The sequence below is a fragment of the Ruegeria meonggei genome (assembly GCF_900172215.1).
GTDB classification, from domain to species: Bacteria; Pseudomonadota; Alphaproteobacteria; order Rhodobacterales; family Rhodobacteraceae; genus Ruegeria; species Ruegeria meonggei.
This window is the reverse complement of record NZ_FWFP01000003.1, coordinates 281,456-337,980: the sequence shown is the minus strand read 5'-3', so window position 1 is coordinate 337,980 and position 56,525 is coordinate 281,456. Positions and strand designations below refer to the sequence as shown.

Below are 56,525 nucleotides of genomic sequence, written 5' to 3'. Positions count from 1 at the left end.
AGCTGGCGGGTCTGCGCGGGGGCAGTGATCTAATGCAACAGGGACGCGTGGCAGAGATTGCGTGTTTAAAGAAGGAGTTTTGAGTGTATTTAGGTTTGGATTTGGGGACATCTGGTCTCCGCGGGATTCTGGTGAACGACGACTGGAAAGTTGTCGCTGAGGCTGAGACAGGTATCGAGACCTCAACGCCCAAACCCGGCTGGTCCGAACAGGCACCGGAGGATTGGATTGAGGCCTGTAAGCAGGTGATTGCCGCGTTGCGCGCGGCAGATGCCAGTGCCTTGTCCGCAGTTCGTGGCATTGGGCTAAGCGGACACATGCACGGCGCGACCCTGCTGGACGCAGATGGCAAAGTGCTGCGGCCGTGTATCCTTTGGAACGACACCAGATCAGCACAAGAAGCGGCGGCCCTGGACCAGAAACCCGAGATGCGTGCCATTACCGGCAATATCGTTTTCCCCGGGTTCACAGCCCCCAAACTGGACTGGGTGCGAAATCACGAACCCGACGTGTTTGCCAAGACCGAAAAAGTTCTGCTGCCCAAGGACTATCTGCGGTTCTGGCTGACCGGAGATTACATTAGTGAGATGTCCGACAGTGCCGGGACCTCTTGGCTGGATGTGGGACAACGGGCGTGGTCGGAATCCGCCCTTGATCTAAGCCACATGACCGCCGATCAGATGCCTCGTCTGGTAGAAGGCAGCGCGCCCGGAGGAGAGCTTAGGGCGGGATTGCTGCAGGAATGGGGCCTGTCCGGACCCGTTTTGGTCGCAGGAGGTGCCGGTGACAATGCCGCTGCGGCCTGTGGAATTGGCAGTATTGATGAGGGGTCAGGGTTTGTCTCGCTGGGCACATCCGGGGTTTTGCTTGTTGCAAAAAGCACGTACGCGCCAGACCCTGAAACCGCAGTTCATTGCTTTTGCCACGCGGTGCCCGAGCGGTGGATTCAGATGGGTGTCATTCTGTCGGCCACAAACAGCATGAACTGGCTGTCCCGCAATCTCGGTCAATCCGTCGGATCACTGGCGGCTGCATTACCCGAAACACTGGCCGGTCCCTCATCCATTACCTTTCTGCCTTACCTGTCCGGTGAGAGGACGCCGCATAACAACAGCGATATCCGGGGGGCATTTCTTGGTATCGATGTGTCTGCCGGACCCGTCGATCTGACGCAATCTGTCATGGACGGCGTTGCCTTTGCCATGCGGGATTGTCTGGAGGCGTTGAAAAGCACTGGCACTGAACCTGAACGCTTGCTTGCCGTGGGGGGTGGCGCGCGCTCTCGGTTTTGGCTGGAAACGCTTGCGACCGTGTTAAAAGTGCCGCTTGCGCTGCCCGAGGGCAGTGAGTTCGGGGCCGCCATTGGAGCCGCTCGATTGGCCGCCTGTGCGGTCAGCGGTGCTAACCCCGGCGAAGTTATGGTGCCCCCTCAAATCTCGGACGTTATTGACCCGCGCGCGGATTTGTTCGACGTGTATGAAACCGCGTATCAACGCTATGGGAAGTCCTACAAAGCCCTCGCGCCGCTCGCAGCTCGATAAAACAGATCAGAGAACACCAGTGCAGATTGACCGCGTTTTGCTGAATGACCACACGATGTCCGTGGCTCTGCTGAGCTGTGGGGCGATTACCCAGGGGTGGTGGATCAACGAAACGCCCTTGATTTTGGGCTATGAAAACCCGCAGGATTATCTGACCGATCCCTATTATCTGGGCGCGATTGTCGGGCGGGTTGCCAATCGGATAGGCGGTTCTGAATTCTGGCTTGACGGTGCACCGTATCCGCTCAGCGCGAATGAGGGGGCGAACACGCTGCATGGTGGGGTTAAGGGCTTGTCCCGGCGAAACTGGTCACTCAGTCAGACCGCAGAAAACGAGGTTGTCTTGAACCTTGTATCGCCAGATGGCGACAATGGATTTCCGGGTGAAGTGCAATTCCAAGTTCGGGTGACCCTGAATTACCCTTGTCTTACCTATAGGATTTCCGCAGTGCCGGACCGACCGACGCCCATCAGTGTTGCACAGCATAATTATTACACGCTGGGCAGCACCGATGGTATCGCAGATACCCGACTGAAACTGGCTTCAAATCGGATTCTCGATATCGATGACCAAGGGATACCTACGGGACAGTTGCGGCAGGTGGGCAAAACCGGGTTGGATTTCACCGTGCCAAAATTGATTGGTAATGCTGCTCAGGACATAGATCATTTCTTTGTTTTTGACCCCCAGAGAAACCCGCAGACCCCTGTGGTTGAGGTTGCAGTGGACAATGGTTCGAAACTCAGCGTCTGTTCTGATCAGCCCGGTGCGCAGATTTATTCTGCAGCACATCTGTCCGACCCTTTCTGCAAGGGCGGAGGGGTTTGTATCGAACCCTCAGGCTATCCAAATGCGGTCAACATTCCATCGTTCCCAACAGTGATCTGCACACCGGACAGACCTTATCGCCAAAAGCTGGTATTGGAAATTTCCGAGGGACGGGTATGAGGCATTATGGCATTTCAACAACGCTGGGCGCTTGGGTGGTTGCGTCGGTTGTGAGCGCGCAGGATCTTGGGCCCAGACCGGAATTCAGTGAACCAGAATTTGCCAATGCCCAACTGGGACAGTTGCTGTTTTATGACCCGATCCTGTCGGGGAACAGGAATATCAGCTGTGCGACCTGTCACCATCCTGATCTTGGTACCTCGGATGGTCTTTCGCTTGGGATCGGCGAAGGAGGCGTTGGGCTGGGACCTGATCGCAAGATCGACCCGAACAACCCGCCCGAACAGCGCATCCCCCGCAACTCGCCCGGTCTTTGGAATCTTGGGGCCGTTGAGTTCACGACGTTTTTTCATGATGGACGCCTGGAAGCCGACCCCAATCTGCCAAATGGCATCCGGACACCTTTGGGCACGCATATGAGGTCCGGTTTCCAATCTGCATTGGCCGCTCAGGCGATGTTCCCGGTTTTGTCGCCGGATGAGATGGCCGGGCACTACTCGGAAAATGAGGTCAGCAAGGCTGTGCGTCTTGGGTTTTTGACCCAGGAAGGCGGCGCTTGGGATTTGATTGCCGCACGTGTAGCGGCGGTTCCTGAATACAAGCGGCGTTTCGACGAACTCATGCCGGGGGAAGACATCACATTTACAGCCATCGCAAATGCTATTGCCGACTTCATCGCCTTTGAATGGCGCGCGGATAACAGCTCGTTCGACCGCGCAATGCGTGGGGAAGAGGCGATGTCAGAGCAGGTGCAGACAGGGATGCAGCTTTTCTATGGAAAGGCAGGGTGCAGCACCTGTCATTCTGGCTGGTTTCAAACCGATCATGCGTTCCACGCCATTGCGATGCCCCAGATTGGCCCCGGCAAAGCGGCAAGGTTCGAGAACCACACGCGCGACGACGGTCGCCTGCGGGTAACGGGAGACCAAGGGGATGCCTATGCCTTCCGGACACCGTCATTGCGCAACGTGACGCTGACCGCGCCTTATGGTCACGCCGGGGCATATGCCACGCTTGAGGACGTGGTGCGGCATCACCTGAATCCGGTGGCTTCTCTGCAGGCCTACTTGGTGGACAAGGCTGTGTTACCCGAATTCCCTGGGGCCGAAGACCAAAGGCCAATGCTTGATCCGAGTAGTGTTGAGGCAATTGGTGATGCCAACAGCCTAGCCTCATCAAACCTGACGAACGCTGAAATAAACGCGTTACTTACCTTTCTCACCAGCCTCGAAGATCCGGCGCGGCGTTTGGGTGTTCCCGACCGCGTCCCAAGTGGGTTGCCAGTCGAGAATTGATCAGCGTTTCAGTCGGGTTTTCTGGTTGGGGCGGACCCGATGCCAATCCCCTGTTTCTCCATCGGGCCAGATCATCCGGATGTCGATCCGGTCCGCATCGCCAAGGCCAAAGTGATGCAGCACAGAACTGCCGCCCGCATGGCCACCGCCAAGTGTGATTTCGCGCGTCTGCAACCCAAGATCGGTTCTGACTTCGATAAACCCGCCTATGGCGGACCGATTTGGGCGGTTCTGGCTGACATCCACCAACAGCCAGTTTCGCGGATCAGATTGGTTTTGATACACTTCCAAGTTGGCACCGCGGTTCACGACTACCAGATCCAGCAAGCCGTCGTTGTTCAAATCCGCCAAAGCCGCGCCGCGGGACTTGGCCGTTGACGCAATGCCGGCCTGGTCCGAGGATTCAGTGAAATGTCCATCTGCCTGTTGTAAAAGCAGATTATTGGGATCGTTCAGTGCCGCATCCGGCATTTGTTCAACATTGCCTTTGGCGACGAAAATGTCGTCCAGGCCATCGTTATTTGCATCCCCGAACTGTGCGTGCCAACCGGTCGACGGTCGGCCATCACCACCCACATGCGGTCGGTGCGCGGTCGTCCCTTTCTCATAGGTGGCATCGCGCCAGGTTGGGCCGTCAGCACGCGGATCAAACACCTGAAATTTCTGATCGCCCATTGAGGTCAGGTAGACCTCGGGGAACCCGTCGCCTGTCAGGTCTCTGGACGCGATGCCCATGCCCCAGATCGAATAAGGCAACCATCCGTCATCGCTGGTGTACAGGCGCGGTTCAGGCTCCATAGCCCAAAGTTGCTCTTGCCCGCCGCGCACATAATAGTGCCGATCATTGCTGACCCGCAGATCCGCGCGCCCCGTGCGGGCCCAGTCTGAAAACAACAGCGACAAGGCGCAATAGCCCGGTTCAAGCTGTTGGGGCCCTTGGTAACTGTCCCCGTCAGGTCGGTAAAGAAGGGTGGGACCACAAGTTTCAAAAGGACCTTCGGGATCAAACCGATCGACATAGGTGCCAAACGCCAGCGTCGGCAGCGTTTGGCCCATCTCCCAGGTTGCAGAAAACCCTGTGGTCCAGTGGTCGTCTGATTGGAAACCTATTGTTTCGAAGGGGGAAAACGCGCAGTCCGGTTCACCCTTCAACAACACGTCTTCACCGACACGCAATACAACCAAATCCATGATGCCGTCGCTGTCGATGTCCAGAGGATAAGCGCCGGTGACCCCGGTCAGCGACAGCTGTTCCGGTGTTTCAACCCGGAACGAGACGTCGCTGCCTGAGGTGTTTCGAAACAGCTGTGAGGGATTTGCCCCACCTGCCACAAACAGCTCGGGCAGAGCATCTAGATCACAGTCAAAAACGGCCACACCACCGCCTACGAAATGCTCCCACCCGCCATCATAGATATGCGCGGGGACATCGACAGGGTTGAACCGGGGAACCTCGGCGCTGGCGGTCGAGGCTAGGGTGACAAGGACAGCAAGCTCAGGGTGCATGTTGTACTGCAAGCTCCTGCACCTTGAGGATCGAGACCTGTTCGATCCCATAGGCTGCGGCCCCCTTGGACCACATCAGGTCGCCCCATTGATGAATCTTGATCTCAGGCAAGGGGGCATCAACATTAACAACACCGTTTTTGATGCGGTTCATGACATCCTCGGAACAGAGGTGTTCCATGCTCATCTGAGCGCCCGACAGGATAATGCACTCGGGGTCAAACAGGTTGATCAGGTTGGACACACCCAGACCAAACATCTGACCTGCGCGTGCCAGAACCGATGCGGCGCGCTGATCGCCGGAATTGGCCTGAACATGGATGTCCGACACGTTGGCCATCTCTGAACTGTGGCCGGTGACCGTCATTTCGCGCAGCAATGCATAGTCCCCGACATAGGCCTCAAGGCAGCCACGCTGGCCGCACTGGCACAATGCACCATCGAGCTGAACCTTGGCATGGCCAAATTCAGCACCACAGCCGCGCTCTCCGCGGTAAAGCTTGCCGTCCAGTACGATCCCAAGCCCAACACCGTGTTCTATCGTCACCACCAAAAAGTTCTTCAGGCCTTTGCCTTGTCCAAAAAGCTGCTCGGCCTTTGCGACCAGATTGGCGTCGTTCTCGACAAAAGTGGGGCAGGGCAGGCCTTCTGAAAACAAATAGCTGAAATCGACGTTTCGATCAGTAATCGAGGATGACCAATGAACGAAGTTCCGCTTGGCATCGACCAACCCTGCAATTCCGATTGAGACGCCTGCCAACTGTTGGATCGATCCGTTGATCCTGTCGCAGGCCTCTTCCAGGGCCAGTCGAACGGTGGCCACAAATGCAACCGGCGTCATCTGGACGTCTTTCAGCTGGTGCATATGTGACGTGACTTCATTGCCTTCAAAATCGACCAGCAGGACCGAGATGACATGGCGCGCCACTTTCAGGCCCGCCACCAGATGGGATCGACCATCCAGCTGCAGCAAGACCCGCGGCCTGCCGCGTTTCGCGGATTTGGCCGAGGTTTCGCCTTCAGTCTCTTTTACCAGACCGGCCGCAATCAGGTCTGCTGTTGCGGCCGTAACCGTCGCCGGGCTGGTCTGCAGAGCCGACGCGATATCGGTTCGTGAGATCGAGCCGCGCGTTCTGATATGTTCCAGAACGCGGAGGCGGGTCGCGTTTCTTTGGTCCAGAGAATTTGGAGAATCTTTGCTTTTCAGCATCTTGTCCTCACGAATCTTGTCATGACCCCAATCTATTTGGATTTCCGCATTTCGAATAGAGTAAATATTTTACTGACTGAAATAAATATGCTACTCAGTAAAGGTGAGGGCCACGAATCAAGAGGCGATGGCTCAGCAAATGGGAGGAAATCATGAAACGAATTCTCAGCTTTTCAGCTGCGGTTGCATTGTTGGGCTCGGCCGCGTTTGCCGAGCCGGTTGTCGGCGTAAGCTGGTCCAACTTTCAGGAAGAGCGCTGGAAAACCGACGAAGCGGCGATCAAGGCAGCCCTTGAAGCAGGCGGTGCCGAGTATATTTCGGCAGACGCGCAATCGTCGTCTGCCAAGCAGCTGGCAGATATTGAAAGTCTGATCGCTCAGGGTGTGGATGCCCTGATCATTCTTGCCCAAGACGCGCAGGCCATTGGTCCAGCTGTTCAGGCTGCCGCTGACGAAGGTATCCCAGTTGTTGCATACGACCGATTGATCGAAGATGGCCGCGCCTTTTACCTGACCTTTGACAATGTCGAAGTCGGACGGATGCAGGCGCGCGCTGTTTTTGAGGCGATGCCCAAGGGCAATTACGTAATGATCAAGGGTTCTCCCACCGATCCAAACGCTGATTTTCTGCGGGGTGGCCAGCAAGAGATTATTGGCGCAGCGGTTGATGGCGGTGACATCGTAATCGTGGGTGAGGCCTACACAGATGGCTGGCTTCCGGCCAACGCCCAGCGGAACATGGAACAGATCCTGACTGCGAATGAAAACAACGTCGACGCAGTTGTTGCCTCAAACGATGGAACAGCTGGCGGTGTGGTTGCGGCCCTGACAGCGCAAGGTATGGAAGGTATTCCTGTGTCCGGACAGGACGGGGACCATGCAGCGCTGAATAGGGTTGCGCTGGGCACGCAGACGGTTTCGGTCTGGAAAGACGCCCGTGAACTTGGCAAGGCGGCAGGCGAGATCGCAGTCGCGCTGAGCAGCGGCACCAGCCCGTCTGACGTCGATGGAGCGGTCAGTTGGACATCGCCCGGCGGGACCGAGATGAACTCGGTCTTTCTGGCACCGGTGCCGATCACCAAGGACAATTTGACGGTTGTCGTGGACGCCGGATGGATCCCGCTGGCAGACCTTTGTCAGGGTGTCGAAAACGGTCCAGCCCCCTGTAATTAAACCCTAAAATCCCCGGCCTTCACGCTAAGGCCGGGGACCCTCGCTGAATATGAAAGATCGGATATGACCGAAACTTCGTCTCAGCCGGTTCCTGAAAAAGCAAAGCCAGGCCTGTTCCAGCAATTGGAACTGGATATGCGGCTATTGGGAATGATCGGCGCGTTTGTCATCCTATGCATTGGTTTCAACATCTTTACGGATGGGCGGTTTCTGACACCGCGAAACTTGTTCAACCTGTCCATTCAGACTGTGTCTGTGGCGATCATGGCCTGCGGAATGGTCTTTATCATCGTCACCCGCCACATTGATCTGTCCGTTGGTGCGTTGTTGGCGACCACGTCCGCAGTGATGGCTGTAACGCAAACCGAGTTGCTGCCGCATATCCTGGGGCTGGGACTGGGCAACCCGGTGACATGGGCAATTACCATTGTTGTGGGGTTGCTGATTGGCGCGCTGATCGGTGCCTTTCACGGCTGGATGGTGGGCTATCTGACCATTCCCGCCTTTATCGTTACGCTTGGTGGCTTCCTAGTCTGGCGCAACGTCGCGTGGTACATGACCAGCGGACAAACGATCGGCCCCCTGGACAGCACGTTTCTAATGTTCGGGGGAACCAACGGCACCCTCGGCACATCGGCAAGCTGGCTGCTTGGGCTGTTCGCCACCGCGATTGCGATCTGGGCGTTGTGGAGCGGCCGACGCGCCAAGGCCGCGCATGGCTTTCCGGTCAAACCGGTCTGGGCCGAGGCGACAATGGCAACAATCATCGCAGTCGCAATCCTGGGCTATGTGTATATCGTCAACAGCTACGCCATTCCGACCCGCAGGCTGCAGCGCATGTTTGAAGCGCGCGGAGAGGTAATGCCGGAAGGGCTGGTTGTCGGGTATGGCATTCCGATCTCAGTGCTTATCCTCATCATCGTTGCGGTCAGCCTGACTGTTGTGGCGCGGAAAACCCGGTTCGGGCGCTATATCTTTGCCACCGGGGGAAACCCGGACGCGGCTGAACTTTCTGGGATCAACACACGGCTGCTGACCGTAAAGATATTTGCGTTGATGGGGTTCTTGTGTGCTGTCTCGGCCGTGGTCGCTTCGGCGCGTTTGGCCAACCACTCGAACGATATCGGCACGCTGGATGAGCTGAGGGTCATTGCCGCAGCCGTCATCGGCGGCACCGCATTATCGGGCGGGATCGGGACCATCTATGGCGCGATCCTTGGTGCATTGATCATGCAGGCGCTGCAGTCTGGTATGGCAATGGTCGGCGTCGATGCGCCGTTCCAGAACATCGTTGTCGGCAGCGTTCTTGTGCTGGCCGTTTATATCGACATCGTCTACCGCAAGCGATTGGGGGCAAAGTGATGCAAGCTCAGGACACGCAAAAGACGCCTTCAAATACGGGCCGCGGTTCAGGCGCGCCGCCACTGGTCGAAATGCGCGAGATTTCGATTTCCTTTGGTGGGATCAAAGCCGTGGATCACGTCTCGGTCGATCTTTATCCTGGTGAAGTCGTGGGCCTTTTGGGGCATAACGGGGCTGGAAAGTCGACTTTGATCAAGGTGTTGTCTGGTGCCTATCAGATGGATCACGGGGAAATCCTGATTGATGGCAAGCCGGTTGAGATCACCAACCCACGGGATGCGCGGACGAACAATATCGAGACGATTTATCAGACGCTTGCGCTGGCCGACAATCTGGATGCCACGTCCAACCTGTTTCTTGGCCGCGAAATGACCACCCCTATGGGACTGGTCAATGACGCTGCGATGGAGGCTGAGTGCCGCAAGATCATGGCGCAGCTCAATCCCAATTTTCAAAAGTTCAACGATCCCGTCTCGGCACTGTCGGGCGGGCAACGGCAATCCGTGGCCATCGCGCGTGCGGTCTATTTCAACGCGCGTATTCTGATCATGGATGAACCGACGGCGGCCCTTGGTCCGCATGAAACTCAGATGGTGGCGGACCTGATCCATCAGCTCAAGGCGCAAGGTATCGGTATCTTTCTGATCGATCACGATGTCCACGCGGTCATGGACTTGTGCGATCGGGCCTCGGTTATGAAAAACGGCAAGCTTGTCGGAACGGTTGATATTGAGGACGTCACAGATGACGACCTGTTGTCGATGATTATTCTTGGCAAGCAGCCGGGGCAAAAAGCAGAATAAGGGGGCAGAGATGAAAAGCGGATTTTTCGAAGGCATCGAAACCATCTCGTACGAGGGGGCAGACAGCGGCAGTCCACTTGCCTTCCGTCACTACAACCCGGACGAAATCGTAATGGGCAAACGTATGGAAGATCACCTGCGTTTTGCCGTCGCGTGGTGGCACTCTTTCGCGTGGGAGGGCGGTGATCCGTTTGGCGGACCAACCTTTGAACGCCCATGGTATCCGCAAGACGATATGGGCCGCGCCCGGATGAAAGCGGATATCGCATTTGAGATGTTCGAGATTTTGGGACAGCCCTATTTTTGCTGGCATGATGCAGATATTCGTCCGGATCAGGGCAATTACGCGGATAACCTGCGCACGCTAGAAGAGATCACCGATTATATCGGCCAAAAGATGGAAGGCGCTGGCACCAAGCTGCTTTGGGGAACAGCCAATATGTTCAGCCATCGCCGCTGGATGTCGGGTGCCAGCACGAACCCTGATCCCGATGTCTTTGCTTTTGCGGCGGCAACGGTGAAGTCGTGCATCGACGCCACACATAAGTTGGGCGGCGAAAACTATGTGCTGTGGGGCGGGCGCGAAGGGTATGAGACCCTGCTTAACACCAATATCGGCACCGAGCTTGACCATATGGGCCGGTTCCTCAACATGGTGGTGGAGTACAAGCATAAGATCGGTTTCAAAGGCGCCATTCTGGTCGAGCCGAAGCCGCAAGAGCCCTCGAAACATCAATATGATTATGACGCGGCGACCTGCATCGGATTTCTCAGGAAATACGGGCTGGAGGATGAGGTGAAGCTGAACCTCGAACAGGGTCATGCAATCCTGGCCGGCCACAGTTTCGAACATGAGATCGCGGTGGCAACGGCCGAGGGCATGTTGGGATCGATCGATATGAACCGCAACGATTACCAGTCGGGTTGGGATACAGACCAGTTTCCGAACAACACGCCAGAGGTCGCGCTGGCATATTACCACATTCTGAAAGATGGCGGGTTTTCGACCGGCGGGACCAACTTTGATGCCAAGATCCGCCGTCAATCGATTGATGCGCAGGACCTCGTGGCCGCTCATATCGGTGGCATGGACATCTGCGCCCGAGGGTTCAAGGCCGCGGCTGCGATGATCCAGGATGGTGGTATGGATGCGGCCCTGGCAGAACGGTATTCCGGTTGGGACACTCCTGCGGCGCAATCCATGTTGGAATCCAGCCTGCAAGACATATCCGACCGAGTTTTGGCGGATCACATCAACCCCGAACCGAAATCTGGACGTCAGGAGATTCTGGAAAACTATGTGAACAGGTTCGTTTGACCCGCTCCGAAGTCCGGTCTGCTTACGTGCCTGTTACTTCGCGCGGGTTTGGTAGGCCCCTCGCCACTGCCGGGCAGAATTCGGCAATGCAAGGGGTTGGGGCCACTGAAGTCGTCGATTTGTGCCAAGCGGATCAGCTGAAGTTAAGCAGGTCGACCTCGTGGTCTTGCACGGCGCGGGCTGCGGTGTCGCCGTAAGCGTTCTTACTCCGGTCTCGAAGTTCAGGGAACAACGCAAGTATCTCTTCGCGAGATTGTTCTGCAAGACTGTTGAACGCAGCATCGCTTGGGTGAAAACTCTCGGTTTCTGCGCCGTTTGAGATGACGGTCTCATGCCGTTTGAACAGAAGATGGTAGTAGGTCACCTGTTGAGGGGTGTCGTCTTGGGTGACTCCGTCCATCGATGTCAGGTGTTTGGCGGGGACGAGAACCGACGGTTCTCCGAAGTGAATTTTATTTTCGGGTCGGGAAGCAAGAACGCGGTGATTGGGCGATACCCGTAAAGGGACAGAAGGCACGTTTGGTGCCAGGGCCCCAATTGAAATCTGAATCGGGTTCAGCCGCTCGCAACTTTCAGGATCGGTTTGGACGGTTTTTGAACCGACCCATTCGATTGGTCTTTCTGTGTCATCGGCCATAGTGACCAAGTCACCAGATTTCAGGTCTTCGATTTTGACCTCGCCGCGCGGGGTCAGGATCAGGGTTCCTTTCGCGAAACAGGGCACGTCGACCTGGGAATTCGCACCGGGCCCGGAGGATACCGAGAGGGTCGCGTTGGTTTCAGAGTAAGAGGTAGCGTTCGGCGCAAGGCCGATGAATGAAGGTTTTGCCATGAATGCGCCTGCAAATCGGTCGCCCTACGTTCAGTTAATGACGGGCAGAGCTGTAAGGAAGTCGGCGCTAAATAGTCAGGGCGTACGAGAATTGGAAGGGCCGCAGCAGGCCAGATTCCGTGGGGTTACTAATTACAACGTGGGGTAACAATCCGGGCGGCGCCAAAAGGTGTGGGCAGGGTCAAGTTACCTCAAGCGGCGCGGGCAAAACACGGAGCGCTACGGCAAAGAAGAACAATATGCTGCCGGTCAGAACAAACACGTGCCAGATCGTGTTGTGGTAGGGCAGCCAATCGAGAAGATAGAACGTGACGCCGACCGTGTAGACAACTCCGCCCGCGATCATCAGAAAGTAAACCGTTGGCGAAAGCTCGGCCAAGGTGGATTGACCGGCCCACACAATGGCCCATCCCATCATCAGGTATAGGGCCAGTCCAAACCAGCGAAAGCGATTGGGATCGATGAGTTTCAACAACGATCCAAGCGTCGCCGAAGACCATAACCCCAACAGCAGCCCAGGTGCCTGCACGCCTGAGACCAGCAGAAACGGCGTATAGGTCCCGGCTATTTTGACATAGATGCCTGAGTGATCGAGACGCCGCAAAAGATCGGACCACCTTTTACTTTCGTTCATATTGTACGCCGCCGAAAACGTGAGCATCAGAACCAGCGTGGCGCCATAGATCGAAGCACCCAGTACCGCAGCAGGTTCGGACCGATAAAAGACCAACATCACGATAAGGGCTGGTACCGCAACAAGGGCGGACGTCACGCCCAGCACGTGCACGACTCCGTCACTTATACGTTCGGCCCGGCTATAGGCCGGGCGGATATTTGCATAAGACCGCATACTTAAAACTTAGGGGCCGGATCGAGGTGCGGCAAGTTAACTTGTCAATTGATCGATAGCGGGTCCGACACGGGATCAGGTCGGATCATCAGCTGATTTAGGGTCTTTGTACCGGTTGAGGTCCAAAATACCCGCATGAACCGGGTTTCGCTGTATGAAGATTTCATGAATTCGGTCACTCAACGGCCAGAATTCCGGGCTTGTTCTGCGTACGCCATGGTTGGCCACAACTTCCATGAAATCACTTTGCGACCCTACAGCTTTCAGGTCCTGGACAAAGGCGGTCAACTCGTCCTGCCGAACCTTGAAGAAGAAATTCGGATAGCTGCCAGCCAGCCCGGGCAGAATTGTCAGAACATCCGTCTCAGGGTCTCGGCGGGCTGCCTCGTCGAACAGAAACGCCACGTTCGTGTGGGCCTTATCATGGGCAAGTGAGAAGACGTCTGCCGCACCGCCACTGTCTTCGACGACCAGAACAGACAGGTCCGGCAAATACCGCACCCAATCGCCACGTTGATTGGCCAACGCGCGCAGGGCGAGTTGGGTCTGGCTTTGCGAGCAATCTGCGTCAGCGCATCTGTTGATTGGGTCTGACACCGACCACAGGCCATTGCCGCGTGCGAGCAGTGTCAACAGGAACTCCTGCTTGGGCGTCGAAGTTTCAAAGCCGATGCCGGTGGGAAAACTGGCATCGACGTGGCGGTGGTGCCAATAGGTATGAATTTCAGCCAATGTGCCTTGATACCATTTCTTGTGTATCTGCTGACGGGCCGCTTTGGGCATGAAGGACAGAAAAGTGTCTTCGCTCTCCATCCGCAGCTCATCCATGTACAGACGTGTCGAAAGCTGATGTTCGACCCGACCAAACACATCGAACCCCGCCACCAAATCATAGTAGATGCGTTCGAAAATCGGATAATCGATGACCCACGCCGTTTCCGGGATGTCACCATGAAATCCGGTCATTGCAGCGGCGTTGTCGAAATGGCGGAAAACCGTGATCAGCGCATTCGGGTTGGTGCCATCACCATCCCAGATTGCATCGTAGTCGAACCCTTCTGTGTGCGCCGCGCTGTCGCGATAACGGGCATCGCGGAACTCAAGATACCTGACCTGATTCGCATGCGAAAATCCTTGCAAATCGCCCAACGCGCCGCCGTCAACCCCAGAGACGGGCAGCTCCAGATGTACCGCTCCGTCTTGCAGAAAGGCCGGATCGGTGATCGACAGATCCGCGTCCGGGTCCAGGAAGCTGACCCAGAACCGGTCCTCGATCACATCCACGGCGGTTTGCCCATGGCAAACGGGGCCGCGGATGAAGCTGCGGACAAAGAACAAGGCATCATCAAGCAAAAACTGATAGCGGCTGCGGGCGGGCATAGAGGCAAAAGTGCTAAAGGGATTACCGCCCTCGGCATCGCCATAGGGCGGCGCAGTGGCAAGCGTCCAGCCGGGGTCTAGAAACAGTGTCTGGAAACGTGCCATCCGATCAGGCCCAATCTCGTAGACAAGGTGTTCCTTGTGCACGATCGTTTCGTCAATTTGTTGAAGGCGATAGTAAAACGGGTTCACGCCCGGAGCATCAAAGGGGCGACGGGTTGCTATGATGCCGATCTTTTCACCGGGCGGCGTGGTTGAGCGCACCAGTTGGAAAAAGCGTCTTGGGTCATCACCCTGAAAGTGTAACCGGGCCAGAAACAAGTGTTCGTAAATGTACCGGCTCATAAGTTGGGGGCGCATGTTTTTGCCGTTCAGAAACGCCTCCCACTCAGTGATCTGAGCCTGAATGTCGTCGGGAACATTGGGGGGGTCGGAAGGTAATGGCGCGCCGCTGCGTGCCCATGCCACAAGTGTTTGGTGCGCGTGATCCTCAAGCGGCGCAGTTGCGTAGGGCATGCCGGCCAACGGATTGCTATCGCGGTAGGCATCGAACTCATCAGGGGTGGGGCAGGCCAGAGGGCGATCTGTAGTCAGGTCAAGCGCGGCAGGAACAGGCGCGTTTTCGGGCATAGGGTTTAGGCGACCCAGATTCAGGTATCTTTCCAACAAGCTGGGGTCAGTTTCCACATTCTGCGTCACCGAGTGAAATCCAAGTGCCCGCCATTGGGGTAGGGACTGCGCATCAACGCCCAGTCGGGTCAGCGGCGCATCCTCAAGGCGCTGACTGTGATAAACGGCTTGTTTGCTGGCCCCACGTAACAGCCCGGCGGGGGAGGTCAGTTTTAGCTGACACGGCGCGTCATAACAGCTGTGACAAACGACACAGCGCCGATCCATGATTTCTTTGACCTCGGCCCAATCGGCATTGGTTGCAGATGCAACGCTTGGATCACTTTGTGCTTCGGCCCAGTGTGGGGCAGCACATGCAAATGCAATGAGCACCGAAACCATGCTACGTCGCAATGATCGAGCTTTCTGCATCAATGCCCTCCGGGGTTGTTCGCGGTCCACAATCTGAAACGTGGACTGAGTTTGTTCATATAAAGCCCACTGATCAAATGAAAAAAGGCGGCCTTGCCAGCATCCTGCTCTCTGATTCAGACGTTGCGCTGGAAAGAAGCCCACTTGATTTCGCGCCTGTGAAACGGTCCGCGCGCGGTGTGGTTGCGAAACATAACAAAAATGTGGGATATTGTGGAAAATACCAACGTTAGTGTGGACTTTTCTTGTCCAGCGCGTATGACACAAAGTTCTAGTGAGCAGACAACAACATATGACACCACAAAAAACCCTTTCCCCAAGGGAAATGCAACTCCTTGAAGTGCTTCGCCAATTTGGCGGCCATGCGCGGAATGCAGAAATTGCAGAATTCCTGGATGTCTCGGATGAGACAGTTCGGCGAGCGGTCAAATCCCTGTCAAAAATGGGTGTTGTTGCCCGTGGACACGGTGGTGTTCGTCTTCTCGAAACACGCCAGCAAACGGGGTTCTTCCAGCGTTTCAGCGAGTTTACGAAGGAAAAGAGCAAGATAGCCAAGGCGGTTGCAAAGGCTGTGCCCGACGGGGCCACCGTGTTTCTGGACGTTGGAAGTACAACCGCTATTGGTGCCGAAGAGCTGAGGGTCCGGCATAACCTGACCGTTGTGACCAACTCGACCAAAGTTGCGCATGAGTTGGTTGAGCATAACGGCAACCGCGTGTTTTTGCTGGGTGGTGAAATGCGCAAGGATGAATTGGGTGCGTTTGGCTTTGTGGCCGAGGCGCAGGCCCGCCGCTATTCCTACGACGTCGCTCTGCTCAGCGCGGACGCGTTAAATTCGAAGTACGGGTTTTTGTACGAAAACCCGGTTGAGGCCGAATTGGCCTCGGTCGTGTTGGAACGCACCAGCCTGGCGCTTGTGGCCATGGTTCATCAGAAGTTTGAGACCGCGGGACGGCATCAGGGTTTCGATCCCAGCCAGATCGGGCGGCTTGTAACGGATGTTGCACCGGGAAAGAAACTGGCGGCCAAACTTGAGCGCTGGCAGATTGATGTAGAGGTGGCGGAATGATCCGGTCTCACCGAGCAGAACGAAGGATGTGCTCAGAATGGCAATACTAGTCTTCCTGACGCAATTGGCGGGAGCAACAATGCTGTTGTTGTTTGCCGTACGCATGGTGCGCACCGGGATTGAGCGCAGCTATGGCGCGTCTTTCAAACGTGTTCTGACCCGCAACAACAGTGCCATCGGTTCAAGTATGACCGGCATGGTAATGGCGCTTGTGCTGCAAAGCTCGGCTGCGGTTGCGTTGCTGGCGTCTGGGTTTGCTGCGGGTGGGTTTTTGTCGTTTCCAGCCGGTCTTGCGATCGTGCTGGGTGGTGATCTGGGATCGGCATTGATCATCCAGATTCTGTCCTTCCGCCTGGATTGGCTTGTGCCATTGCTACTGGCCGTTGGTGGATGGCTGTTCGTCAAGACCGAGCGTAAGAAACCCCGTCAGATTGGGCGTATCCTTATGGGGGTCGCCTTTATACTGATATCCCTGCGATTCCTGCGCGAGGCGATGGATCCGATCCAACACAGCGCTTTTTTGCCTGCCATTGCCGACTATCTGGTGCGTGATTACGTGACCGCGTTTCTTGTCGGCGGGGCACTGGCCTTTGTCATGCACAGCTCCGTGGCTGCGATCCTGATGTGCGTGACACTGGTGCAGATCGGTGCCCTGCCGTTTTCCGCCGGGTTGTCACTGGTGTTGGGGGCAAATCTGGGCAGCGCGCTGATCCCCGTATGGCTGACACGAGGCATGGACATACAGGCACGGCGCATCCCCTTTGCCAATCTGGCGCTGCGGGGTGTTTGGGCGATCCTGTGCCTGTTTGCAGCCAACCTCGCCGTTCAGGCTGGTGTGTTGGGGGTAGGGTATCAGGGGCAGATGCTGGTCAATGCACATCTGGCATTCAACGCGTCTCTGCTGATCCTGTCGCTGCCGTTTTGCCAATTATTGAAGGGTCCGTTCGAGCGGCTGTTGCCGGATGCACCGCGCCGGTCCGAACCCGAAGCCCGTGCAAAACCGGCCAGTGCGCTGGACCCGCAGTTGGCCGAGACCCCGACACTGGCCATCTCGGCGCTCAAGCGAGAGTTATTACGGATGGCTGATCAGGTCGAGCTGATGTTCAGCCCCTTGCTGACCCTGTATCGGTCTGGTGAGATCGAGCAGATCAAGGCAGTTCAGACACTCGATCACGAGGTAAACCAAAGCCTGTCGGATATCCGGACCTTTGTGGCATCCTTGCCAATCGAGAAGATGGATAAAAAACACGCAGACGAGGCGCGCGACGTTCTGGAATATGCCGTTCGGTTGGAAACTGCGGGGGATGTCGTGGCCAAGCGCCTGACTGTTCTGGCCACCGAGTTGCAAGAGACGGGCAAGCAGTTTTCGCACGAGGGATGGTTAGAGTTGCAGGAGCTGCACGAGAAAATTCTGGCCAATCTTAAACTGGCAACCAATGTTCTCATTTCGGAAGATATTGAAAGCGCGCGGCTTCTGAACCTGGAAAAAACCGAGATTAAGCGCGCCGAACGAGACAGCCGTAAACGTCACTTCCGGCGTTTGCAGAGCGGGCAGGTTGATAGCCTTGAGACCAGCGATATCCATCTAGAGACTCTTCGCGCGTTCCGCGAGTTCAACAGTCATATCGCGGCCATCTCAACACCGATTCTGTATGCCAATGGTCAGCTGCTGGAAACGCGCCTGATCGAGGACCTGCCAGAACGAGAGCGAAACACAGAAGTCTAAGACGCAAGCGGCAGGGGCGGGACGGAAGGATACCTTTATCCCGTCGTCGCTTCCGTCATAAAGGGGATCAGACTGTCGCTGAAAAGTTCTATGAACTCCAACGCCACTAGAGACGGTTGCTTGAGCACCGGGCGGACCAGAGACAGGGTATGAGGCAGGATCGGCCTGAAGGGTCGGAAACTCAGCCCCCGACCGGCATATTTGACCGCATCCAACTCGCTCACGATGGCGACGCCTACACCGTTGACGACCAGTTCACATGCGGCTGTGAACTGCCGAACCTCGATATGAGAATTCAGCGTGACATCGGCGTCCTGAAACACTCGGGACAAGCGCCCGAAAAAGTCGCTGTCGCGCCGCGTATGGATGATCTGTTCGTCGGCCAGCAAGGATGGTGTTACTTCGTGCACGGATTCCAGCGTATGGCCTTCAGGGAATACGCAAACGGAACGAACATCGATGTTCCGGCTTTCGATCGCAGGATGCCCGTTGAACCCGTCGGTGATGCCAAAGTCATATTGCTCACCAATCATCCATTCAAAGATTCGCTCGGGCCGGTCCGGTTCGATGGTCAGGGTGACACCGGGCCTGTTCTTCAGAAAATCCGCCACAACGCCAGGCAGATGACTGGTTGCGAAACCGGGCAGGCAGGCCACGCGGATATGCCCGGCTTTGCGCTGCGTGATATCCTCGCTGACGTCTGAAATCTGTTTCATCAGTTCCAAAACGCGTTCAACATTCGGTTGCAGATACCGCACCTCTTGAGAAGGTACCAAACGCCCGTCGCGGCGGTCAAACAGCTGGAAACCCAGCGCTTGTTCCAGATCTGACAGCAACCGGCTGACCGCGGGCTGGCTGACACCAAGATCTGCCGCCGCCGCCGTCATCGAGCCATTTGCGATCACCGCCACCAACGCCTCTAACTGCCGAATTCTTAAAACCTGGCCCATTTTCGATCCCGAACTGATACCTCAAAGCGAATTTCATAACACTATATTATGTTTGTAACAAAAAAACTGAACTTGAATTATGGTTTTTCGGCGATAACGTCGTAAAAGTATTAAGTACACCGTTTACGCGAAGCAGATGGTGTTAACAAAAAAGCATCCCTTGTGATGCGTGGGAGAGATCATGAATAAGCACATTCTCGGCGCGCTTGCCGTTTCAACCGCCTTGTCGCCGGTCATGGCGATGGCGCAGACCGAAGTTCAGTTCTGGCATGCCTTCACTGGCCGTTTGGGTGAACTTGTGAAAGCCCAGGTCGAGGAATTCAATGCCAGCCAAAGCGAGTATGTCATCGTGGAAAGCCACAAGGGCAATTACTCGGAAACCCTGAATGCGGGTATCGCGGCCTTCCGGGCCGGTGAGCAGCCCCACATTCTGATGGTTTTTGAAGTGGGAACCGCAACCATGATGTCAGCAGAGGGTGCAATCAAACCAGTGCACCAGGTGATGGCTGAAAGCGGCGCGTCTTTTGATCCCGATGCGTATATCGGATCGGTCAAAGGGTATTACACCACGACCGACGGCGATATGCTGTCGCTGCCTTTCAACTCTTCTACCCCTGTATTGTGGGTGAACCGCGACGCCATGCAGGCGGCTGGCGTGGACCCGGACACCGATCTGTCGACCTGGGAAAAGGTGGGCGATGTTCTGGATCAGCTGAAAGCTGGTGGCGAGGAATGCCCGCTGGTCACTGCGTGGCAAAGCTGGATCCACCTGGAGAACTTCTCGGCCTATCATGATGTGCCGTTTGCGTCTCAGGACAATGGATTTGCGGGCCTGGACACCGAATTAATGCTGAATAGCCCGGCGCAGGTTGCGCACCTGACCGCGATGGGCGATTGGGCCAAAGATGGCAAGTTCATTTATACTGGTCGTCGTAACGAAGGCGGTGCGAACTTCCGCGCAGGTGAATGTGCGCTGTTCACCGAAAGCTCGGCCGGGTACGCGGGTATCAGTTCCGAAGCCGAGTTTGAATTTGACGTGCGCCCACTGCCATATTGGGAAGCCCTGACAGCCGAGCCGCAGAATACCATCATCGGGGGTGCATCCCTGTGGGTTATGGAAGGGCATGAGGCCGACGAGTACAAAGGGGTCGGCGAGTTTCTGAGCTTCCTGTCTTCGGCCAATGTGCAGGCGGACTGGCACCAGAATACCGGGTATCTGCCCATCACCGCCGAAGCCGGTGTTGTCACCCGGGACTCCGGTTTCTACGACAGCAACCCTGGCACCGACATCGCTGTGATCCAGATGACGGCCAAAGAGCCAACAGCAAACTCAAAAGGTCTGCGCCTTGGGTCCTTTGACCAGATTCGCGGCATCATCGATGAAGAGCTGGAGGCCGTCTGGTCAGGCGACAAAACCGCACAAGAAGCAATGGACAGCGCCAAAGAGCGCGGAGACAGCCTGTTGCGCCGTTTCGAATCCGCCAACCAGTAAAACCAAAACAGATGCGGGCTCTTCGGAGCCCGCCATCTTTGCACCTAGGCCCCCAAGATGGAAAAACGCGTAACCTTTCGCGGCTGGCTGCTGCCGCTTGTGCTGATTGCACCACAGGTCATCATCTCTGCCGTTTTCTTCTTTTACCCGGCGGCGCAGGCGATCTGGCAGTCTCTTTTTATTCCGGACCCGTTTGGCCTGTCTTCCCAGTTCGTTGGACTGGGTAATTTTGAATTTCTTCTTAGCGACAAATTCTACCGTGCCTCGTTCCTGACGACAGCGATCTTCTCTACCCTCGTCACATTGTGCTCGATGATCCCAGCCCTGTTTCTTGCGGTGATCGCGGACCGGCTGATCAAAGGATCAGGCGCCTACCGCACGCTTTTGATCTGGCCCTACGCCGTTGCGCCGGCTGTTGCCGGTGTGTTGTGGCTGTTCATGTTCAACACACGGGTGGGTGTCATTTCGTGGTACCTCAGTCAGCTTGGTTATGAATGGAACCACGTGCTGAACGGGACCGAAGCGATGGGTCTGGTTGTTGTTGCCTCGGCCTGGGGCCGGATCAGCTATAACTTCCTGTTCTTCTTTGCGGCGTTGCAATCGGTTCCGCGCTCTGTGATTGAGGCAGCCGCGATTGATGGCGCGCATTTCTGGCGCAGGTTCTTTACGATTGTGCTGCCGCTTTTGTCGCCAACTGCGTTTTTCCTGCTGGTCGTGAACGTGGTTTATTCGTTCTTCGAAACCTTCGGGGTGATCCACACGATCACCGGGGGCGGACCGCAACAAGCGACGACCATTCTGGTCTACAAAGTGTTTTCCGACGGCTTTGTCGGGCAGGATTTGGGCTCATCCTCGGCGCAGTCGGTTATTTTGTTGATCGTGGTGGGCCTGTTGACCGTGATCCAGTTTAAGTACGTTGAGAAAAGGGTGCATTACTGATGGCTGCCCAACAACACGGTATGGTCGAAAAACGGGGTGCCGGCATCTGGCTGACGCATGCGTTGATGATCCTTGGGGTGCTGGTTATCTTCTTTCCGATCTGGCTGGCCTTTGTTGCCTCGACGGTTTCGCAACCCGAAATCGTCAGACCGCCGATGCCAATCTGGCCAGGGGATCAGTTTTGGGAAAACTACAAGGCGGCGCTGTTTTCCGGGGTGAACGTTCCCGTTGCAACGATGCTGTTCAACAGCCTGGTGATGGCAATCGGGATTGCGGTCGGCAAAATCGCGATCTCGCTTCTGTCGGCCTTTGCGATTGTCTATTTCAAGTTTCCCGGACGCACGACGTTTTTCTGGCTGATCTTCCTGACGCTCATGCTGCCCGTTGAAGTGCGCATCGTTCCGACGTTTGAAGTGGTGGCCGGTTTCGGAATGCTGAACAGCTATGGCGGCTTGATCTTCCCCTTGATCGCGTCGGCCACGGCCACCTTTTTGTTCCGCCAGTTCTTTTTGACAATCCCGGATGAACTGGCCGAGGCGGCCCGCGTGGATGGCGCGCGACCTATGCGGTTCTTTATCGATATCGTTGTCCCGATGAGCCGCACAAATATTGCGGCGCTGTTTGTGATCCTGTTTATCTATGGCTGGAACCAATACCTCTGGCCGCTGCTGATTACCACTGACCCCGAAATGAACACCATCGTGATGGGCATCAAGCAAATGTTCCCATCCGGTGATGATGTCGCCAACTGGCCGGTGATCATGGCCACATCCATCCTGGCGATGATACCGCCGGTCATTGTTGTGGTGTCCATGCAAAAGCTGTTTGTACGCGGCCTTGTCGATAGCGAGAAATAAGAAATGGCTACAGTAACCCTTCAAGACATCAAGAAGAGCTTTGGACCGACGGATGTGATCCACGGTATCGATGTCGATATCCAAGATGGTGAGTTCATCGTAATCGTCGGCCCATCGGGCTGCGGCAAGTCGACATTGCTGCGCATGGTTGCGGGGCTTGAAACCGTGACCGCCGGTGAGATCAGGATCGGGACCGAGCGCGCCAATGAAAAAGAGCCGATGGACCGCGATATCGCGATGGTGTTTCAGAACTACGCGCTCTATCCGCATATGTCTGTGCGTCAGAATATGGGATACGGGCTGAAGATTGCAGGTCTGCCGAAGGATCAGATTGATCAGAAGGTGACCGACGCCGCCAAGCTGTTACAGCTTGAGCCGCTGCTGGACCGCAAGCCCCGGCAGCTGTCGGGCGGGCAGCGCCAGAGGGTGGCCATGGGGCGCGCGATTGTGCGTGAGCCTGCGGTTTTCCTGTTTGACGAACCTTTGTCAAACCTCGATGCCAAGCTGCGGGTTCAGATGCGTCTGGAAATCCGCGAGCTGCAAGAGAAGTTGGGGGTCACCTCGCTATATGTGACCCACGATCAGGTCGAAGCCATGACAATGGCTGACCGGATGATCGTGATGAACGGTGGAATTGCCGAGCAGATCGGAACCCCGCTTGAGGTCTATGAAACACCGCAGACCTTGTTTGCCGCGCAGTTCATCGGCAGCCCTGCCATGAATATCTTTGACGCCACGCGCGATGCCGGATCAATCAGCGTCAGTGGGGTAGTTGTGGGCCCGTCTCAGGGTGAACACGGTGCGGTAAAGCTGGGTATCCGCCCCGAGCATCTGGTGCAGGACGATAACGGCCCATTGGAAGCGTCGATTCAAATTGCCGAACCCTTGGGGGCAAACACTCTGTTGCACGGGCACCTGACAGCAACCGGCGATGCCATCACGATCAGCCTGCCGGGCGTTCATCCGATCGAAGAGAAACACCCCCTTATGCGGTTCTCGGTGCTTGCAGCACATATGCACCTGTTTGATCCGACAAGCGGCAACAGGCTGGGGGTGTAAAGGCGCTGACGATCCCGACCGGCCACGCAGTTCACAAAGGGCCAGCTGGACCCCATACGTGCATCGGATCTCGGCTGGGAATCAACCGCTCAGCCTGTCGGAGATCTGATCAAGTACCGCACGCGCACGTGCTCCGACCCCCGGTGCCTCGGATGCCCTCGGGCCTGCGATGTTCAAAACCTCTATTGGGGTCGAAGCTAACCAGACCCGTACCTGTTGAGCGCAAGTATCTGTGCCACCCCTAAGATCGACGATCAGATGCGGTTTCCCCGCGTCGATCGCGAAATCAACGGTTTGCAAAGTGCCGGGGCTGGTTGAGCCATCGATAAAAATCAGCGTGGCGTCAGCAAAGACGACGTTACGCTTTGTTCTTTCAGATACTGATTCTGTGGGCGTTTCGACCAGACCACTGAACCGATCTGGGATGCGGCCCGCTTCATTCGTTCGGCCTTTGGGCACCCAGCCGCCATAGGGCAGCCCGTTCTCGCGGGCAAATTCCAATGCCGCGATATCCACCCCCGTTTGTCCGCCTGAGACGATCTTCATACTCATGCCTCTCGTCTTTTGACAAACCTAGCGAAGTGGTAAGTTTTCGGCAAATCAGGCGTTTCCGGTGGAATTCTGCACTTGCATTGGTCGGGCATACGATCCTTCATGGGCCAGCAGGGATGGCGCTGCTGAAAGGCGCTGTCTAAACAAAACTAAAACTGCCCGCAGGCAGTCAATTACAGGAACAGGCATTGCTAAGCGCCATAATAAGCGCCGCTGGGCAGCGGTATATGGATATCCGGTTGAAGGCCTCCGGAGGCTACGCGGTTCGGATTGTTGAACGGCCAGGCCTGTGGATGCAACCGTCAGAGTTGGACAAACTGGTTGCCGACTTGCGTCAGGTGGCATCCAAGACGCTCCCAGCAGGAGAGCTCAGCTATGGGGTCTTTGCTGGGGATCGAGACCGGCTTGGGCAGTCCGTGATTACTCTGGTCACACGCCGCGCCGATCAGACGCCTGTGGCCTTTAATGCACTGGCGTTGATGGATGTCGATCTGGGGCATCGCTCTGAACAGGTGCTGCATCTGGGGCTGGTGATGGTGGACCCGAGCCTGCGCAGTCAGGGGTTAAGTTGGGTGCTGTATGGCCTGACTTGCGTTCTTATGCTGTTTCGCAATGGTATGCGGCCGCTTTGGATATCAAACGTGACGCAGGTGCCTGCGGTTGTGGGGTTGGTCGGAACCGGATTTGCCCGGGTGTTCCCGACACCTGAAGGTGGCGTGCAAAACCGGCGCAGCCTTCTGCATCTGCTGTTGGGGCGTGGCATCATGCGCCAGCACCGCAATGTGTTTGGCGTCGGGGATGAGGCCGGTTTCGACGAGGATCGCTTTGTGATCACCAACGCTTATACCGGCGGGTCGGATCACCTGAAAAAAACCCTCGCCGAGGCCCCGAAACACCGGGATCAGGCGGTCAACGATTTCTGCCGCGATCAACTGGATTACGATCGCGGCGATGACATTTTGCAGCTGGGTCAGATGGATACGCCAACCGCGCTGTCCTATGTCGGGCGCGACGTCCCGCGCGGGTCTTTTGCCGCGCTGACGCTGGCCGTGGGCGCTGCAGTCTTGCAACGACTGGCGATGCCTCTGTGGCAATGGGCGGATACGCAGCGGGAATTCGGCATCCTGCGGCCAAGGGAAAAAAACGAATGACGGATTTTTCATACCAGGAATTCACAACGCGCAATTTTGGCTTTGTCACTGAGGTCGAGCAGGTCGCCCTGCGCGATTCCTGCGTTTTCGTTTGTGGTACAGGGGGGATGGGCGGCAGTGCCATCATGAACCTGATCCGAGCCGGGGTGGGGCGGTTGATCCTTGCGGACCTGGACAGTTTTGAGGTGTCTAACTTGAACCGCCAACTGTTCGCGACGCTGAAAACGGTTGATCAGGACAAGGCCATGGCCACGCGGGATCAATGCCTGCAGATTAACTCCGAGGCCAAGATCGAGGTGCTGGGCGCCGATTGGTCCGACCATGTGGATCGTCTGGTCGAGGAAGCGGATGTGGTGATCAACGGCACCGATGATCTTGCGGCCAGCCTGCTGTTGTATCGCACGGCGCGAGCTAAAGCGCGCACTGTGATTGACGCTTATGCCTCACCGCTGCCGTCCGTCTATGTCACCACGCCGGGCGATCCGATGCCGGAAGAGCGGCTGGCATACCCAACCCAAGGCACGGGCTGGAACGCGCTGACTCAAGACATGAACGCGGCAGCTTCAGCGGCTGAGGCCGAGTATGTGCTGACGCATTCCTCGTCCCGGCATCACGTCGATTTGGCGCTGGCCGGTGAGGTGATTGCCGGCACTCGCAGCCGCATGTCCTTTGCGCCGATGGTGATCATGGCGGGGACCCTGATGGGCGGCGAGGCCCTGAACGCCGTTCTGGGCCGCCCCCACGGCGCAGATTTTCGCGGCTGGTTTCTGAACCCTCATAGCGGCAGAATCGAAAGACCACTGCCTGGCCTGGTGGCCGCCGTGATGCGTCCACTCGTCCGACGGCAGATGAACAGGCTCCTGGCGTCATGACAGGCGGGGCGAGCTTTTTGGCGGACGCCTGGGTGTCTTTGTGTGCTGCGTTGGGCGCGGTGGTGGTTCTTCTGCGCCTGGGGGAAATTGTGCAACGCCCAGAGATCGCCAGTCGGTTCCGGTTCTGCCTGTGGGTGCTTGCCATCCTGATGCTGGCCCGGATCGGCCATTGGGGTGGTTGGGGATGGCTCTTTTCAGTTGTCGCAAACTGTTGCGCGGCTTTGGTCCCTTTGGCCGCGCTGTTGTTGGCCGAAGGTTTGCTGCGTCGTCATGCTCCAGCGATCCTGAAACAGACCTGCGCCTGGGGCGCGGTTGCCTTTGCCCTGTTGGGGCTGCTGCAGTTCAGCAGTCTTGAGGTCTGGCGACTGTTCGGCATGCTGCTGTTCCAATTGGTGGGACTGGTAGGCGTGGCCTTGCTCGTTCAACGCAGGGATCACGGCAGCCTGTCGACCACCGAAAACAGCGCCATCAACCAGATGAGCCTGTCTTTTCTGCTGATCCTGCCCTTTCTTGCCACTGACTACATGCGGTTTCCGACGGTGGATGTCCCTGTTCGGCTGGGCGGTGTGGCGGTGCTGGTCCTGTGCTGGTTGTCGATCAGTCTGAACCGACCTGCGGTCACCGCACGGGACATTCTGCGTGGTTTTGTGATTGTTTTTGCTGTGACCAGTTTGCTGACGCTAATCCTGGCCGGGCTTGTGCCGATGGATTTGCGGGCGGGTCTGCAGGTGATGGCGGTCATAGTGTCAGCCCTTGTTCTGCTTGCGATCTGGCAGGCAGCAACTGCCCTACGGACCGAAGATCGGCAGCTTGTCGCATTGCGCGAGATTGCCGAGGCCGACGGTCAAGGACCCGAGGCAAGCATGGCGTTGCTGCGCCGTGCAGCGGGCGCTCCGGATGCGGTTCTGGTGGCAGAGCCCGATCTGTCGGATATGAACCTGACCGACCTGCGCGCGCGGTTTGATGAAACGCCGGTTCTACAGTTGGGGACGACGGGTGATGAGCAGGTCAACTGGCTGTTTTCCCGTTTCGATGCCACACATGCCGTTCTGCTGTCCGCCGATCCTTTCCGTGTGGCGATGCTCAACAGTCCCGACATCGCTGTATTGGATAGCTCGGGCGCAGGTTTGCGCGCTGTTCAGCGGATGGCGCGCATCCTTATGACCGCGGGGCACAGATGATCGAGATAAAAGAACGCGACTTTCCCAGCTTTTTTGCGGCCCCATTCCACGCTTATGGTACAGATACGCCTTACGTGTCGCCCATGAAGGCCGATTTGCAGCGGTTTCTGTCAACTAAGAACCCTATGTTCCCGGACGCCACACGCTATACCTATTTCACCGCTCTGCGGGGTGGGCAGCCCGTTGGCCGGATCACGGCCCATCTGCATCAGGCCTCAAACGACCTGCATCATGAAGCGCGGGGATGTTTTGGCTTTTTCGATTGCGCGGATGATGGTGAGACGGCGGAAGCCCTGCTTGTGGCGGCCGAGAACTGGGCCCGCAACATGGGGATGACGCGGCTGACCGGAAACTTTAACCTGACCGCGATGCAGCAGGCCGGGGTGATGACAGACGGTTTCAACCATGCGCCTTATACCGACCAGATATGGGCCCCGCGGCACCTGCCCAAATTGCTTGAGGCAAATGGGTACATCCGCCATTTTCCGATGACCACGTTCGAATTGCGGCTCGACAGTCACCCGGCCCCGAAGGTGTTGTCAGATTCGCAACGTGCGCATTTGTTAAGGCAGGGGTTTGCCTTCGCGCCAGTCAATCGTTCCACCATTGCTGAGCGGCTAGAGGACGCCCGCACCATTCTGAACCAAAGTTTCAGGGACAACCCGATGTTCGTGCCTGTCTCGGCCGAAGAGTTCAACTTTCAGGCGAAAGACCTGAAATGGATCATGGACCCGCGGATTTCTAAAGTCGTGCATTACCAGGGCAAGCCTGCGGGCGCTGTGATTGCTATCCCCGATCTAAACCCGCTGCTGCGGCGGTTGGGATCCCGATTGCGCCTGTCTTTGCCCTGGCACTATCTGCATTACAAGGCGCACCGGGATCGTGCCGTGGTGATCTTTCAGGGTGTCATGCCCGAGTTTCAGAGTCAGTCCGTCAACCCTTTGATGCTGGGTGAGATGGCGCGCGAAATGATTGCTGCGGGCTATAAAACCGTTGGTGGCACCTGGATTGCCGATGAAAACCGCGCCAGCCTGCGGCAATCCGAAAAAGCCGGTGCCAAGCCTTTGCATCGCCTGCATCTGTTTTCCAAGGAGCTGTCGTGATGGATCAGACAGAGTTCCATTCGGTCGTGGCCAAAGCAATGCTTGCGCCTTCAGCCCATAACACGCAACCGGCGCGGTGGTCGCTGCGCGACGGAGGGATCGAGATCCTGGCCAATCTCTCTCGACGTTTGCCCATCGGTGATCCAACCGATCGTGATCTTGAGGTCTCCTGTGGGGCTGCGGTCGAAGCCACGGTTTTGGCGTTGGCGGCGCATGGCGTTGGGGGAAACGCCACCCTCTTGACCGCACCCGATGAAAACGGCCTGCGCCCGATTGCTCGGGTTATGCCAGGCGGTGAGGTCAATCCTGAAGATGCCGCACTGGCCGCGCAGATGGGACAGCGCCTGACGCATCGGGCGGGGTTTGCGCCGACGGGCCCGACAGCCTTTCAGAACTGGCAGGCTGATCACATGACATTGGTGACGGCACAGGAGCAAATCGACTGGCTTGCGGCACAAATCGACATCGCCTCGGCCCGGGTGATGCAGTCAAAACCATTCCGGACCGAGTTGCTGAGCTGGATGCGGTTGCGCAAAGATTCTGTGGGGTATGACAGGGACGGGTTGAACCGAGAGGTTTTGGCCATGGGTGGCATGACTGCCAAAATCGTACCTGCGATCCTGGGAACAGGCCTTTTTGAATTGCTGTCCCTGTTGGGCCTGGGTCCAAGCTTGTCCGGTGAGGCCGCGCGTAGCCGCGGAGCAGCGGCGATGGCGTTGTTTCACTGGCCAGCCAACGAGTCGAATGTTGATGCGGGGCGTGCGTTCTATCGATCATGGCTTCTGGCCAGCGCGCGCGGCCTCGTGGGGTGGCCTGCTGCGGCGCTGGCAGATGATGCGGCGACGCGCAAAGCAGTGTCGGACCGGTTCGCTATCCCGAAAGACCGGGTGTTGTTCAATACTTTGCGGCTGGGGGTCGCAAACGGAACCACCCCCAGCCGCACGCGCTTGTTCTTGCGCGATGTCATCGTTTAGGCAGCGATATTGTCGCCAACCTCTTTCAGCAGCTTCTCGGTCTTTGCGTCCTCGATCCTGTTGTGCAGACGCTGAGATTCTTCACGGTCGCGCAGGGTTTTGGTGATCGATACGGTGGTGTGCACCAGCATCAGCGCGGACATTGAATAAAAGCCTTTTGCCGCAAAGCTTGCTTCGAGAAAGTATATGCCACCGGCCATCATTCCTGCGGCAACCACAAATGAGATGATGGTGAACATGTTCCACGCGTTGGACTGGGGCAGGTTCAGGTTTTCTTCGCTGTTCATTTTAATATTCCTTTTTTCAGTATGTTACGTTGGGTTATTCACGTCAGCTTGATTTGGATTTCCCGGATTTCTGCGCCTTCTTCTTCAGGCGCTCAAGCACGTCGTCAGTGCTAGACCGCAGGGGTTGACCACAGCCGGCCTCGGCCAGACGATCCTGGACGTTTTCCGCCGAACCGGTTGTTTCCAACTCGGTCATGGCGCGGGCTGTTGCATCCATCTCGCCTTGACGCTTTTGCAATCGTTGCAGCGTTTCTTCGGCCTCGCGCAGGGTGGATAAACCGCTGTCAGGGGCCACCTGTTGCAGGCGCTGTGTTTTGTCGGTGGCAGCGGCCAGACGTTGGCCGCGCTGCAACTGCCGCAACCGGGTTTCGGCTTCGCGCAGGACAGTGCGCAGCCGGGCAATTTCCGTGTCGAACCGGGCCTGAGCCTGAGTGGACACGTCGCGTTCAGCCTCTAGGTGGGCGATGGTTTCGGCCGCGTCACGCGCCAGATCTTCGCGGTTTTTCTGCAATGCATCCAGCGTACGTGTTTCGAGGTCCGCGATCTGCAGGGTCAACCGGTCATGCTGTTTCTTTTCTTGCTCGTTCTGCGCCATCGTAACGGCGACGGCGTTGCGGGACATTTGGACCGCATGGGCGCAATCCCTGATTTGCTGGCGCAGAATGGGCAAGGCGTGGCGATCTGTTACCACGGTCGCTGCCTCAAAAGCCCGGCCTCTTAACAATGTGGCAAATTGTTTGAACATCTTTGGCTCCTCGTTTATGAACAATGTTCATGAGGTGAATGTGCAATATTCCTGAACGTTGTTCAAGAATAAAATTGAACGCCGTTCAAAAAAATCGAAACCGGAGGTGTAAGTGGCTAAAACAAAAAGAGAAATTCTGAAGGAGAATCTTCTGAATGCGGCCGAAGAGAGGATCAGAACCCAAGGATTGGCCGCCTTGCGCGCCCGTGACGTTACCAAAGACGCGGGATGTGCTTTGGGTAGCTTGTATAATGCCTACGAGGATCTGGACCTTTTGGTTCTGGCGGTGAATTCCCGAACACTTGCGCGGTTGCATACGTCTTTGCAGCAGGCGTCAGCCTCAACCGAAGTGCCGGAAGAAAGGGTGCTGGCTCTGGCGCTGGCTTACCTGGAGTTTGGCACCGCGAACCCAAACCTGTGGGCGGCTTTGTTCGATCATCACATGCCGCCCGATGTGTCTGTTCCAGATTGGCACCTGGACGAACACGCGCTGCTGATCGCTGAAGTTGTCAAGCCGCTGTCCCGGATCACTCCGGAATTGGACGATCAGGCGTTGGCCTTGCGCGCACGGACTGTATTTTCCGCCGTTCATGGGATCGTCAAACTGTCGCTTGAAGGCCGGTTTGTCGCTCTGGATCCGGAAGCTCTTAGGTTTGAGCTATCCGAGTTCGTCCGACAATACCTGCGTGGGCTTCGGTTCAGCGATGCAGCTCGGCGCCAATGATCTCTTCGATGACACGGGTGCAGATCCAGTTGTCACCTTCGGGGTATTTGGTCTTGCCCGCATGAAATACCTGCATCGCAGAAGAAGCGGTTTGCATCGGGACCCCAAGCTGGGTGGCCAGCTCAAGTGAGATTGTCAGGTCTTTGTGCATAGTTGCGATATGACTGCCGGTGCCGACAAACTGCCGGTCGATGATTTTTTCAAGTGCGTTGTTAACCACTCCGCAACCGGCACTGGACGAGGCGAACACGTTCAGCAGAACCTCACCGCTGACGCCGGCTTTGGCGGCCAGCGCGGCAGCCTCGAAGGTGGCTGAAAAAATCGAGCCAATCAGCGATTGCAAGCAGGCTTTCACAGTCTGACCGTCACCGGGATTTGTTCCAACCCGGTGGATTGTGGCCGAGACGGCCTGCATCGCATCGGCGTTCTGGTCCAGCACGTCCGGCTGCCCAGCCGCCATCATCGTCAACGTGCCGCCCTGCGCGCCGGGAAACCCGCCCGAAACAGGCGTGTCGATCAGATTGATGCCCGAGCCAGCCATCTCGCTGCCAATGGCCACAGCTTCGTGTGGTTTGATCGTGGCAGACAGGATAACCGTGCCGCCGGGGGCCATATTGGCAACCAGCCCGTTGTCGCCCAGAATAACCTCACGTGCCTGATCGCCGTTCATGACCATTACGAACACACAGGCGGCGTGGGTCCCGACCTCAGCAACGGACGGTTTGGCCATACCGCCCATCTCTGTAAAGGCGGATATTCGGGTATCGCTCAGATCAAATCCGGATGTTTCAAAACCATTCTTGATAAGGTTCTTGGCAAGGCCGCTGCCCATATCGCCAAGACCAATTACACCTGCGGTTTTCATGGAAACCTCCCGTTTTTTGCGGCTGCGAACGGCGCAGGCCGACGTTTCGAAAAATGATGCCTGCACGCATCGGATTTCACGGGGATTTCACACGCCGGTTAAGACGTCGGGCGGGTCCGGAAGACACCCCGCTGCCCGTTTAGGTGCTTCTACTAAACGGTGAACGCCGCTGTGACGCAAGAAAATAGATTTCAGGCACAGGCGGCCAGGATCCCACGCAACTCAGCCAGCCCGCGCAAACGCCCGATCAAAGGGTAGCCAGGCGTGCTGTGTCCTCCCAGATCGCTTAGCAATTCCTGACCGTGATCCGGGCGCATCGGGATTTGCCAATCCACGCGCCCCTCGGATATTCGCCGCCTCTGTTCTTGCACCAGCGCGCGGATAGTACCAACCATATCGGTATCACCCTCAAGATGTGCAGCCTCATAAAAGTCGGGCTTTTCCAGGTCTGATCCCGCAATCCGCTTGGTGTTGCGCAGATGAACAAAGTGAATGCGCGCGCCATGCCGCTGGACAAATCCGGCGCCGTCGAAATCAGCGGCCACGCCCAGCGATCCGGTGCACAGTGTCGCCCCGTTGGACGGAAGATCGACGGCCTTCAGGACCTTTCCGTAATCATCCGTGCTGGACATCACACGCGGCAGTCCCAGCAGGGAAAAGGGCGGGTCGTCGGGATGGCAACATAATCGCAGGCCCAGATCCTGCGCGAACGGGGCGACTTCGGCCAGAAAATCGATCAGGTTGGCGCGCAAATGGTCTGGGGTGATATCCTTATAGGTTCCAAGCAGCGCCCGGACATCTTCAACGCTCCACTGATCGTTTGATCCGGGCAGCCCGGCAGTGACGTTGTGTTGCAACGTGACCTTGGCTTGATCGGTCATGTCCTGAAAACGGGATAAGGCTGCGTCTCGCGTATGTTCGGAATAGTCTTGCGCCGCATTGTCCCGGTTCAGGATATGCAGGTCGAACACCGCGAAATCGGTGAGATCGAATAACATAGCTGTCCCGCCATGGGATTGCGGTGCGCGTAGTGAGGTTCGCGTCCAGTCGAGGATCGGCATGAAGTTATAGCAGACAACCTGAATGCCGCGATCGGCAAGGGCTTGCAGGCTGGATTTGTATGCGGCGAGATGGACGGACATGTCAGCCGATTGTGTCTTGATGGCCTCGGACACAGGCAGGCTTTCGACCACGTCCCATTGATATCCGGCGGTGGCCAGAAGGTTCTGCCGAACTGCGATGCTTTGCTTATCCCAGGCCGTTCCAGGTGGAATGTGGTGCAGGGCGGTGACGATCCCCTGGACCCCGACTTGATGAAGGTCGTGCAGGGCAATCGGATCATCCGGTCCAAACCAGCGCCAGCATTGTTTCATGGCAACCATCCTTGATATAGCGGGTGGTCAGGGGGGATTGGCAGGGTCACCCGATCACCTGTTCGCGCAGCGTGATAGATCGCGGTTACAAGGGCAACCGACGCGATGCCATCCTCTAACGTGACCGCCGCGTTTGGGGCGCCGTTCAGCGCCTTGGCAATTTCAGTGAAAAAACCTTGGAACCCGGCAGGTTCACAGGGTGCTGCGTTCAGCGCCGCATCAATCACCGCCTGATCGGACGGATCGCGGGCGGTAAATGTCCACGGCGCGGAACCGGGGGCATAGGGTTCAACACCGGACGTGGCGGTCAGGTGTTCGAACACAAGGCGCAGGCGTGTTTCATCCGTCGCAGCACCCAGAGTGATATTGCTGGTGCATAATGCACCAGACGTCAGGCTAAATGCGATGGCGGCGCAGTCTTCGGTTTCAATTGGGTTAACGCGCGTCGTGGCCATGGCCGAGACCGAAGCGACTGGTCCCGCGAGATGGGTCAGAAGGTCGTGGTTGTGGATGGCATGGCCCAACACGGCACCGCCGCGTTCCCCCTCCCATGTGCCGCGCCAAGGGATGGCGTAATAATCCGCCCCCCGCGACCAATGCGTTTCCAGTGCAGCGGTGTGAATCTGCCCGGTCAGACCGGTGGTCTGCAGATGGCGCAATTGGGCAAAGGCGGGACCCCAGCGGTACTGAAACACCGGAAAGATTTGCCTGCCGGCGTGTTTCGCTGCGGCCTTCATCCGGTCTGCATCCGCCATCGACGTCGCCAGTGGTTTCTCGCATACCACATGCTTTCCAACGGCCAGCGCATCCAACGTGACCGGAACATGCAGGTGCGGCGGCAGGCAGATGTCGATCACGTCGATTTGTGGATCGGCAAGGGCGTCGGCAATATCGGTCATCGCCGCAAAGTCGCTTGACGCCCGGATCTTTTCGATCCGGTCCACGTCCTTGTCGACAATGGCGGCAACCCTAAAATCGCCACCAAGCTGCCGCAGAGCGTCCAGATGCTGGCTGCCGATACCAGCCCCGAGGATTGCAATATTTATCATGGGGACTCAGCCATTTCCTGCGCGCGCAACGCCAAATCCATGACAGTAAAGCAATGCGCCTGCGTCATCGCGGTTTCAGACCGGTGCTTGATGTCATGCGCGAGGCGCGAAAAGTATGGCAGCCCTGCATCTGACGCGTCCTGTTTCTTGCAGGTCTCACCGTTGACCAGGATCAGATGATCCGTTCCTGCAGCACCCCCAACATCAACGTATTTGCGCAGCTCGATATACCCTTCGGTCCCAAGCAGTGTCAGCCGTCCGTCACCCCAGTTTGGCAAAGCGTCCGGGGTGAACCAGTCGACCCGGATGTACCCGGTGCCCTGCGCGCTGCGCAAGTTCAACTCGCCGAAATCCTGCAGACCCGGATCTGCCGGGTTGGCATAATTCGCGACGAAAGCGTTGGTGATTTCAGCTGAGGTTGACCCAGTGTAGTGCAAGAACTGATCGATCTGGTGTGAGGCGATATCAGTCAGAATGCCGCCATAGCGATCCCGTTGAAAGAACCATTCGGGCCGGGTCAGCCGGTTCAGCCTGTGCGGGCCAAGGCCGATGGTTTGGACAACCTTGCCGATCGCCCCAGAGTCGACCAACTCGGACGCTAATGTGCTGACCGGCGTTTCGAACCGTTCCGAGAAATTGACCGACCATATTCGGCCCGTGTCGGATACTGCCTGACGGATGTGGTCCAATTGCTCAAAGCTGGTGCAACCGGGCTTGTCGCTCATGACATCCATACCGTGCTGCATCGCCTGAACGGTCAGATCAGCGCGGTCAGCAGGAATGGCCGAAATCAGAGCAAGGTCGGCCCCGCAATTCAACGCGTCCTCAAGTTGGTTCAGGCGCGGTATCTCAGGAAACCGTTTGACAAAGCCGGGCAGGATGGCGGGTTCGCCTAGGGTCCAATAGCCAACGCACCTGACACCAGCTTTCGCCATGTTTTCCGTCATGCCGTAGATATGGCGGTGGTCCAGCCCAAGGGCGACGCAGGTCAGGCTCATGAGGCAACTTTCGTTCTCTGGCCAGTCCGGCTGGCGGTTTGCATGGCGTCGATCACGGCATGGGACAGCAGCGCACTGCGGGCAGCGGCCAAAGGTGTGGTGCCCGAGGTGATCGCGCGGGCAAAATCTTCGATCACCGATTGGTGCCATTCATGGGTAAATGCCATCGGATCAGCGCCGCCGCCCGTGGACGCCGTTTCGCCAAAGCTGGTGGTTTTCCCATCCAGATAGGTGATCAACAAAACCCCGGATCCCAGCTGGGCCTTTGCCTTGGTGCCCTGAATGGTGATGGTTTCAGTACTGCCCGGAAAATCAGCTGTTGTGGCCATCATCGTACCGACGGCTCCGCATTCCATTTCGAACAGGGCTCCGGCCCAATCTTCGGCCTCTAGCTGATGCAGCGGCGTTTGGGTCATCAAGGCCTGCACCGACGAGATCGGGCCAAGCAACCACATGGCAAGATCCAGCGTATGGATCGCCTGCGAGATCATTACTCCGCCACCGTCACGCCCATAGGTTCCGCGCCCTGGTGCATCATAATAACTTTGGTCCCGCCACCAGGGGACACGGATATCCACCGTGGCAATGTCACCAAGTTCGCCCGCCATCAGCGCGGTTCTCAACGCGGCAGAGGCGGCGCGGGCCCGGTGCTGAAAAACGATGGCCAAAGGAACCGATGCGTCCTCGCACAAGGTGACGATTTCCCTTGCGGCGGATAGCGTCCGTTCAATCGGTTTTTCCATCAGGATGGGTTTGCCCGCGGTGGCAAGCGCGCGGACCAGTGGCAAGCGTTGATCCGGTGGCGTTGCCACAATGGCGAAGTCGATGACAGGATCCTGCGCGATCTCTTCTACACTGTTGTAAGCGCGCGTTTTATGCTGGGTCGCGAAAGCGACCGTCCGGTCCGGGTCACGGCCCAACACGCCGGCCAGGTTCAGACCGCGCCCCGAGGATTGAATGGCCGCGACATGTGTGCCTGCCACCATACCCAGGCCAATCAAAGCAATATTCATCGTTCCCCCCGGTCACGCATTTTATCGCCTGATTTTGCATCGAAAAGATGCGGGCGGCAAAAAGAATGTTAACATGTGCAGAGACATATGAAAGAGGGGCAATGGCGGGACAATTATCGGATTTGACTGACGGGCTTTACCAGGGCATCAAGGAACTGCCGATTGTTTCTCCGCATGGGCATTGCGACCCCGAATGGTTTGCCAGGGACGTGCCCTTTTCAAACCCGGCCGAGCTGTTGGTGGTGCCGGATCACTACGTGTTTCGGATGCTGTATTCGCAGGGTGTTCCCTTGCACGAGCTTGGCGTCGGACCTAAGGGGCACACCGCCGATCCGCGCCAGGTTCTCAGGTTATTCGCCCGGCATTGGGATCTGTTTCTGGGAACGCCCTCGCGTATCTGGATCAGCTACGTGTTGCGAGAAACGTTGGGGATAACACAGGATTTATCGCCTGAAACTGCGAATGATATCTATGACCAGATCGCCGATTGTCTGACACAGGACGCCTTCCGCCCGCGGGCTTTGTTCGACCAGTTCAACATCGAGGTACTGGCCACAACGGATTCCGCGCTGGATACGCTGTCGCATCACGCTGAGATCAGGGAAAGCGGCTGGAACGGGCGCGTTGTTCCGACCTTTCGCCCCGATGGTGTGTTGGACGGGGCCGATCCGAGTTTTGCAGCGAACCTCAAACAGCTTGGGGCTCTGACCGGGTGCGATACGGGCAACTACCAAGGATATCTTGAGGCTTTACGCCTGCGCCGCCAGTTTTTCATTCAGATGGGGGCAACTGCGACGGATCACGGCATCGAACTGGTCCATACAGAGTGGTTGGACGACCCAGACAAACTGTTTCAACGTCTGCGGCAACAGCAAGGAACGCCTGAAGACGCACAGCAATTCTATGGTCATATGCTGATCGAGATGGCGCAGATGTCGGTCGAGGACGGCCTGACCATGCAAATCCACGCTGGTAGCAAGCGCAATACAAATACAGCGGTGATGCAGGATTTCGGGCGCGACAAAGGCGCGGATATCCCCATCGCGATGGATTGGGTACGGGGCCTTGAGGCTTTGCTGAACCGGGTTGGTAACGAACCAGACTTGCGCATCATTCTGTTCACGCTGGACGAAGGAACATATGCGCGCGAACTGGCCCCGATGGCGGGGCACTGGCCGTGCCTCAGGATTGGTCCACCCTGGTGGTTCCACGACAGCCCCGCGGGGATAGCGCGTTACTTTGATCAGGTGGTTGAAACAGCAGGGTATTTTAACCTGGCGGGATTTAATGACGACACACGGGCCTTTTTGTCGATCCCGGCGCGTCACGATTTGTGGCGCCGCGGCGTTGCGCTCCATTTGGCGCGACAAGTTGAAAAAGGCTATTTCGGGCGCGACAGCGCGGAACATCTGTCACGGTTACTGACAACGGATCTGGCGCGTCGGGTTTACGGGTTGGAGGCATAGATGGGTCGTATCCTCCACTTTGGCTTGGGTAATTTCGCGCGTGCTCATTTGCTGGATTACACCGATCAGGCAGGCGGTTGGGATGTGGTGGGTGTCAGCCTGCGCTCACCTGCGGTCCGGGACGGCCTGGCGAAACAGGGATTTGATTATGACCTGTGCGTGCATGGTGAAGGCGTGCGTCGAGTCACTGTTTTGCAGGACGTGCTGGTTGCGCCGGAAAACCCGATGGCGGTTCTTCGGGCTATGAAGGACGCTGATGTAATCTCGGCCACTGTCACCGAGAAAGGTTATCACCTGGAGCCGTCAGGGCAACTTGATGAACACGATCCCGCGATCATCGCGGATCTGAGCGGGCAGAAACCTTCGACCTTGATCGGCTTTTTGGCACATGGGCTTGCGGAACGCACGAGGCCTGTAACGGTGCTGAGCTGCGATAATCGTGTTGAAAATGGTAGGGCGCTGCAAGCGGCCGTGTTTCGTTTTGCCCAGATCGCCGGGCTGAGCATCGAATGGGACATCGTGCGGGTCCCGAACGCGATGGTCGACCGGATTACCCCTGCGACAACGGACGCCGTGCGGGCAATCTGTGGTGATCCTATGGCTGTGCCGACCGAGGCGTTTTCAGAATGGGTGATCGAGGATAGTTTCGCCGGGACCCGGCCGGATTGGCCTGGGGTCCAGATTGTTCACGATGTTGCCCCGCACGAGCTGCGCAAACTGCGCATGCTAAACGGCGCGCATTCTTTGCTGGCCTATGCAGGATTGGCCCGCGGCCATACCTTTGTCCACGAGGCCATCCGGGATCAGGCTCTGCGCAATCTTGTTGGGCAGCTGATGGCCGACGCGGGTTCGACGCTGCCAAAGCAGGTTCAGGACCAGGTGCCGGGCTATGCCTCAGCTCTGATGGCGCGGTTCGAGAACCCGGATTTGCAGCATCGACTGGACCAGATAGCCATGGATGGCAGCCAAAAAGTGCCATACCGGTTCATCGAAACACTGCGGGAAACCGGATCAGAACCCGTCATTCAGGGCGTGCGGACCTGGATCGACTATTGCGTTTCGGAAACGGCGCAGGGACGGTCTTTGAACGATCCCAAATCAACCCAGATCGCCCAAGCCGCGCAGTGCGCAGACCCAACATCCGGGCTTTTGGCCCTTGTTGGGGCCGAGGACCTGGCACCGCTTATTCGGGAATAATTGCGCCCCGGTATTGCACCACGACCGAGGCCATCTGGTGCCCCGCCATAAGTGCCTGTTCCTGGGATCGCCCAGACAGCAGAGCGGCCAAGTACCCACCGTTGAAGCTGTCTCCGGCGGCGGTTGTATCGACGACATGGGCGACAGGGGCATAGGATTGCCGGACAATCTGGCCGATCGAAAGGGGGCCTTTTTCGCCGCGTTTTAAAGCGCCGACAACGGTAGGATTGGCAAAGCGGTCGATCACCTGATCAGCGGTCTCACCGAACAAGGTCATCTCGTCATCGATTGAGGGCAAAGCGATATCTGCCCTTTGCCACAAAAGTGACGTGACCAGCCGGGCATGTTCAACGCTGTCCCAAAGTTTGGGTCTGTAGTTGCTGTCGTAGATCAGTTTGACAGGGTTTGCTGCCAACCAATCCAGAAGTGCCAGCCTGACCGGATGCGGCAGGATCGCCACCGATATCCCCGACAAGTACAGCGCGTCATATTTGGCCAGAACGCCAAAATCGCAATCCGCGAACAGTTTCCGGGCTGCGGATTCACTGCGCCAATAGGTGAAACTGCGCTCACCAGCCTCTGACGTTGTAATGGCATAAAGGCCAGGCGAGGCGCCGGGGATCGTGCCAAGGGCCGAGGTGCCGATGCCGTGATCAGAAATAAAGTCGAAAATCCGCTGGGACATCGGATCGTCCCCGAGGCACGTGATGTAGTCAACCTCCAGATCCGGAGCCAGACGTTTGGCATAAATGGCAGTGTTCAGCGTGTCACCCGCGACGCCAACTTGCGCGTCAGCCTGCGTGATCGACAATTCGATCATGGCCTCGCCGATGCAGGCAATACGCGTCATCTCTGTTCTCGTTTCCAAATGATCAGCCCGGCGCACATAATCAGCAAAGCTCCTGAAATGGTACCACCGTCGGGTACCGTGCCAAAGAACAGGTAACCCCAGAGGGCGACATAGATCAGGAACGAGTAGGTGAACGGCATCAACTGATTGGCGGTACCGAACCTGTGCGCATTTGTCAGCAATTGGTGCCCGCCCCAGCCCAGAACGCCCAGCCCGATCAGCACGACCATGCCCCAGTTTGTGGCAGGCTGAATCCACGACCACACCGCAAAGGGCAGCAGAATAAATGTGCCCGTCAGGCCCAAGTAGAACTGCATGGTATCAACCGCAACTATACCGGACAGCTTTCGCGTCATGATCGAATACAAAGCCAACGCGGTTGCGTTGTAGATGATCAGCAACATGGTTGGGTGAAAAGCAGTTCCAAAGGGACGCACCACCACCAGAACGCCGACAAAACCCAGCAGAATTGCGGCCCAACGCCAAGGTCCAACCCTTTCATTCAACACAAAAAAGGACAGAAAACAGACGATCACCGGGCTGGAAAACATGATGGCCGACACCACGGTCAGCGGTAGGAACCGTAAGGCGTAGAAATTCAGAACAGTGGCCGAGATCAGCAGCATCGCCCGACTGATCAATTGCCAGGGGTGATCTGTCTTGAATCGGTCCGCCTCCAGGCCACCTTTTGCGATCACACCAACCGAGATCACGAAGTGGCCAGCGTATCGCATGAACGCCAGCTGTGCCGCTGGCAGGCCGGCTACAGCCAGCCACTTAGCACCCAAGTCCACAACGGAAAACGCCAGCCAGGCCAGCAGCATCAATAAGATGCCCAGCCGTGGCAGGTCTGCCGTGGATTTGGCAGCGACAGCCATAGGTCAGCCTTGGAACCGTTTGGCGTAATAGTCGACCATCTGGCTTACCATTTCGTCTGCCTGCCCACTATCGCGTGCGTCGCTTAGCGCAGCCAAGGTGCCTGTGGACATGACGCTGTTGACGCCACTTTCTTCGGCCATGCGCGCGTAATAGCCCAGATCCTTGGCGGCGTTCTTGATGGCAAACGCAAGCTGGTTGGGGTCATTGTCGACGCCATAGGCTTTGACAAAATCCATCATCCCCGAATGCAGTGGGCCCGCTGCCATGACATCGTACAGCTGGTCGCGTTCGACCCCGGCCACATCCGCCATGGCAAACGCTTCGGCCATGGCATTGGCCACGGTCATTCCAAAGAAATTGTTGATCAACTTGATCGTGTGTCCAGAACCTGACGCACCCAGGTAGAACACGTTTTCTCCAAGGTCCTTCAGCACCGGCTCTATCGCATCGAATGCCACCTTGTCACCGGCGGTCATGATGTTGAGCTGACCATCCAGCGCATGCGACGGGGTGCGCCCCAGCGGAGCATCCAAGTATTGCCCCTCGGTTTCGGATACCTCAGCCGCAAGCTGTTTTGTGCTGCCGGGCAGAGAGGTGCCGAAATCGATAACTACCGCGCCTTTTCGCAATCCGGCAAGCACGCCGTCCGGTCCGCGCATGCGCCCCTCGACCTGTTCCGAGGTACCCATACATAGCATGACGATGTCGCTGGCAGCGGCCAGTTCGCGGGCAGTTGCAGCCTCGGTCGCGCCGCGCGCAATGGCGGCATCCAAATAGGTGCGATCCCGATTGCCCAACACGGTGACATCATAGCCGCGGTCCTGCAGGCGGTTGACCATCGCCCCCCCCATCATTCCCAAGCCGATAAATCCAATAGACGGTTTGCTCATCGGGTGTCCTTCCAAGTCTCGTTGATCGGTGTGAGGTCTTTATCAGGCCCCATAGTGTTACATTCGGCGATTTTTCTGAGCGGCCAGTTCCTGTTCGATCTTCATGGCAACGGCCAGGGTTTGCGCCGCGTCCGCGACGTCCGTCAAAGGGTCTGCACCGTCCATCACCGCAAGAAAATGGTCCAGTTGAGCATCGAGCGGTCGGCCCGGATTGCTGGTCAGCTCCAGCGGTATCTGCTGGGCGGGTATGCCCCAGTCTTCGCCGTGCCACAGGGTCATCGACGGAAAGCTGATCGCGCCCTTGGTGCCCGTGATCCACATCATGTCCTGCCCGGTGGTGCCGATGTTGGGGTTTTCGCCTATTCCCGCCTCGAACCCCCAGGGGCTGGGCGCTGTATCGGCAAAACTGATCGTCCCCGTGGCACCGCATTCAAACGCCAAAGCAACGGCACCGCTTTCCACCCGTGTGCTGCCTCGGACAGATGATCCGCGCAATGCCGCAACATCTGAAATCTCACCGATCACAAATCGCAGCAGATCAATATCATGCACCAGGTTGATCATGACCGGACTACCGCCAGATGTGCGCCAGTTTTGGTCGAAATAGGCATCTGGTTTGCGCATCGCCCAGATCAGCGAAACGGTGATGACCTGTCCGATCCTCTCATCGGCCAGAACGGATTTCAGATGCTGAACCAAATTGTGATACCGGCGATGGTGACCCACCAGCGACGACACCTGCGCACTGGCCACCGCTTGGCCCAGCAGGTTTGCGTCTTCGATTGTTCCTGCCACAGGTTTCTCGATCAGCATATGCCACCCGCGTTCGGCCGCTTGTATGCCATGGGCTGTGTGCAGATGTGTTGGTGTGGCGATGATCACACCGTCGACGGGGCAATCGACATCTTCCATCGCGTCAAAACGCGGGGCATCGGTGTTTATGGATCTGTCCGGATCAGCAAGCCCGACCAGAACGCAATCCGGATGCGCCTGCGCGGCGTGGACATGGCGGATGCCGATCAGCCCGCCACCGACGACAAGAAGACGTTTCACATCATTCCTCCGAAATGTGGGCCTTCAGGCGCAATAGGGTGAATCCGAGCGCCACCGGTGAATGTCTATATGCGCCAGTCCCGCAAGGCGGGTACGGGCGGCTTCCCATTGGGCTTTGCAGGTGGTCCAATCCCGCAATACGGTTTCTGGGTTGGTGCGGGATCGGGCCACGAACTCTGGGAAATGGCCTCGGCCCGTGGGTTGACCGGTTGCGCTGTAACGGATGTCAAATGACCAACGAAAAGCATCAGTGGTGTTGGTCAGCGAAGCATGCGGCGTAAGTGGATGAAACAACACGACGCCCCCGGCCGTTATCGGCAGCGGTACCGCGCTGTGTTCGTCGATGAATCCGTCTGCGATTCCGGTCTGGGTACGGGCGCAGTGGGGCAGGATATCCTGATCTGCTGTTTTCGGCAGCACTTGCAGACATCCGTTGTCTATGGTGGCATCGTTAACCGCGATCCAGACGGTGACCATCTCGGTTCGATCCGCTTCTTCCAGCGCAACGGCTCGGTCCTGATGCCAGTCGGTTGCAGTGATATGCGCACGGACCTCGTCCTGGGATAACTGCGTGGCCGGCGGTTTCAGGCGCACATGCTGTATCGGGTTGCTGGTCAATTCGGGGCCGATAATACATTCGACAACGTCCAAAAGAGGGTCTGCAGTCAGCATGTCAAACACGGCGGGGCCGATGTGAAACGGGGTGTCTGCCATGATCCGGTCACCGGGCAGCGAAATGTCCATCGGCTGAAAGTAATCGCAGCCAGCCTGATAAGCGGTCAGCAGCTTGCCCCAGAAATCCAGCAAGTCGGGGGGTGTTTCAACCAGACCTTGCGAATACCACCCGTCATATAGTCCGTCGAGCAGAGCGGAATATTCGTCTTTGACCGCCTTAAGGATGTCTGAGGGGATCACATCAGGCACCACAAGATATCCGTTGGTTTGGAACTGTAAGATTTGGTCCTGTGTCAGCATTGGATGGCTCCTACAGCAGCAATGCAATTATGCTTGGCCAGATCAGCAGGATCGACAGGGCCACCAACTGAATACCAATGAAGGGCAGGAAGCCGCGAAAAATGTCTGTCAGACTGATATGCGGCGGGGCCACGGATTTGAGATAAAATGCGGCCGGGCCAAACGGGGGTGATAGGAAACTGACCTGCATGTTCATGCAGAAAACTACCCCGAACCAGATGGCCACCTGGCTGGATTCCAGCTGCCCGATGAGGCCGATCTCTTCGATGGGCAGGCGCAGGACGATGGGCAGGAAGACCGGGATGATCAGCAGTACGATACCGACCCAGTCCATGAAGGCCCCCATGAACAGAAGGATCAGCATCATCACCAGAATAACCAGCATTGTCGGCAGCTCTTGCCCGACGATCAGATCGGCCACGTATTGCGGCCCCCCGGCGATGGTATACGCACCGGCCAACGCCGCAGCCCCGATGGTGACCCAAATGATCGTGCCCGTGGATTTGAGCGTGCGCATGAGACTGTCCCACACCAGCTCGAACGAGCCTTCGCCACGCAGGAAGGCAATGACCAGAACGGCAAAGGCCCCCATGCCGGCGGCCTCGGTGATCCCGGTAATCCCACCATAGATCGATCCCAGAACAACGCCAATCACGACCAGCGGGGCAACAAGTCCTTTGCCCATGTCCCACCCGATCTTTGCGCGCTCTTTGCCAAAGACAAAAAAGATCAGAAGCAGCGCGACGATGGTAATCCCCGCAAACCAGGGCAGGTGATCAATTGTCCCAAGCCGGGCGGGTTCACCCTGACTTGCAGCGTTTGATCCCGACAGCTCAAAAAAGGCCGCGCGGATAAACAGCGTTGTCGAAAACCCGGCGACGACGATGCTTAGGAACGCACCAAACAGCTTGCGCTTTTCGACGGGCTCGGGATCGCTTGGGTCCGGTTCGGGCAAAGGGGCGTCGTCGGGGTTCAGCCGGGTACGGACCACGATGTAGAGGATGATCATCGACGCCAGCATGAAGCCAGGGATGAAGGACGCGGTGAACAGCGACTTGATCGAGGTTTCGGTGATCAGGCCATAGATAATAAGAACAATCGACGGCGGGATCATCGTACCCAATGAGCCCGAAGCGCAGATCACCCCAATCGCCAGGTTCTGATTGTACCCAAGCCGCAGCATCTGGGGCAGGGCGATCAGCCCCAGCAGAACCACCTCACCCCCGATGATCCCGGACATGGCCGCCATGATCACCGCCATGATTGAGGTGACAATTGCGATCCCACCCCGTGTGCGCGACAGCCAGATATTCAGAGAGGAATACATGTCCTTGGCGATACCGGACCGTTCCAGCAGGGATGCCATGAAAATGAACAACGGCACGGATATGAGGACGTAATCCGTTAAAAGCCCATATATTTTCTGTGCCAGAATATACAGCGGCCCAGTTCCTGGGCGTCCGGTCAGCATTCCGTCGCCGAAGGAAAACGGATTCAACAGAAGGGTCGGTTCGAACTTCAGAACCAGGACCAGAACCGCAAGCGACGCAGACGCCAGACCCAATGGCATCCCAATCGCCAAAAGCACGATCAGGGCGACCATCAGGATCAGTGAAATTGTTCCAATGTCCATCAGTCTTGTCCCACCGCTTTCTTGAGCATTTCTATCTCTTCGTCATCCGGTTCGTCGGTGTGAATCTCGGGTTCTTTGTTCCAATCGGCGAACAGGTTCACGATAGCCTGCATGGCCACCAGTGTGATCACGATCAGCACCATTGGCTGCAGCGTCGCCGGAATGGGAGGGTTGAAGGCCGAGCCGTAAAGCTCCCATTTGTATAGCTTATTCACGAAGACCTGCTTGTAGCTTCCATAGACCAGAAAGAAGGCGAACATGACGATCAGGACAGTTGAAATTGTGTCAAAGACACGTTGCAGCCAGCGTGGCACTGAATCGTAGAGCAGGAAGATCCGGATGTGGCTGCGCTGTTGCATGGCGTAATAGCCAGACATCAGGAAGACGAAGCTGGCAAACCAAAGGGTCATCTCGTTGGCCCATTCGGTCGGCTTTTCCAGAATGTAGCGCATGAACACTTCGTACAGCATCACAATGGTCATGATCGCAATCATCATCATGGTGACGCGCCCGATGAACAGGGCAAAGCGATCAATGCCGCTGGAGCCGCCGTATTCCATGGCCGCCAGACGCACCGTGCGCGTGCCGACAACGGCAAGTATCGGCAACAGAACAAGCGCGATGATATCGATCATGTCGATATGCGCGCCGAATACTCCGGGCATGTTCGGGGTCACATCGCTGCGCAGGTAAATCTCTTCGACCTGACCTTTCAGAGACTCAGACGTATAGGGCAGCCAGTCCAGCAAAAACGCGGGCAAATGCCAGACCAGCCAACTGGCCGTTGCGACAAATGCCAAAGGCACCAGCCATTCCACCAACCCGCCTGTTGATCGTTGCATCGCTTATCCCTTCGCCGCTAAGCAGCTATCCGAAAGTGATCAATGAAATCCCGATCCGGCGTCACACTGATACCGGGGGCCTTGGGGTCCTTGAACCGGCCAGTGTTGTCCTTAATCTGAAACGGATAGGTGTCGCCGATACCGCTTCGCACGGCTGTGCACAATTTGACGTCTGAATTTGGCTCCATCCCCAGCGCCTTAGGCTGGATCAAGGCCTGAACGTCGGCTTGATTTGCACACGCCAAGTTACCGGGGCCAAAGCGCTCTCCCCATCCGGTTATGCCCTCGTCGTTCGGCACTTCAACCAGGTGGGCCGTACGTTGGCGGTAATACTGCTGCGAATATCCCGGCACCTCGGACAGGTCGCAGCGCAGAACGTGACTGATGACTTTGGTGATTTTCATGAAATCCACGAACCCGAGAGGAGCGCGGAAAGGCCACCGAGGCAGCCTTTCCAACAGGTGTTCTCAGCGAAGCGCCGATTAGTCCATCGCGCCCAGGTTTCTCAGAAACGCGATGTGGCTGTCCAAAAGCGCCTTGGATTCAGGTGTGGTTGCAAAGTCTGTCCAACCAACCTGCACGGCGGCGCGGTACGCAGCCAGATCCTCGGGCGACCACTCATACAACTCGATGCCCTGCGCGCGCAGATCCTTGGCGGTTTGGGCGTTTTGCACTTCGTTGATGGTCGCATTGTGCAGCGCCAGGCTGTCCATGGCGACTTCGATGATCTTGCGATGATGTGCGGGCATGGAATCCCAGACATCCTTGCGGCAGGCAAGGTGGTCTGCTGGCATCGAATGGAATCCCGGATAGTTGGTGTGCCCGGCGATTTCATACAAACCCAGACCTACATTGTTGGTCAGGTTCGCCGCGTCAGCACCATCAATGATGCCGGTTTCAAGCGCGGTGAATATTTCGTTGAAATCCATCACGATAGGAGAAGCACCCAATTCGGCAAACACCTTGGTCGCCAGACCCGGAGGTGAGCGGAACTTCCAGTCTTTGAAATCGGCAGCCGTCCTGATCGGCTTGGTCGAGGCCAGAGATTCAGGGCCCGGAATCCACCAGCCAACGAATTCCATGTCATAGCCATTGTACAGCTCGTTCAGGGCATCCCGACCGCCACCATGCAGTAGCCACGCCATTTGCTGATAAGGGTTCTGGTATCCGCCCAGAAGATCGCCAGCGAATTGGAAGGCCGGGTTCTTACCGGTCTGATAACCCCCACCGGTCATGTCACAATCCAGAATACCGGTTGCGGCGGCGTCAAATGTTTCGACCGACTTCACGACGGATGAGGAATAGAACATCTCAACTTCGATCTCGCCGTTCGACATCTCGGTGATGTCTTCGACAAATTTGGCCGCCATCTTACCCGACAGCTGTTCAGGCGAGAAATGGGTCTGAATGCGCAGTTTGGTTGTTTCGGCGGTAGCAAAGGTCGCCGCCATGGTGGTCGCTACGGCCACAGCGGCCGCTGTCGTCAATAACTTCATATTGTCCTCCCAGACGTTGAGCGTGGCATGCTGAAGGTCTTTTTGCCTCCTTGATAACGAACGCCGTTCGACGTTAGGACGGCGAATCGATTGCAACAAGTAAAATGTGAAATTTGAAAAAATTTCGAGATTATTGCATAAAATCGAAAATCGAGTTACGACCAGAGCAGACCAGAACCCGGGACACGTATACGAATGAGCAGCGAAGTTGATATCTACCAAGAGCTTAAAGCCAGGCTTGTATCAAACAGGTTCGAACACGGCGCAAAACTGAGGGCCGAGGATTTGCGCAAGGAATTTGGGTGCTCGGCCAGTACCGTGCGTGAAGTGCTGTTCCGCCTGTCTACGGTTGGTCTGGCTGATTTTCAGGAACAGCGCGGTTTTCGGGTTCCTATCCGTTCGTCTCAGAAACTGATCGAACTGACCCATCTGCGGATATTGCTGGAAGGCGAGGGGACGGTTTTGTCCATCCGCAATGGCGGCGTGGATTGGGAGGCCCGCCTGACCGCCGCGCATCACAAGCTGAGCCACATCGAAAAGCGCATCCATGCCAAGGATGACCCCAGCGATCTAGTCAGCATATGGTTTGCCTCGGAAAACGAGTTTCACCAGACGCTGATTTCGGCTTGCGGGTCAGAGACGCTCAAACAGATGCACGGGCGCATTTACGCGCAGTTCCGGCAGCAATTGATGGTCGCAGACCGACGGTTCGAGTTCATTTCGGCAAATATCCAGCATCACGCAAGTATTCTGGATGCGGCTTTGTCCGGGGACGAAGACCTGACGCGTCAAAAAATACACGACCATCTGGCGCGTCACCTGACCGGAAAGACGATGGGCGATTAACCGGTAAAATCGTCTTCCAGATAGGTCTTGATGATCTCTTCGAAACTGCCTTCGGCCTCAAATCCAAGGGCGCGGGCCCGTTCGGGAATAAAATCGCGCGGCCAGCCTGCGACGATGTTCCCGATCGTTGCGTCCGGTTCGGGTTTGATCAGGTCAACTGCGGCTTGTCCGCCCACATTGCGCAGGGCCTCGATCTGCTCGGCAACGGTGCAACTGACACCCGGCATGTTCAGCGCATTGCGGCCCTGCAACTGATCTGTGTCCAACGCGGCCGCGTGGGTCAGAAATCGGGCAGCGGCGCGGGGGCTTGCGTGCCAGTGGCGCACCGTATCTGGAACCGGCAGAACGGCGCAATCCCCGTTCAGCGGCTCGCGGATAATGCCCGAGAAAAAGGACGACGCCGCCAGGTTTGCTTTTCCGGGGCGCACACACAAAGTGGGCAGGCGCAGCGAAAGCCCGTCGATAAACCCTTTGCGGCTGAAATCCGATATCATCAACTCTGACGCCGCTTTCTGAACCCCGTAACTGGTCAACGGAGCGCACAGGAAATCGTCTTCGATCCGATCCGGAAATGGTGCACCAAAAACCGCAATAGATGAGGCGAAGACCAACCGTGGCCGGTACTGCCCACCTGATGCCTCATGCTCGTGCCTGAGTGCGGACAGCAAGTCCCACATGGCCATCAGATTGACGTTCCAGCCCAGATCGAATTCAGCCTCGGCCTGACCCGAGACGATGGCGGCAAGGTGAAAGATCACGTCCGGGCGCCTGGCAGCAAGCGATTGGATCATACCGGGTTGGGTCAGATCACCCGTTAAGGGTGTCACACCCGGTGCAGTGTCGGAAAACGCCCTGTCAAACAGCGTCAGACGGTCCGCAGGGCCAAAGGTGTTTTCTGTCAGAATGCGTCGGGTCAGTTTTTGGCCCAGCATTCCGGCTGCGCCAATGATTAGAACCTGCGTCATGACAGGCCGTTCCGTTTCTTTAGTTCCTGATACAAGGCGGAATGATCCAGGTCAGCGCCATCCATTTCGTTGACCAGATACGCGAACCGATCCCGAACGGCCTGGGTTGAGGGTAGCCTCAGGTCAAACGCAGCTGCCTCGGCCAGCGTGTTGTCCAGATCCTTGAGTTGGAACTTTGACAAACCGCCGGGCTCAAAATCACCTTCGGACATCCTTGCGCCGTGCTGCTGCAAGATCACACTGTCGGCAAACCCACCTTTCAGGGCTGCACGCAGGGCATCCGGGTCCGCACCGCCTTTCTCGGCCAGCAAGGTTGCTTCGGCCACGGCCGAGATCGTGACGGCCACGATGGTCTGATTGGCCAGTTTGCACAGCTGTCCCGCGCCTGAGGGGCCGACATGAACCGGACGCCCCATGGTCGAAAGCAGAGGTGTCACCTGATCGAAGGTGGTTTTTTCACCGCCGACCATGATCGCCAGCGACCCCGCCTCTGCGCCCTTGGTGCCGCCTGAGACCGGCGCGTCCAGATGTGCGACACCCAATGTGTGCAACAGGGCAGATTGTTCGCGGGCATGTTCCGGCTTAGCGCTGGACATATCGATCCAGACCATTCCGGGCGACAGTGCCTGGCAAAATTCAGGATCGGACAACAGGGCCTCGGTTGCATACCCGTCCGACAGCATCGTGATCAGGACACTCGCGCCTGCAACGGCCTTGGCAGCTGTAGGGGCGGTTTTGGCGCCGTCGTCAACCAGCGGCTTTGCCTTATCCGCACTGCGGTTCCAGACGGTCAGATCGATCCCGCCGGTTAAGAGGTTTTGGGCCATGGGCGCACCCATCAGGCCGGTTCCTATCAACGTCACGCGGCTGTTTTGGGGCATGCCGGCAAGTCCTTTCAAAGAGATGTTGCGATGGATTAGTGCGTTCGAAGCCGAGCGTTCCGCAAACTCAGGTTTGTTTCAATTAATGTGGCATTATACGATTGGCGAGCAAAATCACGAAAATAATTAAATTTTCGAGATTGACGCCCCGGCCGCAGAAAGCGAGGTTGGCAGCGCCACAGCAAATCATCGATGGGGGCTGGTCAGGCCATGGCTCAGAAAATTACGAAGGACCAATTGCGGTCGCGCAATTGGTTTATGAACTCCGACAATCTGGAAATGACGGCATTGTACCTTGAAAGGTATCTGAACTATGGCCTCACCCGGGAAGAGCTGCAATCCGGCAAGCCGATCATCGGAATCGCGCAGACCGGCAGTGATCTGAGCCCTTGCAATCGGCACCATATCGAGCTGTCCAAACGTGTTCGCGATGGCATCATCGCGGCCGGGGGGACATGCATCGAAATACCTGTACATCCGATTCAGGAAACCGGTAAGCGCCCCACGGCTTCGCTGGATCGCAACCTGGCTTACCTGTCGCTGGTCGAAAGCTTGTTCGGGTATCCGCTGGATGGGGTGGTTCTGAACATCGGGTGCGACAAGACCACGCCCGCGCTTTTAATGGCGGCTGCAACGGTGAACATCCCGGCGATTGCGTTGTCCGTGGGACCCATGCTGAACGGCTGGTGGAAGGGTGAGAGGGCCGGATCGGGCACCGTGATCTGGCAAGCGCGCGAAGACTTGGCCGCCGATAAGATTGATACGGATGAATTCATGGAGATCGCAGCCGCTGCGGCTCCGTCAGTGGGCTATTGCAACACGATGGGCACGGCCACCACGATGAATTCCCTTGCTGAAGCGTTGGGTATGCAACTGCCCGGCTGTGCCGCCATTCCCGCCCCGTATCGTGAGCGGGGACAGATTAGCTATGAAACCGGGAAACGCATTGTTGAAATGGTTTGGGAAGATCTGCGCCCAAGCGACGTGATGACGCGCGCCGCGTTTGAGAATGCGATTGTGATCAACTCGGCGATTGGTGGGTCGACCAACGCGCCGATCCACCTGAACGCCATTGCCCGGCATCTGGGCGTTGCGGTGGACAATGATGATTGGCAGGCGCTGGGGCACGATGTTCCCTTGCTGGTCAACATGCAACCCGCAGGAAAATACCTGGGTGAGGATTACCAGCAATCCGGCGGCGTGCCCGCCGTGGTAGGAGAGTTGATGGAGGCAGGCCTGCTGCCGAACCCAAACGCCATAACGGTAAACGGGCAGTCCATCGGCCAAAACTGCGTGAACCGACGATCCCTGAATGCGGATGTGATCACACCGGTGAGCGATCCGGTCAAGCAGCAGGCTGGGTTCCTAAACTTGTCAGGGAACCTGTTCGAAAGCGCGATCATGAAGACATCCGTGATTTCGCCCGCTTTCCGTGCCGCCTACCTGTCGAACCCGAATGATCCAAATGCGTTTGAAGGCAGGGCGGTTGTTTTCGACGGCCCCGAGGATTTTCACCACAGGATTGACGATCCGTCCGAAGAGATCGACGAAAACTGCATCCTGATCATGCGGGGCGCGGGCCCCAAAGGATATCCGGGGGCGGCTGAAGTGGTGAATATGCGCCCGCCTTCATATCTGATCAAAAACGGCGTCGAGGCGTTGCCCTGTATCGGCGATGGTCGGCAATCGGGCACGTCCGGCAGCCCGTCGATCCTGAACGCGTCACCCGAGGCGGCGGATGGCGGAGGATTGGCGCTGGTGCAAACCGGAGATCGCCTGCGCATTGATCTAGGAAAAGGCTCTGCGAACATGTTGGTGCCGCTGGACGAACTGAATGAACGAGCCCGTGCGCTTGAGGCTGCAGGGGGGTATGGCATTCCGGCCAATCAATCCCCCTGGCAAGAGATTTTCCGTGAAAAGGTCGACCGGCTGGATCGCGGCATGACCTTGAAAGGGGCGGATGCGTATCGTGATATCGCGCGCAAACACGTGCCTCGCGACAATCACTGAAGGATTTGGGGATGGTTTTGGTTCACAAAAGGTGCGGATGGTGCCCCCAGGCAGGCGGTCACAATGGCTGATCTTCTGCAAATCGGCGGTATCACAGAGGCGATGCGTACTCGTTTGTCGGATGCGTTCAATATTCACCGGCGTGATGCGTTTGATGCGGACGCCATCACCCATATCGTCACCAACGGCCATGACGGGGCGCCTGCTGACCTGATGGCCTCCTTGCCAAATCTAAAGGTGATCAGCGTGTATGGCGTGGGGTACGATGCCGTTGATGCAAATGCAGCGGCCAGCCGGGGTGTGATAGTGACCCATACGCCGGACGTCTTGAACCAAGAAGTGGCGACTACGGCTGTTCTGCTGATGTTGTCCTGTTACCGCGAGTTGGTGCGCGATGACGCCTTTGTTCGGGCGGGATACTGGGAAAGCAATGGCAACGCACCTTTGACCCGGTCGGCAGACGAACAGAAAGTTGGTATTCTGGGGCTGGGGCGTATCGGGCAGGCTATTGCCCGCAAGCTGGGCCCGTGGAACCCCGAGATTTCCTATCACACCCGCAGCAAAAAAGACGTGCCCTACAAGTATTTCGACAATTTGATCGCGATGGCGCACCATGTGGATGTCCTGATCTGTATCACACCGGGAGGTTCATCAACCGACAAGCTGGTCAATGAAGAGGTGATTGAAGCTCTGGGTCCTCGCGGAACATTGATCAATGTCAGCCGCGGATCGGTTGTGGATGAGCCTGCGCTTATCGCTGCCCTGCAGGGCGGCAAGCTTGGATGGGCAGGGCTGGACGTTTTCCGTGACGAGCCACGCGTGCCTCAGGCCTTGCGTGACTTGCCCAATGTGGTGCTGTTACCGCATGCGGGCAGCGCCACGGTAGAAACACGGGCGGCGATGGGTAACCTGACCGTCGATAACCTGTTGCAGCACCTCAACGATGGCACTGTTCTGACGCCCGTCCCCGAGTGCAAAGACCTGTGATGGCGCAGGGCTGCAATGATTGAGTTCGTTATTGCAGTCTTCTTCCTTTTGATCACGCCTGGGCCAGGGGTTTTGACGACCGCAGGGATCGGCGCGGCCTTCGGCTATCGTTCCGGATTCGGCTTTGTCGGTGGACTGATGTTGGGCGGCTTCATCAACATGATGTTGGTTGTGAGTGGGATCGCCGCGCTTGTGCTGGCGGTTCCGGCGCTTCGATCCGTGTTGTTCCTCGTCTCGGTTGGCTACCTGACTTACCTCGCGTGGCGTATCGCCAGTACGGGATCGAAGATCGGGTTTTCCGCCGCTGAAAAGCCGCTTGGGTTTTTCAACGGGCTGACGTTGCAGTTCATCAACCCCAAGGCCTATGTGGTTGGTACCGCGTTGTTTTCCGGTTTTGCCTTTCTGCCCGAGGCCCCGTTTTGGGAAGTCGTGATAAAGTTGTTGGTTTTCAACATTATCTGGTTGCCAGTTCACCTGATATGGCTCAGCGCGGGCGCTCGGTTGGGCAGTCTGAATCTTAGCCGAGCAACACAGCGAAACATCAATGTCGGAATGGCAGCATCCCTGATGATCGTGGTTGGCGTGGCCGTGGTGTCGAGCCTATGATCGGCACTGACCCGACATCACAGCGATGCGGTAATGCCACCGTCCACATACAGCGTATGGCCGTTCACAAAGCTGGATGCTGCAGACGACAGAAAGATCGCCGCGCCCACCAGCTCATCTACGTTGCCCCAGCGGCCCGCCGGGGTGCGTTTTGCCAGCCAGGCGCTGAATTCGGGGTCGGCAACCAGCGCCGCATTCAGTGGGGTGTCGAAGTAACCGGGCGCGATTGCGTTGCAGTTCAGCCCGTATTTGGCCCAATCCGTCGCCATACCTTTGGTCAGGTTCGCCACCGCGCCCTTGGTGGCGGTATAGGGCGCGATCCCGGGCCGGGCCAAAGCCGTCTGTACCGACGCGATATTGATGATTTTGCCCGCTCCCCGATCGATCATATGGCGTGCAACGGCCTGACCTACATGAAAGACCGAGGCGATATTGGTCTGCAAAAGGCGCTCAAAAGCGTCGGCGGGAAAATCCTGCAGCTCGGTCCTGTGCTGCATTCCGGCATTGTTGATCAGGATATCAATCGCACCGGTCGCACCTTCAAAGCTGTCCACTGCCGTCCGAACACCGTCATGATCCGTGACGTCAAAAGCCAGCTCGTGAACCGTTGCTTTGTCGGCCCGCAGCTCAGTTGCGGCGGCGCTGATTTTGGCGAGGTCTCGGCCGTTCACAACGATCTCAGCGCCTGCACCGGCCATACCTTTGGCCAACGCGAAACCAATACCTTGGCTGGAGCCCGTGATCAGAACCCGCTGCCCTTTCAGGTCAAACATTTGAAGAGCCATCTTGAAAAACCCCTTGGTGGATGGCCCCGACTATCCGTATCTTTTGCCGCACTGTATAGAGGATAAAGACATGACAGCCGCCAATGCCTGTGTTGTTGTCCACGCTGCGCGGGACTTGCGGTTGGAAACGCGTGAAACGCCAGCCCCCGGATCCGGCGACGTGCTGATCGAGATGAAAGCGGGGGGCATCTGCGGATCGGATTTGCACTATTATACCTACGGAGGATTCGGAGCGATCCGCCTGCGCGAACCCATGGTTCTGGGGCACGAGGTGGCAGGAACGGTTGCCGGGCTGGGGGAAGGGGTCACAGAATTACAGGTTGGACAATTGGTGGCTGTGTCCCCATCCCGGCCCTGTCAATCCTGCGAATACTGCTTGAACGGGCAGCAAAACCATTGCCTCAACATGCAGTTCTACGGCAGCGCGATGCCTTTTCCCCATATTCAGGGTGCGTTTCAGCAAAAGCTGATTGCAAAGGCAAACCAGTGTATTCCGGCTGATGGGCTGACGGCTGCGCAGGCTGCGATGGCCGAACCTTTGGCCGTATGCCTTCACGCCATTCGACAAGCCGGTAGCCTCGTTGGAAAGACCGTTCTTGTCACCGGCTGCGGTCCGATCGGATGCCTTGTGATCCTTGCCGCCCGCCGTGCAGGCGCAGCCCGCATCATTGCGACGGATTTGTCGGATTTTACGCTTGGGCTGGCCCAGACCTGCGGCGCGGATGACGTCATCAATATCCAAACTGATCCTGATGCTCTGGCGCGGTTTCAAGACGGAAAAGGCAAGATTGACGTGCATTTGGAGTGCTCGGGGGCCCCACAGGCGCTGGCTTCTGGTGTTGATGGTTTGCGCCCCGGTGGCCTCTTGATCCAGCTTGGTCTGGGCGGAGATATGCAGGTCCCGATGCAGAAAATCACGGCAAAAGAGATCACTCTGCGCGGCTCATTCCGATTTCACGCCGAGTTCAGGACAGCAGTGCAAATGATGCAGGCCAGGTTGTTGGATGTGGATCAGCTTGTGTCCCACAGCTTTGATGTGTCGGAAGCTGTAAAGGCGTTTGAAATGGCCTCGGATCGGTCTTGTGCGATGAAAGTTCAGTTGGTGTTTTAACCGTATGAGGGTTGGTCACTACGTGCCAGAAATAAAGGCTAGACGCAGTCGGATACCGTGGATTGACATGGGCCCGGAGGCCGAGAAATCTAAGAATAGGAGACCGCATGAAACACTCAAAACCCAATGTTGGCGAACGCGTTGAGCCAACACGTTTCTTACATGTGGATGGCGGTATCTGCGAAATCGGCCAGCCAAAACAGCGCTGGTCCGTATTGTTTGTCTATCGTGGTCGACACTGCCCGCGGTGTAAACGGTATCTGAACAAGCTGAACGATCAGCTGTCAGACTGGACTGCGAAAATGGATGTGATCGTCCTGTCCGCAGACACCAAAGACAAAGCCGTGGCTGATCGAGAAGAGTTCGAGTGGCGTTTTGATCTGTGTTACGGGTTGACGGTGCCTCAGATGCGGGACCTTGGCCTTTACGTGTCTGACCCTTTGTCCAAAGCCGAGACTGATCAGCCTTTTGCAGAACCGGGCATGTTTGCGATGCGCCCGGACGGAAGCTTGATGCTGGCTGATATTTCAAACGGTCCGGCGGCCCGTCCCGATCTGGATGAACTTTTGGACGGGATGATCTTTAACATCGACAATGATCGTCCCGTGCGCGGCACAACATGAGCAAGATACACTCGGTTCAGGCCCAACTGTTCAACGTGCCTCTGGCCGAAGTGCTGGTCGACGCCAAACATGGTGACCACACCTTTTTCCAACTGATCACGGTCACGGTGCGCACAGAAGAAGGCGTGGAAGGCGTGGGGTACACTTATACCGGCGGTAAGGGCGGTCATGCGGTGCTGGCGATGATGCAGC

General features: G+C 57.1%; 54 protein-coding genes (1 of these 54 cut by a window edge). 28 read left to right on the top strand and 26 right to left on the bottom strand.

The genetic code is table 11. From position 1 onward, the window contains the following. The first annotated feature begins 83 nt into the window (after positions 1–83). Genes xylB through RUM8411_RS06800 form a run of 3 tightly spaced genes read left to right on the top strand, consistent with a single transcriptional unit; the run spans position 84 to position 3,785 of the window. A complete protein-coding gene (xylB, locus tag RUM8411_RS06810) occupies positions 84–1,541 on the top strand; it encodes a xylulokinase (RefSeq protein WP_085821921.1) in 1,458 nt (485 codons plus the stop codon). Between the two features lie 19 nt (positions 1,542–1,560). After that, positions 1,561–2,490, top strand: a complete 930-nt coding sequence (locus tag RUM8411_RS06805; RefSeq protein WP_159453857.1) for an aldose epimerase family protein — start codon at positions 1,561–1,563, stop codon at positions 2,488–2,490. Continuing rightward, positions 2,487–3,785 carry a cytochrome-c peroxidase gene (locus tag RUM8411_RS06800; RefSeq protein ID WP_085821919.1) on the top strand — a complete coding sequence of 433 codons (1,299 nt, stop codon included), beginning with the start codon at positions 2,487–2,489 and terminating at the stop codon, positions 3,783–3,785. The genes RUM8411_RS06805 and RUM8411_RS06800 overlap by 4 nt, the downstream gene beginning before the upstream one ends. On the opposite strand, the gene RUM8411_RS06795 is transcribed toward RUM8411_RS06800, so the two are convergent. Then, positions 3,786–5,291, bottom strand: coding sequence for a CRTAC1 family protein (locus tag RUM8411_RS06795; protein WP_085821918.1), 1,506 nt, complete (start codon positions 5,289–5,291; stop codon positions 3,786–3,788). It abuts the gene before it with no gap. Further along, the gene (locus RUM8411_RS06790; RefSeq protein WP_085821917.1) at positions 5,281–6,501 is read right to left on the bottom strand and encodes an ROK family transcriptional regulator; all 1,221 of its coding nucleotides are present in this window, start codon (positions 6,499–6,501) and stop codon (positions 5,281–5,283) included. The genes RUM8411_RS06795 and RUM8411_RS06790 overlap by 11 nt, the downstream gene beginning before the upstream one ends. Before the next feature lie 152 nt (positions 6,502–6,653). Between RUM8411_RS06790 and xylF the strand changes: the two genes are divergently transcribed. The 4 genes from xylF to xylA all read left to right on the top strand — a co-directional run bounded on the left by xylF (position 6,654) and on the right by xylA (position 11,156). After that, the gene (gene xylF, locus RUM8411_RS06785) at positions 6,654–7,673 is read left to right on the top strand and encodes a D-xylose ABC transporter substrate-binding protein (RefSeq protein WP_085821916.1); all 1,020 of its coding nucleotides are present in this window, start codon (positions 6,654–6,656) and stop codon (positions 7,671–7,673) included. A 63-nt stretch (positions 7,674–7,736) separates the two neighbouring features. Further along, positions 7,737–9,035 (top strand): sugar ABC transporter permease, encoded by a 1,299-nt coding sequence (locus tag RUM8411_RS06780; protein WP_085821915.1) that lies wholly within the window; start codon positions 7,737–7,739, stop codon positions 9,033–9,035. Then, entirely contained in the window at positions 9,035–9,838 is an 804-nt protein-coding gene (locus RUM8411_RS06775) for an ATP-binding cassette domain-containing protein (RefSeq protein WP_085821914.1), read from the top strand. The genes RUM8411_RS06780 and RUM8411_RS06775 overlap by 1 nt, the downstream gene beginning before the upstream one ends. Positions 9,839–9,848: 10 nt before the next feature. Beyond that, positions 9,849–11,156, top strand: a complete 1,308-nt coding sequence (gene xylA / locus RUM8411_RS06770) for a xylose isomerase (protein ID WP_085821913.1) — start codon at positions 9,849–9,851, stop codon at positions 11,154–11,156. 133 nt (positions 11,157–11,289) lie between these two features. On the opposite strand, the gene RUM8411_RS06765 is transcribed toward xylA, so the two are convergent. The 3 genes from RUM8411_RS06765 to RUM8411_RS06755 all read right to left on the bottom strand — a co-directional run bounded on the left by RUM8411_RS06765 (position 11,290) and on the right by RUM8411_RS06755 (position 15,259). Continuing rightward, positions 11,290–11,988, bottom strand: a complete 699-nt coding sequence (locus RUM8411_RS06765; protein ID WP_085821912.1) for a Hint domain-containing protein — start codon at positions 11,986–11,988, stop codon at positions 11,290–11,292. A gap of 181 nt (positions 11,989–12,169) precedes the next feature. After that, positions 12,170–12,838: a PAQR family membrane homeostasis protein TrhA gene (gene trhA / locus RUM8411_RS06760; RefSeq protein ID WP_085821911.1), complete on the bottom strand. Its 669-nt coding sequence runs from the start codon at positions 12,836–12,838 to the stop codon at positions 12,170–12,172. Positions 12,839–12,913: 75 nt separating this feature from the next. Next, entirely contained in the window at positions 12,914–15,259 is a 2,346-nt protein-coding gene (locus RUM8411_RS06755) for a fatty acid cis/trans isomerase (protein WP_234995147.1), read from the bottom strand. Positions 15,260–15,584: 325 nt separating this feature from the next. Here RUM8411_RS06755 and RUM8411_RS06745 point away from each other — a divergent pair, with 325 nt between their 5' ends. Next, the gene (locus tag RUM8411_RS06745; RefSeq protein WP_234995146.1) at positions 15,585–16,328 is read left to right on the top strand and encodes a DeoR/GlpR family DNA-binding transcription regulator; all 744 of its coding nucleotides are present in this window, start codon (positions 15,585–15,587) and stop codon (positions 16,326–16,328) included. A 37-nt stretch (positions 16,329–16,365) separates the two neighbouring features. After that, entirely contained in the window at positions 16,366–18,054 is a 1,689-nt protein-coding gene (locus RUM8411_RS06740) for a Na/Pi cotransporter family protein (protein ID WP_085821908.1), read from the top strand. 35 nt (positions 18,055–18,089) lie between these two features. Here the strand turns inward: RUM8411_RS06740 and RUM8411_RS06735 are convergent, their stop codons facing one another. Next, complete coding sequence (locus RUM8411_RS06735; protein WP_085821907.1) at positions 18,090–19,004, bottom strand: LysR substrate-binding domain-containing protein; 915 nt, start codon at positions 19,002–19,004, stop codon at positions 18,090–18,092. Between the two features lie 181 nt (positions 19,005–19,185). Between RUM8411_RS06735 and ugpB the strand changes: the two genes are divergently transcribed. The 4 genes from ugpB to ugpC are packed head-to-tail and all read left to right on the top strand — an operon-like array spanning position 19,186 to position 23,351. After that, entirely contained in the window at positions 19,186–20,496 is a 1,311-nt protein-coding gene (gene ugpB / locus RUM8411_RS06730; RefSeq protein ID WP_085821906.1) for a sn-glycerol-3-phosphate ABC transporter substrate-binding protein UgpB, read from the top strand. Between the two features lie 57 nt (positions 20,497–20,553). Continuing rightward, positions 20,554–21,435: a sn-glycerol-3-phosphate ABC transporter permease UgpA gene (gene ugpA / locus RUM8411_RS06725; RefSeq protein WP_085821905.1), complete on the top strand. Its 882-nt coding sequence runs from the start codon at positions 20,554–20,556 to the stop codon at positions 21,433–21,435. 20 nt (positions 21,436–21,455) lie between these two features. After that, positions 21,456–22,292: a sn-glycerol-3-phosphate ABC transporter permease UgpE gene (ugpE, locus tag RUM8411_RS06720; RefSeq protein WP_085822027.1), complete on the top strand. Its 837-nt coding sequence runs from the start codon at positions 21,456–21,458 to the stop codon at positions 22,290–22,292. A 3-nt stretch (positions 22,293–22,295) separates the two neighbouring features. Beyond that, a complete protein-coding gene (gene ugpC, locus RUM8411_RS06715) occupies positions 22,296–23,351 on the top strand; it encodes a sn-glycerol-3-phosphate ABC transporter ATP-binding protein UgpC (protein WP_085821904.1) in 1,056 nt (351 codons plus the stop codon). An 81-nt stretch (positions 23,352–23,432) separates the two neighbouring features. On the opposite strand, the gene RUM8411_RS06710 is transcribed toward ugpC, so the two are convergent. After that, the gene (locus RUM8411_RS06710) at positions 23,433–23,903 is read right to left on the bottom strand and encodes a putative molybdenum carrier protein (RefSeq protein WP_143534841.1); all 471 of its coding nucleotides are present in this window, start codon (positions 23,901–23,903) and stop codon (positions 23,433–23,435) included. A 227-nt stretch (positions 23,904–24,130) separates the two neighbouring features. On the opposite strand from RUM8411_RS06710, the gene RUM8411_RS06705 reads away from it, so the two are divergent. The 5 genes from RUM8411_RS06705 to RUM8411_RS06685 are packed head-to-tail and all read left to right on the top strand — an operon-like array spanning position 24,131 to position 29,184. Next, complete coding sequence (locus RUM8411_RS06705; protein WP_200818540.1) at positions 24,131–25,054, top strand: hypothetical protein; 924 nt, start codon at positions 24,131–24,133, stop codon at positions 25,052–25,054. Then, positions 25,051–25,926 (top strand): HesA/MoeB/ThiF family protein, encoded by an 876-nt coding sequence (locus tag RUM8411_RS06700; protein ID WP_085821901.1) that lies wholly within the window; start codon positions 25,051–25,053, stop codon positions 25,924–25,926. The genes RUM8411_RS06705 and RUM8411_RS06700 overlap by 4 nt, the downstream gene beginning before the upstream one ends. Next, positions 25,923–27,107, top strand: coding sequence for a hypothetical protein (locus RUM8411_RS06695; RefSeq protein WP_085821900.1), 1,185 nt, complete (start codon positions 25,923–25,925; stop codon positions 27,105–27,107). Before RUM8411_RS06700 ends, RUM8411_RS06695 begins: the two co-directional genes overlap by 4 nt. Then, on the top strand, positions 27,104–28,210 hold the full coding sequence (locus tag RUM8411_RS06690; protein ID WP_085821899.1) for a GNAT family N-acetyltransferase: 1,107 nt from the start codon (positions 27,104–27,106) through the stop codon (positions 28,208–28,210). The genes RUM8411_RS06695 and RUM8411_RS06690 overlap by 4 nt, the downstream gene beginning before the upstream one ends. Continuing rightward, positions 28,210–29,184: a hypothetical protein gene (locus RUM8411_RS06685; RefSeq protein ID WP_085821898.1), complete on the top strand. Its 975-nt coding sequence runs from the start codon at positions 28,210–28,212 to the stop codon at positions 29,182–29,184. Before RUM8411_RS06690 ends, RUM8411_RS06685 begins: the two co-directional genes overlap by 1 nt. Here the strand turns inward: RUM8411_RS06685 and RUM8411_RS06680 are convergent. After that, a complete protein-coding gene (locus tag RUM8411_RS06680) occupies positions 29,181–29,471 on the bottom strand; it encodes a YiaA/YiaB family inner membrane protein (protein WP_085821897.1) in 291 nt (96 codons plus the stop codon). The genes RUM8411_RS06685 and RUM8411_RS06680 overlap by 4 nt on opposite strands. Before the next feature lie 43 nt (positions 29,472–29,514). Continuing rightward, positions 29,515–30,216 carry a PspA/IM30 family protein gene (locus RUM8411_RS06675; protein ID WP_085821896.1) on the bottom strand — a complete coding sequence of 234 codons (702 nt, stop codon included), beginning with the start codon at positions 30,214–30,216 and terminating at the stop codon, positions 29,515–29,517. A gap of 112 nt (positions 30,217–30,328) precedes the next feature. On the opposite strand from RUM8411_RS06675, the gene RUM8411_RS06670 reads away from it, so the two are divergent. After that, positions 30,329–30,940 (top strand): TetR/AcrR family transcriptional regulator, encoded by a 612-nt coding sequence (locus tag RUM8411_RS06670; protein WP_085821895.1) that lies wholly within the window; start codon positions 30,329–30,331, stop codon positions 30,938–30,940. Here RUM8411_RS06670 and RUM8411_RS06665 read toward each other — a convergent pair. The 5 genes from RUM8411_RS06665 to RUM8411_RS06645 all read right to left on the bottom strand — a co-directional run bounded on the left by RUM8411_RS06665 (position 30,915) and on the right by RUM8411_RS06645 (position 36,238). Further along, on the bottom strand, positions 30,915–31,871 hold the full coding sequence (locus tag RUM8411_RS06665; protein WP_370738031.1) for an NAD(P)-dependent oxidoreductase: 957 nt from the start codon (positions 31,869–31,871) through the stop codon (positions 30,915–30,917). The genes RUM8411_RS06670 and RUM8411_RS06665 overlap by 26 nt on opposite strands. 125 nt (positions 31,872–31,996) lie before the next feature. Then, entirely contained in the window at positions 31,997–33,178 is a 1,182-nt protein-coding gene (gene uxuA / locus RUM8411_RS06660) for a mannonate dehydratase (protein ID WP_085822025.1), read from the bottom strand. Beyond that, a complete protein-coding gene (locus RUM8411_RS06655; RefSeq protein ID WP_085821894.1) occupies positions 33,175–34,227 on the bottom strand; it encodes a Gfo/Idh/MocA family protein in 1,053 nt (350 codons plus the stop codon). Before RUM8411_RS06655 ends, uxuA begins: the two co-directional genes overlap by 4 nt. Next, a complete protein-coding gene (locus RUM8411_RS06650) occupies positions 34,224–35,225 on the bottom strand; it encodes a Gfo/Idh/MocA family protein (protein WP_085821893.1) in 1,002 nt (333 codons plus the stop codon). Before RUM8411_RS06650 ends, RUM8411_RS06655 begins: the two co-directional genes overlap by 4 nt. Beyond that, positions 35,222–36,238 carry a Gfo/Idh/MocA family protein gene (locus tag RUM8411_RS06645; RefSeq protein ID WP_085821892.1) on the bottom strand — a complete coding sequence of 339 codons (1,017 nt, stop codon included), beginning with the start codon at positions 36,236–36,238 and terminating at the stop codon, positions 35,222–35,224. Before RUM8411_RS06645 ends, RUM8411_RS06650 begins: the two co-directional genes overlap by 4 nt. A gap of 101 nt (positions 36,239–36,339) precedes the next feature. Between RUM8411_RS06645 and uxaC the strand changes: the two genes are divergently transcribed. Together uxaC and RUM8411_RS06635 are read left to right on the top strand one after the other, a co-directional pair. After that, positions 36,340–37,704: a glucuronate isomerase gene (uxaC, locus tag RUM8411_RS06640; protein WP_085821891.1), complete on the top strand. Its 1,365-nt coding sequence runs from the start codon at positions 36,340–36,342 to the stop codon at positions 37,702–37,704. Beyond that, entirely contained in the window at positions 37,705–38,901 is a 1,197-nt protein-coding gene (locus RUM8411_RS06635) for a mannitol dehydrogenase family protein (RefSeq protein ID WP_085821890.1), read from the top strand. On the opposite strand, the gene RUM8411_RS06630 is transcribed toward RUM8411_RS06635, so the two are convergent. From RUM8411_RS06630 to RUM8411_RS06590, 9 genes are all read right to left on the bottom strand, one after another. Beyond that, positions 38,888–39,751, bottom strand: a complete 864-nt coding sequence (locus tag RUM8411_RS06630; protein ID WP_085821889.1) for a sugar kinase — start codon at positions 39,749–39,751, stop codon at positions 38,888–38,890. The two genes, RUM8411_RS06635 and RUM8411_RS06630, sit on opposite strands and share 14 nt — an antisense overlap. After that, positions 39,748–40,629, bottom strand: a complete 882-nt coding sequence (locus RUM8411_RS06625; RefSeq protein ID WP_085821888.1) for a DMT family transporter — start codon at positions 40,627–40,629, stop codon at positions 39,748–39,750. Before RUM8411_RS06625 ends, RUM8411_RS06630 begins: the two co-directional genes overlap by 4 nt. A gap of 3 nt (positions 40,630–40,632) precedes the next feature. Then, entirely contained in the window at positions 40,633–41,535 is a 903-nt protein-coding gene (locus RUM8411_RS06620) for an NAD(P)-dependent oxidoreductase (protein WP_143534839.1), read from the bottom strand. Between the two features lie 42 nt (positions 41,536–41,577). After that, positions 41,578–42,573 carry a Gfo/Idh/MocA family protein gene (locus RUM8411_RS06615; protein WP_085821886.1) on the bottom strand — a complete coding sequence of 332 codons (996 nt, stop codon included), beginning with the start codon at positions 42,571–42,573 and terminating at the stop codon, positions 41,578–41,580. Positions 42,574–42,597: 24 nt separating this feature from the next. Beyond that, positions 42,598–43,548 (bottom strand): phytanoyl-CoA dioxygenase family protein, encoded by a 951-nt coding sequence (locus RUM8411_RS06610; protein WP_085821885.1) that lies wholly within the window; start codon positions 43,546–43,548, stop codon positions 42,598–42,600. Positions 43,549–43,558: 10 nt separating this feature from the next. Beyond that, positions 43,559–45,181 carry a TRAP transporter large permease gene (locus tag RUM8411_RS06605; protein WP_085821884.1) on the bottom strand — a complete coding sequence of 541 codons (1,623 nt, stop codon included), beginning with the start codon at positions 45,179–45,181 and terminating at the stop codon, positions 43,559–43,561. Continuing rightward, the gene (locus RUM8411_RS06600) at positions 45,181–46,023 is read right to left on the bottom strand and encodes a TRAP transporter small permease subunit (protein WP_234995145.1); all 843 of its coding nucleotides are present in this window, start codon (positions 46,021–46,023) and stop codon (positions 45,181–45,183) included. Before RUM8411_RS06600 ends, RUM8411_RS06605 begins: the two co-directional genes overlap by 1 nt. 17 nt (positions 46,024–46,040) lie before the next feature. Then, complete coding sequence (locus tag RUM8411_RS22820; protein WP_200818539.1) at positions 46,041–46,427, bottom strand: enolase-like domain-containing protein; 387 nt, start codon at positions 46,425–46,427, stop codon at positions 46,041–46,043. 78 nt (positions 46,428–46,505) lie between these two features. Beyond that, complete coding sequence (locus RUM8411_RS06590; protein WP_085821882.1) at positions 46,506–47,519, bottom strand: TRAP transporter substrate-binding protein; 1,014 nt, start codon at positions 47,517–47,519, stop codon at positions 46,506–46,508. Between the two features lie 195 nt (positions 47,520–47,714). On the opposite strand from RUM8411_RS06590, the gene RUM8411_RS06585 reads away from it, so the two are divergent. Beyond that, the gene (locus RUM8411_RS06585) at positions 47,715–48,365 is read left to right on the top strand and encodes a GntR family transcriptional regulator (RefSeq protein ID WP_085821881.1); all 651 of its coding nucleotides are present in this window, start codon (positions 47,715–47,717) and stop codon (positions 48,363–48,365) included. On the opposite strand, the gene denD is transcribed toward RUM8411_RS06585, so the two are convergent. Further along, positions 48,362–49,330: a D-erythronate dehydrogenase gene (gene denD, locus RUM8411_RS06580; RefSeq protein ID WP_085821880.1), complete on the bottom strand. Its 969-nt coding sequence runs from the start codon at positions 49,328–49,330 to the stop codon at positions 48,362–48,364. The genes RUM8411_RS06585 and denD overlap by 4 nt on opposite strands. Beyond that, the gene (locus RUM8411_RS06575) at positions 49,327–50,211 is read right to left on the bottom strand and encodes an NAD(P)-dependent oxidoreductase (protein WP_085821879.1); all 885 of its coding nucleotides are present in this window, start codon (positions 50,209–50,211) and stop codon (positions 49,327–49,329) included. The genes denD and RUM8411_RS06575 overlap by 4 nt, the downstream gene beginning before the upstream one ends. Before the next feature lie 210 nt (positions 50,212–50,421). Between RUM8411_RS06575 and RUM8411_RS06570 the strand changes: the two genes are divergently transcribed. From RUM8411_RS06570 to RUM8411_RS06560, 3 genes are all read left to right on the top strand, one after another. Then, positions 50,422–52,221 carry an IlvD/Edd family dehydratase gene (locus tag RUM8411_RS06570; RefSeq protein WP_085822023.1) on the top strand — a complete coding sequence of 600 codons (1,800 nt, stop codon included), beginning with the start codon at positions 50,422–50,424 and terminating at the stop codon, positions 52,219–52,221. A gap of 63 nt (positions 52,222–52,284) precedes the next feature. Further along, positions 52,285–53,208: a 2-hydroxyacid dehydrogenase gene (locus RUM8411_RS06565; protein ID WP_085821878.1), complete on the top strand. Its 924-nt coding sequence runs from the start codon at positions 52,285–52,287 to the stop codon at positions 53,206–53,208. A gap of 15 nt (positions 53,209–53,223) precedes the next feature. Beyond that, positions 53,224–53,814 (top strand): LysE family translocator, encoded by a 591-nt coding sequence (locus tag RUM8411_RS06560; protein ID WP_085821877.1) that lies wholly within the window; start codon positions 53,224–53,226, stop codon positions 53,812–53,814. A gap of 17 nt (positions 53,815–53,831) precedes the next feature. Here the strand turns inward: RUM8411_RS06560 and RUM8411_RS06555 are convergent, their stop codons facing one another. Next, positions 53,832–54,599: an SDR family oxidoreductase gene (locus tag RUM8411_RS06555; RefSeq protein ID WP_085821876.1), complete on the bottom strand. Its 768-nt coding sequence runs from the start codon at positions 54,597–54,599 to the stop codon at positions 53,832–53,834. 70 nt (positions 54,600–54,669) lie between these two features. Between RUM8411_RS06555 and RUM8411_RS06550 the strand changes: the two genes are divergently transcribed. The 3 genes from RUM8411_RS06550 to RUM8411_RS06540 form a co-directional block, all read left to right on the top strand. Then, entirely contained in the window at positions 54,670–55,710 is a 1,041-nt protein-coding gene (locus RUM8411_RS06550) for an L-idonate 5-dehydrogenase (protein ID WP_085822022.1), read from the top strand. A gap of 107 nt (positions 55,711–55,817) precedes the next feature. After that, on the top strand, positions 55,818–56,333 hold the full coding sequence (locus RUM8411_RS06545; protein ID WP_085821875.1) for a redoxin domain-containing protein: 516 nt from the start codon (positions 55,818–55,820) through the stop codon (positions 56,331–56,333). Further along, positions 56,330–56,525, top strand: the 5' end (the start) of a protein-coding gene (locus RUM8411_RS06540) for a mandelate racemase/muconate lactonizing enzyme family protein (protein WP_085821874.1). 902 nt of this gene lie beyond the right edge of the window; 196 of the gene's 1,098 nt are visible here — the first part of the coding sequence; its start codon is at positions 56,330–56,332; the stop codon falls past the right edge of the window. The genes RUM8411_RS06545 and RUM8411_RS06540 overlap by 4 nt, the downstream gene beginning before the upstream one ends.

Bases quoted from the DNA above. Each gene is read 5' to 3' on its own strand.
- RUM8411_RS06800 (WP_085821919.1), top strand. From the start codon at position 2,487: ATGAGGCATTATGGCATTTCAACAACGCTGGGCGCTTGGGTGGTTGCG.
- RUM8411_RS06795 (WP_085821918.1), bottom strand. From the start codon at position 5,291: ATGCACCCTGAGCTTGCTGTCCTTGTCACCCTAGCCTCGACCGCCAGC.
- RUM8411_RS06790 (WP_085821917.1), bottom strand. From the start codon at position 6,501: ATGCTGAAAAGCAAAGATTCTCCAAATTCTCTGGACCAAAGAAACGCG.
- xylF (WP_085821916.1), top strand. From the start codon at position 6,654: ATGAAACGAATTCTCAGCTTTTCAGCTGCGGTTGCATTGTTGGGCTCG.
- RUM8411_RS06780 (WP_085821915.1), top strand. From the start codon at position 7,737: ATGACCGAAACTTCGTCTCAGCCGGTTCCTGAAAAAGCAAAGCCAGGC.
- RUM8411_RS06775 (WP_085821914.1), top strand. From the start codon at position 9,035: ATGCAAGCTCAGGACACGCAAAAGACGCCTTCAAATACGGGCCGCGGT.
- xylA (WP_085821913.1), top strand. From the start codon at position 9,849: ATGAAAAGCGGATTTTTCGAAGGCATCGAAACCATCTCGTACGAGGGG.
- RUM8411_RS06765 (WP_085821912.1), bottom strand. From the start codon at position 11,988: ATGGCAAAACCTTCATTCATCGGCCTTGCGCCGAACGCTACCTCTTAC.
- trhA (WP_085821911.1), bottom strand. From the start codon at position 12,838: ATGCGGTCTTATGCAAATATCCGCCCGGCCTATAGCCGGGCCGAACGT.
- RUM8411_RS06755 (WP_234995147.1), bottom strand. From the start codon at position 15,259: ATGCAGAAAGCTCGATCATTGCGACGTAGCATGGTTTCGGTGCTCATT.
- RUM8411_RS06745 (WP_234995146.1), top strand. From the start codon at position 15,585: ATGCAACTCCTTGAAGTGCTTCGCCAATTTGGCGGCCATGCGCGGAAT.
- RUM8411_RS06740 (WP_085821908.1), top strand. From the start codon at position 16,366: ATGGCAATACTAGTCTTCCTGACGCAATTGGCGGGAGCAACAATGCTG.
- RUM8411_RS06735 (WP_085821907.1), bottom strand. From the start codon at position 19,004: ATGGGCCAGGTTTTAAGAATTCGGCAGTTAGAGGCGTTGGTGGCGGTG.
- ugpB (WP_085821906.1), top strand. From the start codon at position 19,186: ATGAATAAGCACATTCTCGGCGCGCTTGCCGTTTCAACCGCCTTGTCG.
- ugpA (WP_085821905.1), top strand. From the start codon at position 20,554: ATGGAAAAACGCGTAACCTTTCGCGGCTGGCTGCTGCCGCTTGTGCTG.
- ugpE (WP_085822027.1), top strand. From the start codon at position 21,456: ATGGTCGAAAAACGGGGTGCCGGCATCTGGCTGACGCATGCGTTGATG.
- ugpC (WP_085821904.1), top strand. From the start codon at position 22,296: ATGGCTACAGTAACCCTTCAAGACATCAAGAAGAGCTTTGGACCGACG.
- RUM8411_RS06710 (WP_143534841.1), bottom strand. From the start codon at position 23,903: ATGAGTATGAAGATCGTCTCAGGCGGACAAACGGGGGTGGATATCGCG.
- RUM8411_RS06705 (WP_200818540.1), top strand. From the start codon at position 24,131: ATGGATATCCGGTTGAAGGCCTCCGGAGGCTACGCGGTTCGGATTGTT.
- RUM8411_RS06700 (WP_085821901.1), top strand. From the start codon at position 25,051: ATGACGGATTTTTCATACCAGGAATTCACAACGCGCAATTTTGGCTTT.
- RUM8411_RS06695 (WP_085821900.1), top strand. From the start codon at position 25,923: ATGACAGGCGGGGCGAGCTTTTTGGCGGACGCCTGGGTGTCTTTGTGT.
- RUM8411_RS06690 (WP_085821899.1), top strand. From the start codon at position 27,104: ATGATCGAGATAAAAGAACGCGACTTTCCCAGCTTTTTTGCGGCCCCA.
- RUM8411_RS06685 (WP_085821898.1), top strand. From the start codon at position 28,210: ATGGATCAGACAGAGTTCCATTCGGTCGTGGCCAAAGCAATGCTTGCG.
- RUM8411_RS06680 (WP_085821897.1), bottom strand. From the start codon at position 29,471: ATGAACAGCGAAGAAAACCTGAACCTGCCCCAGTCCAACGCGTGGAAC.
- RUM8411_RS06675 (WP_085821896.1), bottom strand. From the start codon at position 30,216: ATGTTCAAACAATTTGCCACATTGTTAAGAGGCCGGGCTTTTGAGGCA.
- uxuA (WP_085822025.1), bottom strand. From the start codon at position 33,178: ATGAAACAATGCTGGCGCTGGTTTGGACCGGATGATCCGATTGCCCTG.
- RUM8411_RS06655 (WP_085821894.1), bottom strand. From the start codon at position 34,227: ATGATAAATATTGCAATCCTCGGGGCTGGTATCGGCAGCCAGCATCTG.
- RUM8411_RS06650 (WP_085821893.1), bottom strand. From the start codon at position 35,225: ATGAGCCTGACCTGCGTCGCCCTTGGGCTGGACCACCGCCATATCTAC.
- RUM8411_RS06645 (WP_085821892.1), bottom strand. From the start codon at position 36,238: ATGAATATTGCTTTGATTGGCCTGGGTATGGTGGCAGGCACACATGTC.
- uxaC (WP_085821891.1), top strand. From the start codon at position 36,340: ATGGCGGGACAATTATCGGATTTGACTGACGGGCTTTACCAGGGCATC.
- RUM8411_RS06635 (WP_085821890.1), top strand. From the start codon at position 37,705: ATGGGTCGTATCCTCCACTTTGGCTTGGGTAATTTCGCGCGTGCTCAT.
- RUM8411_RS06630 (WP_085821889.1), bottom strand. From the start codon at position 39,751: ATGACGCGTATTGCCTGCATCGGCGAGGCCATGATCGAATTGTCGATC.
- RUM8411_RS06625 (WP_085821888.1), bottom strand. From the start codon at position 40,629: ATGGCTGTCGCTGCCAAATCCACGGCAGACCTGCCACGGCTGGGCATC.
- RUM8411_RS06610 (WP_085821885.1), bottom strand. From the start codon at position 43,548: ATGCTGACACAGGACCAAATCTTACAGTTCCAAACCAACGGATATCTT.
- RUM8411_RS06605 (WP_085821884.1), bottom strand. From the start codon at position 45,181: ATGGACATTGGAACAATTTCACTGATCCTGATGGTCGCCCTGATCGTG.
- RUM8411_RS06600 (WP_234995145.1), bottom strand. From the start codon at position 46,023: ATGCAACGATCAACAGGCGGGTTGGTGGAATGGCTGGTGCCTTTGGCA.
- RUM8411_RS22820 (WP_200818539.1), bottom strand. From the start codon at position 46,427: ATGAAAATCACCAAAGTCATCAGTCACGTTCTGCGCTGCGACCTGTCC.
- RUM8411_RS06590 (WP_085821882.1), bottom strand. From the start codon at position 47,519: ATGAAGTTATTGACGACAGCGGCCGCTGTGGCCGTAGCGACCACCATG.
- RUM8411_RS06585 (WP_085821881.1), top strand. From the start codon at position 47,715: ATGAGCAGCGAAGTTGATATCTACCAAGAGCTTAAAGCCAGGCTTGTA.
- denD (WP_085821880.1), bottom strand. From the start codon at position 49,330: ATGACGCAGGTTCTAATCATTGGCGCAGCCGGAATGCTGGGCCAAAAA.
- RUM8411_RS06575 (WP_085821879.1), bottom strand. From the start codon at position 50,211: ATGCCCCAAAACAGCCGCGTGACGTTGATAGGAACCGGCCTGATGGGT.
- RUM8411_RS06570 (WP_085822023.1), top strand. From the start codon at position 50,422: ATGGCTCAGAAAATTACGAAGGACCAATTGCGGTCGCGCAATTGGTTT.
- RUM8411_RS06565 (WP_085821878.1), top strand. From the start codon at position 52,285: ATGGCTGATCTTCTGCAAATCGGCGGTATCACAGAGGCGATGCGTACT.
- RUM8411_RS06560 (WP_085821877.1), top strand. From the start codon at position 53,224: ATGATTGAGTTCGTTATTGCAGTCTTCTTCCTTTTGATCACGCCTGGG.
- RUM8411_RS06555 (WP_085821876.1), bottom strand. From the start codon at position 54,599: ATGGCTCTTCAAATGTTTGACCTGAAAGGGCAGCGGGTTCTGATCACG.
- RUM8411_RS06550 (WP_085822022.1), top strand. From the start codon at position 54,670: ATGACAGCCGCCAATGCCTGTGTTGTTGTCCACGCTGCGCGGGACTTG.
- RUM8411_RS06545 (WP_085821875.1), top strand. From the start codon at position 55,818: ATGAAACACTCAAAACCCAATGTTGGCGAACGCGTTGAGCCAACACGT.